This is a genomic window from Mycobacterium colombiense, assembly GCF_003284975.1.
Classification (GTDB): Bacteria; Actinomycetota; Actinomycetes; order Mycobacteriales; family Mycobacteriaceae; genus Mycobacterium; species Mycobacterium europaeum_A.
Window position 1 is genome coordinate 55284 of sequence record NZ_QMEU01000001.1, and the last position, 56511, is coordinate 111794.

The window sequence follows — 56511 nt, forward strand, 5'->3', positions numbered from 1 at the left end:
ATCCTGATGGACAACCTGGCCAAGCCGTCGGTGACCGCGCGCAAATTCGTCGAGGAGAAGCCCGACCGGTTCGCCCTGGCGATGGGTGGGGTCAACCTGCTGCGCCCGATGCCGTCCCTGCGCGAGCTGTCCGCCATCGTCAACGACCTGCCCGTCGCCTATGCCGCTGTGGGACCGAGCTTTTGGGGCGACGGCCAGTACCCGCCCAGCGATGCCGTCTATTACCCGCTGTACACCAAGTGCGCCGAGCTCGAGCTGCCATTGTGTATCAACACCGGCATCCCCGGTCCCCCGATCCCCGGGGAGGTGCAGAATCCGATCCACCTCGACCGGGTCTGCGTGCGATTCCCGGAGTTGCAGCTGTGCATGATTCACGGCGCGGACCCGTGGTGGGACATCGCGATCAGGCTGTTGATCAAATACGCCAACCTGCGGTTGATGACTTCGGCGTGGTCGCCGAAGCGATTGCCGGAGAGCCTGTTGCACTACATGCGGACCCGCGGGCCGAACAAGGTGATATTCGCTTCCGACTGGCCGGTGCTCAAAATGCACCGCGTGGTTCCCGAAGCGGCCGGGCTGGACCTGCCGGCCGATGTGCTCGACAACTATCTCTACAACAATGCCCAAGAATTCTTCTTCGGTGGCCAGGAGGAAGGCTGAGGATGGACCGCTATGAATTACGTAGGCTCGACTACAGCCTGACGTCGGATCACGAGGCGTTGCAGGCCGCCTACCGCGATTTCTTCAAGACGCATTGTTCGATCGAAACCGTGCGCGCCGCGGAGGAAACCGGTTTCGACAAGAACCTGTGGGAACGGTTGTGCGCCATGGGCGCAACGACCATGGCGGTGCCGGAATCCGCGGGCGGGGACGGAGCGACGCTCGTCGACCTGACCTTGGTGGCCGAGGAGATCGGCCGGTCGCTGGCGCCGGTACCGTGGATCGACCAGGTCTGCACCGCACGGCTGCTCGCGCGCCTCGGCGCGGTCGAACCCGATGTGGTCCACGGCAAGCGACTCGCGGCCTTCGACCCGCAGCATGACAGCGCCTCAGGGGCGCGGCTTTTGCCCACCGGGTCGATCGCCGACCAGATCATCGTGCGCGACGGCGACGACGTCGTCGCGCTGACGTTCGGCACGCGCCCGACCAAGGTGGACAACATCGGCCGGCTACCGATGGCCTGGGTCGATCCCGCGTCCGCCGATTCCCGCACCGTGCTAGCCGGCGGATCCGAGGCGCTAGCGGAATATCAACGGGCGCTGGATGAGTGGCGGGTGTTGAGCGCGGCGGCGTTGGTGGGCCTGGTGGAGGAGACCATGACCATTGCCGCCGAATTCGCCAAGACCCGCTACACGCTGGGCGTGCCGATTTCGACGCTGCAGGGCATCTCGCATCCGCTGGCCAACATCGCGATCACCGTGCAGGGCGGCCGCAACCTGGCGCGGCGCGCGGCCTGGTTCCTGGACAACGAGCCGCACGAGCGTCCGGAGCTGGCGCCCTCGGCGTTCGTGTTCATGGCCGAGGAGGCGGCGAAGGCCGCGACGATGGCGGTGCATATCCAAGGGGGACTTGGTGTTTCGGCGGAGGCCGCCGCGACGGCATATCTGGTGCGAGCCCGTGGCTGGGCATTGGCCGGCGGGGATCCCGGCGCCAGCGCCAAGTACGTCGGCGAGCTGGTCGCCGCGCGCGAAAGTGGAAAGGGCGCCTAAGTGGATTTCTCACGAGTCACGCTGTCCGACGACGATCAGCGGTTCCTCGAAGAAGCGCGCGACTTCCTGCGCACGCACGTGACCGAGGACGTCAAACGCCGGGACCGCGAAACGGGTGACAACTTCGACGAAGGAGTGCACCTGGCGTTGGGCGCCGCCGGCTATCTTGAACGCGAATGGAAGTCGGAGGCCGACGGCGGCTTCAGCCGGGTGCGTCGGCGCATCTGGGAACTGGAGAAGCGGCGCGCGCACGTGCCCTGGGTGACCTGGGGCACCACCGCCATGGTGGCCCGCTCAGTCGCAAAGTTCGGCTCGGCCGAGCTGCGGGACGAGGTGTTGCCGGGCGTGTTCAGCGGGCATGTCCGGCTATGCCTGGGCTACACCGAACCCGAGGGCGGGTCCGACATCGCCACCTGCAAGACCCGCGCGGTGCGTGACGGCTCGGGAGATGGGGGCTGGATTATCAACGGCTCCAAGATGTTCACTACCGGCGCGCACAACTGCCAGTTCGTCTTCCTCATCACCAACACCGACCCGGGTGCACAGAAGCACAAGAGCCTCACGATGTTCCTGGTTCCGCTGAACTCCCCGGGCATCGAGATCCAGGGCATCCGCACCGTCGACGGCGACCGCACCAACATCGTCTACTACAGCGACGTGCGCGTCGACGACAAGTATCGCCTGGGCGACGTGAACGCGGGCTGGACGGTATTGCGCGAGCCCCTCAACACCGAGCATGGGGCGGTCGCGGCCGCGCCGGACGGGCTGCAAGACGTGTCGATCATGATGCACCAGGCCGGTTTCATGGCCGACGCGCTGGATAAGGCGGCGGTCAAAGTAACGCGGTCAGACCCGAACGGGCGCAAGCTCATCGACGACGCCGCGGTGGCCTATCGCCTGGGTCGCAGCGCCGCGCGGATGGAAGCCTCCCTGAGCGCGCCCAGCATCTTCGGACGGGTCGCGCTGGCCCAGACGATGCGTGACATCTCCCCGGATCTGATGGACATCCTGGGCACGGCGTCGACGCTGCCCATCGGCACCGACGGGGCCGCCGACGACGGCGCCGCCGAGTACGTGTACCGGTTCGCGCCGCTAGTCGGCATCTATGGCGGCACCCTCGAGGTGTTCCGCAACATGATCGCCCAATACGTGCTGGGTCTGGGCAAGCCGGCGTACGCGCCCGTCGCGCAGAAAGTCTCGTAGCGCCCGGCCTTTTTGAGGGGCGTTCCGTACCGGCGAAATCGGATGTGAAGCTAGGGATTTGGGTGTGAATGTGCGGCGGGATTTGCCGGCGCGTCGTCGCCCGGTAATGACACTCAAAGCCGGCGATTAACCCTCGACGCGCCCGCGCTTGCCGGCGCAATTGCTCCTTGCATCGAAGTTAGGGTACCCTAACTATGACGCAAGGAGGTCTGATGGCGACAACATGGGTGGGTGCGCTGCTGCGGAAACGGCGCGATCCGGGCCCGTCCCCCTTTCCGCATCAAGCGACGTTTCTGCTGGACAATCCAGTTCGGCGAGCGCTGATGCCGCCGCGGCGCATCGTCGACGCTTTGGGCCTGACCGGCACCGAGCGTGTTCTCGAACTCGGACCGGGCCCGGGTTTCTTCAGCGTCGAGATCGCTCGCCAACTCACCGACGGCCGGCTCGACTTGTTCGACCTCCAGCCGGAGATGCTGGAGAAGGCTCGGCGCCGACTCGAACGGGCCGGCTTCTTCGATGTCGGCTTCACCAGTGGACAGGCAAGCCAGGCATTCCCGTTCCCCGACAACGCTTTTGAAGTGGCATTTCTGGCGGCGGTGATAGGGGAGGTGCCCGACCAGCAGGCATGCTTACGCTCGCTGCACCGTGTTTTGCGGCCAGGCGGCCGACTTGTTTTCGTGGAGATGTCGACCGATCCCGACCGGCTGAGCGTGCCGCAGTTACGCGACCTCGCCGAACCGGCGGGCTTCGAGTTCACCCACGAAACAGCGAACCGCAGAGAAGATGTGGTGCACTTTCGCGCGGTCGCGCAGAAAGCCTCCTGACACCGTCAGGTCGTGAGGATGGTCGCCGCGGCGGTGCCCGGCGCGCCGTATAACTGCGTGAACCCCACCTTGGGGTTGCCGGGCACCTGACGATCGGCCGCCTCACCGCGGAGTTGGCGCACGATCTCGTGGATCTGCCGCAAACCGGAGGCGCCGATGGGCTCGCCGTTGGCGATCAGCCCGCCGTCGGTGTTGACCGGCATCGCACCGTTGATCTCGGTGGCGCCATCGGCCAGTAGCTTCTCCTGATCGCCGTGCCCGCAGAACCCGCACTCGGCCATGTGAATGATCTCGGCGCCGGCGTCGGTGTCCTGCAACTGGATCACGTCGACGTCGTCGGGGGCGATGCCCGCCTTCTCGAAGGCGTTGCGGGCGGCGTAAACCGTTGGGGCCACGTCTTCTTCGACGGGGGCGCAAGTGGTGTTCACCTCGTAAGCCCCGTAGCGGCGGGTGCGGACCTCCACCGCCCGCAGGTAGACGGGCTTGGAGGTGTAGCGGTGCGCGATGTCCGCCCGGCACATGACCACGGCGGCGGCGCCCTCGTCGGGCGCGCAGAACATGTACTGGGTCAGCGGATAATTGAGCATCGTCGAGCTGAGGATGTCTTCCTCGGAGATCGGCTTGCGGCGAAAGGCGTTGGGGTTCATGGCCCCATTGCGGAAGTTCTTGGCCGCGACCTTGGCCAGGGTCTGCTGGGAGATGCCGTGGTCGTGTAGGTAGCGGTTGGCTTTCATGCCGAAGAATTGGGTGGTCAGATATTGCCCGTTCTGTGCATACCAGCGCGGCATTCCGACCAGGGCCGGGTCTTCGGTGAACGCGCCGCGCGGGTGCTTGTCCAGGCCGATGGCGATGCCGATGTCGTAGTCGCCCAGTCGGATACCGTCGGCGCACGCCTTGGTGGCGCTGGCCGCGGTCGCGCACGCGTTGAACACGTTGGTGAACGGGATGCCGGTCAGCCCGACCATGCCGACGATCGCGTCCGGGTTGGCCACCGTCCAGCTGCCGCCGGTGGCGAACTGGACGTCGCGCCAAGCGATACCGGCGTCGGCAACAGCGGCGTGGATGGCCTCGACGCCCATCTGCATCGCCGACTTGCCCTCGAAGCGCCCGAACGGGTGTAAGCCCACGCCGATGATGGCGACATCATTCACGCCGCGCCACTCCTCACGCAATAGCTCCTGCATTCTTGAGTTCCTCGATCCGGTCCCAGTCCATGCCGAGCTCCATCAGGACCAGCTCGGTGTGCTCGCTGGCCTGCGGCGCCCGCGTCGTCGTCAACGGCTCGTGGTTGAACTGGACGGGGCCGCGGACCACGCGGAACGGCTTGCCGCCGCCGGCGAGCTCGACCTCGGCGATCATGTCGTTGGCGATCGCCTGCTCGTCGTCGACCAGGTCGATGAGGCTCTGGAACGGCGCCCATTGGCCCTTCATGGTCTTGAGGTGTTGTCGCCAATAGGCAAAGGGCTTGGCGACAAACGCCTTTGCGATCAGTTCGGCGGCGGCGTCGGCGTTCTGGATCAGCGGGAGCACGTCGGAGAAGCGGGGATCGTCGGCCGCCTCGGGGATGCCCAGGTGTTCGAACGTGTCGCGGATCAGCCCGGTCGGGCTGATGATGCACAGGTTGATCGTGCCGCCGTCGGACGTTTCGTAGTTGCCCATGAAGGGATTCACCGACGGCGCACCGGAACCCGGCATCGGGGTGCGCATGACCTCGCCGGTCTCCATGCCCTGCGTCACGCTGGCGCCGGCCGCCCACCAGGCGGTGCTGAGCAGCGACACGTCGAGCTCGACGGCCTCACCGGTGCGCTCGCGGTGCAGCAGCGCGGCCGAGATGCCGCCGGCGATGAACATGCCGCCGATCGAATCGCCGAACGCCGGAATGCCTTGTCCCAGTGCGCCGCCCAGCTCCTCGGGCGTCAGGGCGTAGCCGATGCCGCTGCGCGTCCAGAACGCCGTGCCGTCATAGCCCCCGGTGTCACGTTCGGCCCCTTTGTCGCCATAGGCCGAGCCGCGGGCGTACACGATGTTCGGGTTCACCGCCCGAATGTGCTCCACGTCGAACTTGTGCTTCTGGCGCTGCGCGGGCATGTAGTTGGTGAGGAACACGTCCGCGGTCTTGGCGAGCTCGTAGATGACCTCCTGACCGCCGGGCGTGGAGACGTCGATTCCGACGCTGCGTTTGCCGCGGTTGGGATGTTCCATCAGGGGGTGTCGTTCCGGATCGACTTGAATGCCACCCATATTCAAGAAACCGCGCTGGGTGTCGCCGCGCGCCGGGTGTTCGACTTTGATGACGTCCGCTCCCCAGTCGGCCAGGATGGCTCCCGCCGCCGGAACGAAGGTGAACTGCGCAAGCTCCAAGACCCGAAAGCCCGACATGACTTTGACCATTTTGCCGACCCTACTTCGCGTCGAACGTCACCGGAAGCGCATTCGGGGACCGGAAGGGCTGACCGTGGATGTGCGGGTCATCATCGGTCAACAGGGTGAGGTTGGTCAGCCGGTTCAACAGGCATTCCATCGCGACGCGTGTTTCCAGCCGCGCCAGATGCAAGCCCAGGCAGGTGTGCTCCCCGGCGGCGAACGAGATGTGTGGCGTGTGCTTGCGGAAGATGTCGAACTCTTCGGCGCGGTCCCAGCGCCGCTCGTCGCGGTTCGCCGAACCGATGCACACCCCGATCACCGAACGGGCCGGAATCTGCACGCCTCCCAACTCGGTGTCTTCGGTCGTGAAGCGTTGCACGGTGGTCAGCGGTGTCTCGTAGCGCAGCCCTTCCTCGATGGCCGGTGCCAGCAGCTCGCGGTCGGCTTGCAGCGCGGCGAACTGGTCCGGGTGGGCGAGCAGCAGATACAGCAGGTTCCCCGAGGAGCGGTAGGTGGTCTCCAGGCCGGCGGGCAGCAGCAGACGCAGGAACGAATAAATCGCTTCGTCGGTGAGCTTTTCGCCGTCGATCTCCGCGGTAACCAGGTCGCCGATGATGTCCCCGGTGGGCTTGGACTTGCGCTGTTCGATCTGCTCGACGAAATAGTCCTTGAGCGCCGTCGAAGCCTCGAAGGCGCGTTCGTAGTTGACGTGATAGCTGATCAACTGCACGGCGCGGGTGTGAAACATCGGCAGGTCTTCGTCGGGCAACCCGAGCAGCCGGGCGATGACCCGGGTGGGAAACTCGAACGTGAACTGCCGGACCAGGTCGGCTGTGCCGGTCTCGATGAACTCGTCGATCAGGGCATTGCAGATCGGCCGCACGATGGTCGGCTCCCAGCGGGCCAGCGCCTTGGACTTGAATGCCGCGGACACCAGGTTGCGGTGTTCACGGTGCTTCTTGCCCTCCATCGCCAGAATCGTCGGCCCCATGAACAGGCCGATGGTCTTGTCGTACGGCTTGGAGCTAAACACCCGGCCGTCCCGGAACACCGTGTTGACCGCGTCGAACGACATCGCGGAGTACTCCTGCTTGGGCAGCAGGGACTCCGGGGTCTTGGAATAGTCCATCACCGTGCCGGCGAACACGCCGGCCTCCCGCCGTTTGCGGGCAAAGAACGGGTAGGGGTCTCGCAGGCTGACGGTTTCGTCGTCGGCACCGGCGGCGGTGTGAACGTTGGTCGTCACCTGATCTCCAGCATCTTGATCTCAGCACGATCGAACACTTCTTCGTAAGATCGTACTGTAATTATTACAGTAGGCAATATGGGCAGGGCCGGCGAAGACCGACAATGCTGCCCCAACCGCGCGACTGGCCAGTCCTAGCGGTCGGCGCGTGCGGAACCCGGGCCGGTCAGCCGCGCGGCGCGGGCCAGCAGGTCCGCATAACGCACGCCGAGCAGCCGCGGCATCGCCGCCATCGCCCGCCCGTCGGGGCCGATGAGGATTCGGGCCCGATTCTTCTCCGCGCCACGCAGAATGAGTCGAGCGGCCTTGGCGGGCGAGGTCAGCGCCGTCCGGTCGAAGAGCTTGGCCGCGAGATCGGGATCCTCGGTGTCCGAGGTGCGCATGTTCGCGCCGAAGTTGGTCCGCACCACGCCGGGATGCACGCAGTGCACGGTCACCGGACGGCCTTCCATGATCATCTCTTGGCGCAGCGCCTCGGTGAAGCCACGCACCGCGAACTTCGAAGTGCTGTAAGCGCCCTGGTAGGGAATCGCGATGAGACCGAACGCGCTGGACAGGTTCACCAGTCGGGAAGGGCGCCGGGGGGATCCCGCCTCGATCAGTTGCGGCAGAAAGGCTTTGGTTCCGTTGACGACGCCGCCGACGTTGATGCCCATCAGCCAGTCGAAGTCCTTCCAGGACATGTCCGCTACGCCGGCGAACAGGTCGACTCCAGCGTTGTTGAACACCAGCGAGGCGGGCCCGTGTTGCCGGTGCACCTCGTCGGCGAAGCCGAGCACCGCATCCCGGTCGGCGACGTCGACCCGATACGGCGTGACCTGCCCGGCCGGACACGCGGCTTGGGTCTCGGCGAGGCCATTCGGATCGATGTCGGACGCCGCGACGTGCGCGCCTTCTTCGGTCAGTGCCCGCGTCAAGGCGCGGCCGATGCCCGAGCCGGCTCCCGTTACCACGGCGACACGGCCTTGGTACTTCATGAGTTCCCTGCCTCCACAATCGCTTTGATCCGACCCACGGACATCTCGAGGTTCTGTTGCAGATCGCTACGACGATCCCGGACGAAGGGGAACAGGCGCGATCATGGCGTAAACCGTCTCGGCCGACGCACGCACCTCGGCCGAGGCGGTCAGCGTCTCGTCCTTCTGCAGCAACGACATTGGCCTGCGCCCTCCTCAGCGGCTACCGGCGCTGCCGGTCAGCCATTGACGGCCTGCTCGCGCGCCCACCGGTAGTCGGCCTTGCCGGACGGGCTACGCTCGATGGCCGCGCGGAACACGATCGCTTTGGGGAGCTTGTAGCGCGCCAGCGTCTGCGCGGCGTGGTCCACCAGTTCGCCGGCTTCGGCACTGGCGCCCGCAGCGAGCGCCACCACGGCGACGACCTCCTGGCCCCACCGTTCGCTGGGCCGGCCGGCGACCACCACATCGGCGACGGCCGGATGTGACGCGATGGCCGTCTCGACCTCCTCGACGAATATTTTTTCGCCGCCGGAGTTGATGGTCACCGAGTCGCGGCCGAGCAATTCGATGGAGCCGTCGGCACCGTGACGCGCACGGTCACCGGGGACGGCGTAGCGCACGCCGTCGATCACCGGGAAGGTCTTGGCCGTCTTGGCCGCATCGCCCTTGTAGCCGAGTGGCACGTAGCCCCGCTGCGCCAGCCAGCCCATCCCGTCGTGCCCGGGTGCCAGGATCGCCGAAAGGTCCTCGGCGGCAACGAAAGTGTCCGGCCCGGCGTTGAACGTCCCCGTCGCCACCGCCCCCGACGTCGACATGTGGTGCATTTGCGCCCCGGTCTCCGACGATCCGACACCGTCGACCACGACGGCGTTCGGCAGCGTCTCGATCAAGCGTTGCTTGACGTACGGGGTCAGCAGGGCGCCGCCGTTGGCGACGACGGCCAGCGACGACACGTCGGCGACCCCCTTCTCGATCGCGGCGACCAGGGGGCGCGCCATCGCGTCGCCGACCACCGTTACCACCATGACCTTCTCCCGCTCGATGGTGCGCACCACGTCCTCGGCGTCCAGACGGTCGACGACCGTGGGAAACACGACGGACTGGCCCGTGGTGATCGCGGTCATCACACTCCACTGGGCCGCGCCGTGGATCAGCGGGGGCAAAATCATCAGCTTGGTGCCCGGCCCGGAGGCGGCGCGTTCGACGATCTCGTCGATGCACCTCGACGGCTCGCCGGTCATCAGGTTCCGCCCGCCGAATGACGTCATGAAGATGTCGTGCTGGCGCCACAACACGCCCTTCGGCATTCCCGTCGTGCCACCGGTGTACAGGACGTACAGGTCGTCGGCGCAGTGCTGCACGGGCGGCGGCTCCGGGGACACCGACGCCAGCGCGGCCTCGTAATCGACCGCGCCCGCCAGCAATTCGTTACCCGAGTCGTCGGCGATCTGGATCAGCACGCGCAGCTGTGGCAGATCCGGCAAGATCTCGGCGACTCGCGGTGCGAACGCGGCGTGGTAGAGCAGCGCGGTCGCGCCGGCGTCCGCCAGCAGGTATTGCAGCTCGCTCTTCACGTAGCGGAAGTTGACGTTGAACGGGGCGACGCGCGCCTCGAAGCTGCCCAGCAACGCCTCGACGAATTCGTTCCCGTTGTAGGCGTAGAGGCCCAGCAGATCCTGACCCACTTCGTGACCACCGAGCGCGGAGCGCTCGGTGTGGCAGCCCAACCCCTGCGAATGCAGGTATGCGGCCAGCCGGGTGGAGCGTTCGATCACCTGCGCATAGGTGTAGCGGCGATCGCCCTGGACGATCAGCTCGCGATCGGGGATCGCGGCGGCGACGGCCTTCGCGACGGCCGGGACCGTGAATGTTGTTGTGGTGTCAGACATCGTGCCTCTCACGGTTGGTGGGGGAGCAGTCGGACCATCAGGCCGTTGGCTTCGCTGAGCAAGGTCCCATCGGCGGCTATCATAGTAGCGTCAATGAAAACCTTCCTACCCTCGATGTCGGTGATGCGGCCCCGGGCCGTCAGTGGCTGGTCGATCGGGGTGATGTTGCGGTAGTCGACGTGCAGGAAGGCGGTGCGCGTCGGGCGGATATCCGCGGCGGTGACCACCATGCCGAACAGCCAGTCGTAGAACAGCGGGATCATGCCGCCGTGCACGGCCCGGTTCCCGCCGATGTGCGAGGTGGTGAAGTGCCCGGCCATCGTCACGCCCTCGGGACCGGATTCGGTCACCAGCCAGGGCGGCATCAGGGGATGGGCCAGCCCGGGCAGCGTCAGCACCCGGCCGGCCATTGCCTCGGTCTCCGGGACCCGGTGGCCGTCGAGCAGCGCGCAGGCGTTCTCCAGGTGCGCGGCCGCGGCGGCCCACAACGCGGGATCGGGCCTGGTGGACACCGTCAGGTCCTGCAGCCGGCGCAGCGCGGCCACGAACGGGCCCAGTTCCGCAGGGGCGTTTTCGACGGATCTGACGTCGGGAAATCCGCCACGAACTTCCGGCGCGGTATCGGTCATCGCGTTCCTTCGTCCCAGGCCCGCAGCAGGTCATCGGTGCCGGTGATGGTGGCCAGGAGCGACAGCGTGTTGGCGATCATCGCTGCACCGTAGTCGGCGGGTATGCCGGCGACCGCGTCGCGGGGGACGACCACCCGGTAGGCGGCGTTGACGGCGTCCATGACGAGGTTGGGGATGGCAATGTTCAGTGAGACGCCCACCACGACAATGGTCGACACCCCGAGGTTGCGCAGCACCGCGTCCAGGTCCGTGCCGCCCATCGGGCCCACGCCGTGCCAGCGGCGCAACACCAAATCCGAAGGCTCCGGCCCTAATTCGGGCAGCAGTTCCGCGCCCGGCGTGCCGGGCGTGATGTCCACCCGGTTCCCGCCGCCCATCGCGAAGATCTTCGCGTTGTGATTGGAGCCGAGCCCGTCGGACCGGCGCTGCACGAGGCAGTGCACGACACGCACCCCGGCCGCCCGGGCCGCGGGCAGCAGGCGCGCGATGTTGGGCAGCGCTTCGCGGCGGGCTTCGGAGGCGAGCATCGCCAGTCCGGCGTCGGGGCCCATCACCGCGCCCTGACACTCCTGGGTGACGATCGCGGTGTGCGCGGGCGCGGTCAGTTCGGCCAGCCGATCCGTCATGCGGGGGCGCCCACCGGCGCGACGTCGTAGAACTGCGTCGCCCACTTCCGCAGCGCCATATAGCCTTTCGCGTCCGTCTTCGACAGCGCGGGGTGTTCGATGTACTTCTGGTAGCGCCAGATCTGCAAATCGTCGAACACGGTGGACAGGAACTGCTTCTCGATGACCTCCCGGAGTTGGCCCTCGGGGACGTCCGCTGTGTCGCCGGGCAGTCGCGGCCACCAGATCGAATAGAACAGGTCCGAGCATTCGTCGTCGACCGGCGTGCAGGTGAAGATCAGCCGATGATTCTGGGCGCCCTCGAAGACGCTGATCGCGCCGCCGAGGCCGAACAGGTGGCTGTGGAACCGCAATGCGAGGTCGTCCGGGTTGTCGCTGCGCGCGTCAGGCCAGCCGGCGATGAACTGCCATTCCTGGTCGACGATCTTCCACTCCAGCACCCGGGGCGTCACGGTGGCGTGGTGCACGTACTCGAAATGCGCACTGTCGGGCGCATTTTCGGCCACGATCTGCGGGTGCACCGGTTCGCGCTCCGCACGCCGGGAGAACTCCGGGTATGCGCGGTAATAGGCCGCGGGGTCCGTCTCGAATTGCGGGAACTTATGAAAGATGTCCGGCATCTCCCATTGCGGCTCCTTGCCGTCCGGGTGGTGCCACACGAAGACGCAGTCGTACTGCTCCCGGACGGGATACACCTTCAGCCGTAGCCCGCGGTTGGGCCGGTCGGGCTGGTAGGGGATGTATTTGTTGCAGCCGTCCGGGCCCCAGCGCCAGCCATGGAAGGGGCACTCGACGCAGTCGCCGACGACCTTGCCGCCGTGGCCGAGGTGGGCGCCCAGGTGCTTGCAGTGCGCTTCCAGGACGTGCAGCTCGCCCTGCGCGTCGCGGTAGGCCACCAGGTCCTCGCCGAAGTACTGCAGCGCCCGCACCTCGCCGACGGGAAACTGCGGGGACCAGCCGACCATGAACCAGCCGGTGACCTTCCAGGTGAACGGGACTTTCACACCAGCGCCTCTCGCGATCGTTGATACTAAATCCGTTACAGTATAGATTTCAGCAGTCCGGCCGGCACTCGGCAAGGAGTGAAATGACGACAGCGGCTGACGAGCTGGAAGCCATCCGACAACTGAAGGCGCGCTACTGCCGCTTCCTGGACACCAAAGACCTGGAGTCCTGGCGCGACGTGTTCACCACCGATGTCGTGGTGACCCTCGATATGGCGGTGTCCACCGCCGGTGCCGACCCGCAGACCGCGCCACCGATCGAAGGCGTGGAAAGCTTCGCACCGATGGTGATGGGCGGGCTCGAGGGGGTCGCCACCAAACATCACTGTCACACCCCCGAGATCACGCTCACCTCCGCGACCACCGCGACCGGCATCTGGGCGATGGAGGACCTGCTGATCTTCGGTGACGGCCGCGAGTTGTACGGCGCCGGCCACTACCACGAGACCTACCAGAAGCGGGACGGTCGTTGGCAGATCAAGTCCCTGCACCTCACCCGAACCATCCTGAAGATCACCGGTGGTGACGATGGCAAAAGCTGATACCTCGTTCGACGTCCTCGTCATCGGCGCCGGATTCTCCGGGCTGTACATGCTGCACCGGTTGCGGCAACTGGGGCTGCGCACGCGTGTGCTGGAGATGGCCGAAAAGGTGGGCGGCACCTGGCTTTTCAACCGTTACCCGGGCGCTCGGTGCGATATCGAGAGCATCGAGTACTCCTACAGCTTCTCCGAAGAGATTCAGCAGGAATGGGTATGGACCGAGTCGATGCCGGCCCAGCCCGAGATCGAGGCCTATCTGAACTTCGTGGCCGACCGACTCGACCTGCGCCGCGACATCCAGTTCGGCGCCAAGGTCGTCGCGATGACGTTCGAGGAAGAAGCCGGCCTGTGGCAGGTGCGCACCGAGACCGGCGAAACCTTCCGGGTCCCGTTCGTCGTCGCCGCCTCCGGAATTCTGTCGGTGCCGCTGGAACCCGACATGCCGGGAATGGACACCTTCGCCGGGACCTCCCTGTTCGCCAGCCGCTGGCCGGAGCGCGGCGTGGACCTCACCGGCAAGCGGGTCGGTGTCATCGGCACCGGTTCGACCGGCGTTCAACTCATCCCGGTGGTGGCCCGACAAGCGTTGCACCTGTCGGTGTTTCAGCGCTCGCCCGCCTACACCCTGCCCTGGCGGGTGCATCGGTTCGAACCGGGCGAACTGGACGACATGAAGGCCCGCTACGGCGACATCCGGGCGGCCCAACGCGCCCACCCGATCGGGGCGGCGCGGTTGAGCGCCTTCTCCGTGCTGCTGGACATGCTCGGCCGGCCGCCGCTGAAGTCGGCGACCCGCGAAGAACAATTGCGCGCCATCGAGGAGAACGGCGTGATGGGGGCGCTGAACTGGGGTGACATCTTCTTCGACATCGAAGCCAACCGGATGGCCGCCACGCTGTACGGCGAGGCGGTGGCCCGGATCGTCAAGGATCCCGACACGGCCGCCTCGTTGGTGCCGGTGCACCCTTTTGCGTGTAAGCGGCCGATCATCGACCAGGGTTACTACGAGACGTTCAACCGGGACAACGTCACCCTGGTCGATCTGCGGAAGTCGCCGATCCGCGAGGTGACACCGACCGGCATCCGCACCGGGGACCGGGTGCACGAACTCGATGTCATCGTGTACGCCACCGGCTTTGACGCCATGACCGGTGCGCTCAGCCGCATCGATGTGCGCGGTCGCGGTGGCATGTCGCTGGGCGAGTTCTGGGCCACCGAGGGGCCACTGTCGTATCTCGGCCTCGCGGTCGCCGGCTTCCCGAGTCTGTTCACGGTTCAGGGGCCCGGCAGCCCGAGCGCCGCCACGAACTTCGTCGCCGCCCTCGAACAGCACGTGGAGTGGATCGGTGACTGCATCGCGTATCTGCGCGCCAACGACATCCGCACCATCGAGGCGCTCAGCAGCGCCCAGCAGGAATGGATCGACCACGCCACCGCGCTCGTTGCGCCGACCGTGCTGGTTCATCCGTCGTGCAACTCCTGGTACAACGGTGGCAACGTGCCCGGCAAGAAACGGATGTACATGGGTTATACCGGCGGGATACCCGAATACCGGCGCCGTTGCGACGAAATCGCCGCCGGCGGATACATCGGGTTCAAACTGGTCTAACTGGCGAAGGTGAGCGAGATGGCGACGGCGTTGAGCGGGCTGAGCCTGGCCAGAGATGTGGCCCGCGAATTGGGCATGCTGATGCCGCGCACGGTGGCCGGTCTGCGCGAGTCGACCGGGTGGTCCCCGCTCTCGCCGCGCGGTGCGCGTCAGTTCGGTGAGGCGATGCTCGATGAACTTGTGCTGAGCGGCTTTTCGCTGCTGGGCGCAAGCCCTGCACCGATGCGGCCGCTGGATGGATGTACCGCGGCGGCCGAGGAACTCTCCTCGTTGGGCATCGACCGGGCGCACGCCGAACCGAACCCGTTGCGGCCGACGTCGATTCGCAAGCGCAGCATCGCCGGCCTTGCCTACGAGCGGATGGCTTTCGAACACGACCCCGCATTGCCGGCCACGCTGGCGACCGAGGGTTTGAGCGGCCCGGCACGGGCGGTGGTGCACCTGTGCCGGCACGGTGACGGGCCCAGGCCGTGGCTGGTGTGGGTGCACGGCGCGGGCCAGGGTGGCACCGAAGACCTGCTGCTGTCCCGGATCGGACGCATACATCACAAGCTGGGGTACAACGTCGCGATGCCGGTGCAGCCGGGCCACGGTTGCCGGCGACGCCAATGGCCGGTCTATCCCGACATGGATCCGCTGGGCAACGTGGCGGGAATGATGCGCGTGGTTTCCGAGGTGCGCGCCGTCGTGCGCTGGGTGCGGCCGCAGGCCACGGCCGTTGTGGTGGCGGGGATTTCGATGGGAAGCCCGGTGGCCGCGCTGGTCTCCCACCTGGAGAAGCAGACCGACGCGGTCGCGCTCTACACGCCCATCCTGGGGCTCAACGCCATGATCGCGCGGCACCTGCAACGGTGGGGCTCATCGCGCGAGGGATTCCGCGAGCTGCTGGAATCGCCGACGGTCACGGAGCTGACCTCGGTGATCGATCCCTTGGCGGCCATTCCGTCCCCGCCGCCGCAGCGCCGGCTCATCGTCGGGGCGTGGCACGACCGGATGGCGATGCGCGAGCCCGCCGACGCGCTGCAGGAGCGCTGGGGCGGCCGACTGTACTGGTACGACGGCAGCCACGTCGGGCACATCTTCTCGCGACGGGTGCAGCGCATCACCGACCGATTCCTGGCCGAGGTGGCCGCGCTGAAAGCAGACGACGCGGTGCCCGACTGATGGCACCTACGTGGACCGCGCGAACCGTGGTCGAGCTCTACAACCTCGTCGTGTGGAACGAACGCAACATCGAGCTGGCCGAGGAATTGTTGGGCGACACCGTGATTCGCCATGAGGTCGGTGGTGTGCGTACCCTGACCCACGCCGAAGCGGTGCAGCGGGTGGTGGACATGTGGGAGCTGGCCGATTCGCTGCACTTCGACCTCAACATCGTCATCGAGGGCGACGACGGCGAGCACGTGGCGATCGTCTACGACTCGACGATCACCACCAAGGACGGCACCGAGGCCAACATCGCCAGCATCGAGGTGTTCCGCGTGGTCGATGGCAAGATAACCGAGGTGTGGAACGGCGGCTACCAGCAAGGGGTTTGGAATTGACTGACCGCACGCTTGATGAATTGGGTTTCTACCTGTTGGCCGGGGCGGGCGGTGAGGGCCCGGCGACGTTGATGGACGAGGCCCGCCGCGGCGAGAAACTCGGCTTCGGCACCGCCTTCATCTCCGAGCGGTGGAACGTCAAGGAGGCGTCGTCTCTGGTCGGGGCGGCCTGCGCGGTGACCAACCGGATGCAGATCGCCACCGCCGCAACCAATCACAACACCCGCCATCCGCTGATCACCGGGTCGTGGGCGACCACGATGCATCGCCTGTCGGGCGGCCGGTTCACCCTGGGCGTCGGCCGAGGCATCGCCGCGATCTACGGGGCCTTCGGCATCCCGGCGGTGACGACGGCGCAGATGGAGGACTGGGCCCAGGTCATGCGGCGGCTGTGGCAGGGCGAGCTGATCTTCAATCACGACGGCCCGATGGGCAAGTACCCCATCCTGTTTCTCGATCCCGACTTCAACGAGGATATTCGACTGGCGCTGGTGGCCTTCGGCCCCAACACCCTCGCGCTCGGGGGGCGCGTGTTCGACGACGTCATACTGCACACGTATTTCACCCCGGAGACCTTGCAGCGCAGTGTCAAAACCGTGAAGTCTGCCGCGGAGAAGGCCGGCCGTGACCCGGACAGCGTGCGGGTGTGGTCGTGCTTCGCCACCGTCGGTGACCATCTGCCCGAAGAACTTCGGCTGAAGAAGACCGTGGCGCGGCTGGCCACCTACCTGCAGGGCTACGGCGACCTGCTGGTGCAGACCAACAACTGGGATCCCGCTGTGCTGCAACGGTTTCGCGACGACCCCGTGGTCACCTCGATCGCGGGCGGGATCGATCACAAGGGCACCGCCGAGCAGATCGAGCACATCGCGACGCTGATCCCCGACGAATGGCTGGAGCCCTCGGCCACCGGGTCGGCGCAGCAGTGTGTGGATCGCATCCGCAAGGAATTCGACTACGGGGCCGACGCGGTCATCATGCACGGCGCCACCCCCGACGAGCTCGAGCCGATCGTCGCGGCCTACCGCGTCGCTAAGTAGCGCTCGGAAGAAACATCACGGCATGATGACGGTCCGGGTGACCGGTTCGGCGGCGGCCTGCCTGCTGGACAAGCCGCGCTTCAAGGACGCGAGCAACGCGTCGCGCGTCTCCCGGGGATCGATGAGTTCGTCGAAGCCCATGTGTTCGGCCGAGCGGAAGGACGCCTGCAACTCGGCGTTGCGCAGCTTGGCCGAGAGGTCCTCGCCGGCGTGTGAGGCGCGGCTGAGCGCCGCGGCGCTCATGGCGCCCATCGTCGCGCCGGGATAGGCGAACGTCGCGACCTGATGGTCGAAGCCCAACAGCGACATGACCATCGACCCGAACCCGTACGCCTTGCGCAGCGTCAGATGCAGCTTCAAGGTGGTGGCGGCCGTCTGCGCGGCGAACATCCGTGCCCCGGCACGCAGCACGCCGCTGCGCTCGGAGCGGCTGCCGGGCAGCATGCCGGGATTGTCGGCGAGGAAGACGATGGGCAGGTGGAACGAGTCGGACACCATGATGAAGTGTGCCGCCTTGTCGGCGGCGTCGGCGTCGATGGAGCCCGCCAGCACCTGAGGCTGGTTGGCCACCACCGCAACCGGGTGACCGCCGAGGTGGGCCAGTGCACAGATGATCGCCTTGCCGTACTGCGGCTGCACCTCGAACCAGTCTGGGCTGTCGAAGATGACGTCGAGTACGGCGCGCATGTCGTAGACGCGGCGGTTGTCCCGGGACACGATGTCGAGCAACTCCGGCGTCTGCCGCGGCTGGGCGGCCTCGTCGGCGGGCAACGGCGGCGGATAGGACCATGCGCTCGGCGGGAAGTAGGACAGATAGCGGCGGACGTCGTCGAGGACGGCCTCGTCGTCCTCGGCGACATTGTGGATCACGCCGCTCGGCAGGGCGACGGTCGGTCCACCGAGGTCCTCCTTCGAAATCTCTTCTCCGGTGGACTCTTTGACGACAGGCGGTCCGGCGGTAAAGATCGCCCCCTGCCTGCTCATGATCCGAAAGTCGCAGACCGGCGCCACCAGTGCGCCGTGCCCGGCCGAGGGGCCGAGCACGGCGGCGACGGTCGGGACTCGGCCCGAGCACTGCGCCTGGGCCAGCAGGTCGGTGGGGGTCCGGCCGTAATGGCCACCGGTGGGCCGGAAGCCGGCCCCCTCGAGCAGCATCACCAGCGGAATCTTGTCCCGCACCGCCAGTTCGGCGATGCGGTACCGCTTCGAGTTGCCACCGGGGCCGATGCTGCCCGCCATGGTGGTGAAGTCCTCGGCCCCCAGCATCACCGGTGAGCCGTTGATCTCCCCGGAGCCGACAACCAGGCCGTCGGCCGCGATCTCGCCGCCGACCAGGGTGCCCAGCTCGCGGAACGTGCCCGGGTCGAGCAGGTAGTCGATGCGCGCACGGGCGTCGAGCTTGCCCTTGCCGCGATGCTTGTCCAGCCGCTCCGGCCCGCCCATGTCCCACGCCTGCCGGCGGCGCCGCTCGAGATCCTCGAGCGTTTCTCCCCAATCCTGGGCTTTCGCCATTCCTATGTCCTACCTCATGGAGATTCGTCGCGACCAGTCCCAATGGTGGCGACCCGCCGCGCCCGGCTACGCCGCGCTTGCGATCGCCACCAGTCCTCATGGTGGCGACCCGCCGCGCCCGGCTACGCCGCGCTTGCGATCGCCACCAGTCCTCATGGTGGCGACCCGCCGCGCCCGGCTACGCCGCGCTTGCGATCGCCACGTTTGCAGGGTCACATACTGGATTGCTTACTGTAAAGTTACCCGCATGTCTGACGCCGCTCGTCGGGAGGTCGACCAGGCGTCCCAAATCGAGGAGTCTCACCAGTGAGCGCAACGACGATGGACGAGGCCGCGAAGCTCTTGGCGGACCCGTTGGCGTACACCGACGAGCGGCGGCTGCATGCCGCGCTGACCCACCTGCGCGCCAACGCCCCGGTGTCCTGGGTGGAGGTCCCGCATTACCGGCCGTTCTGGGCGATCACCAAACACGCCGACATCATGGATATCGAGCGCGAAAACATGCTCTTCACCAACTGGCCCCGGCCGGTGCTGACCACCGCCGAAGGTGACGAGATGCAGGCGGCCGCCGGGGTGCGCACGCTGATTCACCTGGACGACCCGCAGCACCGGGCGGTGCGCGCGATCGGCTCCGACTGGTTTCGCCCAAAGGCGATGCGGGCGTTGAAGGTTCGGGTGGACGAACTGGCCAAGACCTATGTCGACAAGATGATGGCGGCCGGCCCGGAATGTGACTTCGTCCAGGAGGTCGCGGTCAACTACCCGCTCTACGTCATCATGTCGCTGCTGGGGCTGCCCGAGGCCGATTTTCCGCGGATGCTCAAGCTGACCCAGGAGTTGTTCGGCAGTGACGACTCCGAATTCAAACGCGGGAGTAACAACGAGGATCAGCTGCCGGCGCTGTTCGACATGTTCGGGTACTTCAACGGTGTGACGGCGTCTCGTCGCGAGCACCCGACCGAGGACCTGGCGTCGGCGATCGCGAATGCCAGGGTCGACGGCGAACCGTTGTCGGACATCGACACGGTGTCCTACTACCTGATCGTGGCCACCGCGGGCCACGACACCACCAGCGCGACCATTTCCGGTGGGCTGCACGCCCTTATCGAGAACCCCGATCAATGTCGGCGCCTGCGCGACAACCTGGACCTGATGCCGCTGGCCACCGAGGAGATGATCCGCTGGGTGACACCGGTCAAGGAATTCATGCGGACCGCCGCCACGGACACCACCGTGCGGGGCGTGCCCATCGCCGCGGGCGATTCGGTGCTGCTGTCCTATGTTTCGGCCAACCGTGACGAGGACGTCTTCAGCGATCCGTTCCGCTTCGACGTCGGTCGCGACCCCAACAAGCACCTTGCCTTCGGTTACGGTGTGCACTTCTGCATGGGTGCGGCGCTGGCCCGCATGGAGGTCAACAGTTTCTTCTCCGAGTTGCTACCCCGCCTGGAATCCATTGAACTGACCGGTGACCCGGAATTGGTCGCCACCACCTTCGTGGGCGGCCTCAAACACCTGCCGGTGCGCTACTCGCTGACCTGAGCGCGGCCGCGCCGTTGCGTCGGGGGCCTAGCTACACTCCGGTGTGGAGGTCTCGCAATGACGCGCAGGACGATTGTCATCACGGGCGCCAGCGACGGCATCGGCGCAGCCGCGGCCCGTCGCCTCAGCCGCACCGGCAACCAGATCGTCGTGGTGGGCCGCTCCCCAACCAAGACCGCCGCGGTGGCCGCCGAATTGGACGCGGACTACTTCGTCGTCGATTACGCCGACCTGTCCCAGGTGCGAGCGCTGGCGGAAAAGATTCGTTCGCAATACCCGCGCATCGACGTGTTGCTCAACAATGCGGGCAGGATGGCCAGCAAGATCGAGCTGACCCCCGACGGCTACGAACGCACCTATCAGGTCAACTACCTGGCGCCATTCCTGCTGACCATAGGATTGCTGGATGTGCTGCTGGAGTCGCACGCCACGATCGTCAACACGACCAGCTCGTCGCACAAGCTGATTTTCCGGGCCACCGTCGACGACCTCGAGAACACCGCCAACCGCCGGCCGGCCGCCGCCTACGCATTGTCGAAGTTGGCAATCGTGTTGTTCACCAAGGAATTACACCGGCGCTACCATGCCCGCGGCCTTTCCGTCGCGACCGTGCATCCCGGCAACGTCAACTCCAACATCGGTGTCGCGTCGGGTTCGCAATTCCTGGTTTTCATGCAGCGGTACACCCCGGCGGTGCTGTTCATCTCGACCCCGGACCAGGGCGCCGACCAGTTGGTGCGGCTGGCGTCGAGCGCACCGGGTCTGGAGTGGGCGCCCGGCGCGTACTACGCCAAGCGCAAGATCGCCAACAGCAGCCGCCTGGCGGAGAACCCGCGATTGGCCGCTGAACTGTGGGAGCGCACCGCGTCCAGGCTCGGTTGACGCTCCCGCCGGGGTGATCTTCGATACTCACTAGTATCTAACCGATACCGACCGGTATGCTGCTGCACATGTCACCTGTCAAGCCGCTTCGCAGCCGCCCCACCCGGGGCGAGGTTCGCGACCGGATCCTGGACGCGGCGTCGAAGGTTTTCGCCGCCGAAGGGTTCGCCGGTGCCACCATCGACGCCATCGGCCAAGCCGCGGGCTTCACCAAGGGCGCGGTGTATTCGAATTTCGAATCCAAGGACGAGTTGTTCCTGGCCCTGCTCGACCGCGAGTTCGAGCTGCGCGGCGAGCAGATCGCGATTGCGCTGGACCGCAGCGACGGCGACCGCGCCGCGGCCGCGCGTGAGGTGAGCCGGTCGGTGCTCGACTCGGTCCGCGAACATTCCGACTACTACGTGCTGCTCGTCGAGTACTGGTTGCGGGCCCAGCGCGATCCACAGCTACGGGAACGCCTGATCGGGCGCCGCCGCGCCGCGGCCGACCAGGCGCTGCGCATCGTCGAATCGACCGACACCGTGCCGGGCGACCGGCGGCTGACCGACGTCGCCCAGCTCGTCGTCACGATCAACCTGGGGGTCGCGATGGAAGAGGTGCTGCGTCCCGGAACGATCAGCCCCGATCTGCTCGCGCAACTGATCACCGCACTGCTGGAATCGATTCCGGCGTAAAGGCAATGAGGGAAAACCACACGATGGATGCCAAGGACGAACCGGACGACATCGCACCGGTCATCACCGCCACCGGGTTGGGGGTCGACGGTGAGCACGGGCCACTGTTCTCGGGGGTCGACCTGACCCTGACGCCGGGTTTTCACGCGATCCAGATGCCCGGCGGGCACGGGCAGACCACCCTGCTGCTGACACTCGCGGGGCGTTTCAAGCCCAGTCATGGCACGCTCACCGTCCTCGGCGAGACAACCCCGCGCGCGATTCGCCGGCAGTGCTCCATCGCGGCCTTCGATGACATCGATGACCTGGAGGATTCGGTGACCGTGGGGACCGTGCTCGCCGAGCAGCGCCGGTGGCTGGCGCCGTGGTATTCATCGGTGCCGCTGCAATCGGGTCCGGCCGAGCTCACCGAGGTCTTCGGCGAGATGGCCCCGCCGTCGAACGACACCTACATCGTCGAACTGTCAGACCTCGAACTGTTCTTGCTGCGAATCGCGCTGGCGTTGCTGTCGAACCGTCCGATCCTGGTGGTCGGCGACCTCGAACAGGTTCGGGACAATTCCCGGCGAACGATCGCCGCCGACCGGCTCGGCGTGATCGCGAGGCAGCGCACCGTCGTCGTCGGGGTGACCAACCCGCTCGGCACGGACGCACCCGACCACGAACTACACGATCACCGCATCCTGACCGGAGAGGGCTGAAAGATGCTGGCTGGACTCGCCTTTGGCTCAGAGATCAAACGCTTCGGCCGTAGCCGACTGACGCGCGTGGCGATCGTTGTACTGATGCTGCTACCACTGGTGTACGGGGCGCTGTACCTCTGGGCGTTCTGGGATCCGTTCGGCCACACCAACAAGATGCCGGTGGCGCTGGTCAACTCCGACCGTGGCGCCGTCGTGTCCGGGCAGCAGTTCAACGCCGGCGCGGAGATCGCCAAGAGCCTGACCGCGGACGGCGGCCTGGACTGGCACGTCGTGGACCTCGCCGAGGCGCGCGACGGAGTCGACCACGGTAAGTACTACTTCATGGTCGAGCTGCCGCCGGACTTCAGCGCGGCGATCGCGTCGCCGGTGACCGGGCAACCCAAGAAGGCCAACCTGATCGCCGTCTACAACGACGCCAACAACTACATCTCGACAAGTATCGGCCGTACCGCCATCGGTCAGGTACTCAACGCCGTATCCAGCCGGATCTCGGGGCAGGCCGTCAATCAGATGTTGTCGGTGGTGGTTTCGTCGGGATCGGGTATCAAGCAGGCCGCAGACGGGGCGGCCCGACTCGATGACGGTGCCGGTCAGTTGGTGGCCGGCCTGGACAGCGCGCGGTCCGGCTCGGCGACGCTTGCCGCCGGTGCCAAGCAACTGTCAGACGGGATCAACCAGGCCACCGATCCGCTCCTGGCGGTGACCAAGGCGGTGTCCCAAATCGGCGGCAGCACGCAGCAATTGCAGCAGGGCGCCACCGCGCTTGCGCAGGCCAACGATCAGCTCGGCGCCATCGCCGCGGCGCAGGATGCCGCCGCGAGTTCGCTGTCATCGGTGATCGATCAGCTCTCCGCCCGACAGGATCCCCTGGCGAACAACCTGCGCGGCATCCAGGATCAGCTGCGGGGTCACCAGTTCACGCCCCAGATCCGCCAGCAGCTCACCGATGCGCAGAACGCGGCGATCGCCATGACATCGGGATTGCGTAACCCCGGCAGTCCGCTCGCGTCGGCTCTCGACCAGGTCGGCGGTAAGGGACAGGAGTTGACGAACAAGCTCACCCAACTGCGCGACGGGGCCCAGCAGGTCGCCACCGGTAGCGCCGAATTGGCCGGTGGCGTCGGCAAACTCGACGACGGCGCGCGCCAGCTCAAAGCGGGATCGGCCGAGCTGGCGACCAAACTCGCCGAGGGGGCCAAGCAGGTACCCAACTGGACAAGCCAGCAAAAGGATGCGGTCGCCGACACCATCGGCGGTCCGGTGCAACTCGAGGCTTCACATGAGAACGCCGCGCCCAACTTCGGCACCGGGATGGCTCCGTTCTTCCTCACGCTCGCCCTGTTCTTTGGCGCCTTGGTGCTGTGGATGGTGCTGCGGCCCTTGCAGACTCGCGCGATCGCCGCGGAGGTGCTCGCGATCCGCGTGGTGCTCGCCAGCTACCTGCCCGCCGCCGCGATCGCGGTATTCCAGGCGGTCATACTCTATTGCGTGGTCCGGTTCGCTCTCGGTGTGCACGCGGTGCACCCGGCGGCCATGCTGGGGTTCATGATGCTGATTTCCGCCGCGTTCGTGGCCGCCACGCAAGCCATCAATGCGCTGGTTGGTCCAGCGGTGGGCCGGGTGCTGATCATGGCCCTGCTCATGTTGCAGCTCGTCAGCGCGGGCGGCTTGTATCCCGTGGAGACCACCTCGCGGCCGTTCCAGGTACTGCACCGCTTCGACCCGATGACCTACGGCGTCAACGGACTCCGGCAGCTGATACTCGGCGGTGTCGACGCCCGGCTATGGCAGGCGATCACGGTGCTGGCCGGGATAACGGCTGTCGCACTGGCGATCTCGTGCCTGTCGGCGCGCAGAGACCGGCTCTGGAATCTCAGCAGGCTGATTCCCGCGATCAAGATATAGCCGGCGTGTTTCAGCAGATCCCGAAATCGATGATGCCCCGCACGATTCTGCCGTCGAGCAAATCGTCGTAGGCGTCGTTGACCTCGTCGAGGCGATAGCGCTTGGTGATCATCTCGTCGAGTTGGAGCTGGCCCGTCTCATAAAGCTTGGCCAGCCTAGAGATGTCCGCCTTGGGGTTGCACGAGCCGAATATGGTGCCCGCCAACGTCTTGTTCATCAGGATGAAGTCCTGCAGGTCGATCTTGACCGACCGGGTCAACTGCGAGGTCATGCCGGTCAGCACGCAGGTGCCGCCCTTGCGGGTGAGCTTCACCGCGTCGCGTACGTCTGCCGGAGTGATCAGCGACGGCGAGACCACCACCGCGTCGGCCATCACCCCATAGGTCAGACCGCGCACCAGGTCCAGCGCCTCGTCGATCGTCGCCGCGGCGTGCGTCGCGCCGAACTGCAGCGCCGACTTCTGCTTGAAGTCCACCGGGTCGACGGCCACGATCTGGGCGGCGCCGTTGATCCGGGCGCCTTGGATCGCGCCCGTCCCGATCCCGCCCACACCGATCACCGCGACGGTGTCCCCGGCGCGCATGTTCGACCGGTTGGCGACGGAGCCGTAACCGGTTGGGATGGCACAGGACAGCAGCGCGCTCGACGTCAGCGGCAGGTGTGGCTCGATCTTCACCAGTGAATTCGTCGACACCACAGTGTGTTCGGCGAATGCGCCGATCTTGGCGATGTGACCGAGGTTGCGGCCGTCGGCGGTGTGGTGGCGGAAGGTGCCGTCCGTCGGCATCCCCGGGATCATGGTGCCGATGCCGACGTCGCACAGGTACTCGATTCCGGTGGCGCACCAACGGCATTGGCCGCATACGGCGACGAACGACATCACCACGTGATCACCCGGCGCGAAGTCGGTGACGCCGGGGCCGACCTCACGCACGATGCCGGATCCCTCGTGACCGCCGATCGTCGGGAACATGGTCGGCAGCCCCATGGATCGCATCACCTCATTGGGCGCCGACATGTCGCCCTTGAGGATGTGGTCGTCGGAATGGCACAAGCCGGCGGCCGCCATCTGTACCAGGACCTCGCCGGCCTTGGGGGGATCGAGTTCGAATTCCTCGACGGACCACGGCCCACCGACGTCGTGCAGGATCGCCGCGCGGCTTCTCATGCGGCGGGGGCGAACGTGACCGGAAGCTTGTTCGGCGACCGGAAGGTGAGCCCGACGATCTTGGATTCCTCGCCGGTTCCGTCGTCGGGCACGAACGCCAGCCGTTCGACACGGTCGAACAGGCTGTTCAGCATGACGCGCGTTTCCAGCCGTGCCAGGTGCATGCCGAGGCACATGTGGATACCGCCGGCGAAGGCGATGTGGGACTGGCGCGGCCGGCGAATGTCGAAGGTGTTCGGATCGGTCCAGCGGCTCTCGTCGCGATTGGCCGAACCCATACACATGTCGATCTGCGCCTCGGCCGGGATTGTCTTGCCGCCGATTTCGACCTCTTCGGTCGTGGTCCGCATGACCATGGTCAGGGGCGTCTCGTACCGCAGGCCTTCCTCGATCGCCATCGGTATCAGCGACCGATCCTGATACACCATCGCCAGTTGTTCGGGATGGGTCAGCAACAGGTACAGCAGGTTGCCCGACGAGCGATAGGTGGTCTCCAGGCCGGCCGGCAACAACAACCGCAAGAAGGCGATGATGGCCTCGTCGGTGAGCTTTTCCCCGTCGATCTCGGCGGCAACCAGGTCGCCGATGATGTCATCGGTCAGTTTGCGCCGGCGCTGTTCGACTTGTTTGAGGAAGTAGTCGTAGAGCTCGGTGGCGGCGTTCAACCCCGCCACGATGTCGGTGGGGATCGAGATCAGGTCGAGGGACAGACGCCGGAACAGGTCGAGATCCTCGGCGGGCAGCCCGAGCAGCGTCGAGATGATCCGGGTGGGAAATTCGAAGGTCACCGCCTTCACCAGATCGGCGTGGCCGTCATTCTTGATTTCGTCGACGAGTTGGTCGCAGACCGGCCCGATGACCTTCGGCTCCCAGCGCTCCAGCGCCGTCGCGCGGAACGCTTTGGCCACCAGGTTGCGGTGGTCATGGTGTTCCCTGCCGCCCATCGCCAGGATGGTGTGTCCCATCACCAGCCCGATCGTCTTGTCGTACGCGGCCGAGGTGAAGACGCGGTCGTCGCGAAAAGCTTGGGAGACACCGTCGTAACCGAACAGGACCCATTCGTCGTTGGGCCGCAGCTCTTCTGGCAACTGGCTGTTGTCGCTCAGGGAACCGTGCCATACCGGGTCGGTGTGGCGCATGTACTCAAAGAAGGGATAGGGGCTGGTTTCGCCGGTGAAATCCAATGAAACGACGGGCTGCCCGTGCGGGCCAGTGCTGAGCGTCATCAGCGCTCCTCCTGAGACAACCGATAAGGCCGTTCACGCGGACCAAAAGCGAGTGCCCGCGAAGTCCACGGCGGGTGGAACCGAGCGGAAAATAGCTATCATAGTATAGATAGCAACGTAGCCCAATGGCTCGGACGCTTTCCGTCGCACTGCCGACGCGCGGCACGTTCCACCCCGGCAAGCACCTCGTGTGCCGACCCCTGAAAACGCGGGTCTACCTTGAAGGTGGTTTCCGGTAAGGCCTACCTTCCGAAACCGCCGATGAGCCTGCACGACGAGCCCGAAAAATGAGTGGACATGACACAGACGAATCTGGCCCGGCCACACGGCCTCACTCGCATCGATCCGGTGCTGCGCGACGCCGCCGTGGCGTTGGGTGCCTTCGAATTCCGCGCCGAGACGCTTCCGGCCGAGCGTGAACACGCCAACCTGCTGGCCGCCCAGCGCGCCGCGTCGGCCGACACCACCGGCGTGTCCATCGACTCCCGATCCATCGCCGGCCCGGACGGTCAGCAACTGGAGCTGCGGTTGTATCGCGGCCACACCGAATCCGCCGCGCCGGTGGTGATCTACGCCCACGGCGGCGGGTTCGTCACCGGAAACCTGGAGACCGACCACGCGCACTGCGTGGAGTTGGCGCGTGACGGCGGCTGCCTGGTCGTGTCGGTCGACTACCGGCTCGCGCCGGAACATCCGTGCCCGGCGGCGCTCGACGACGTCGAAGCGGCCTTGCGCTACGCGGTCGACAACAGCGCGGAGCTGGATGCTGACGCCGCCCGCATCGCGGTAATGGGCCGAGACGCCGGTGCGGCGCTGGTCGCCGGACTGACCCAGCGCATGTTCGACCAGGAAGGTCCGGCGATTCTGATGCAGATCCTGCACCAGCCGATGCTCGATTCCGACGCCACGTCCTCGCGTCGGGAATTCCAGCGGACCCCGGGCCTCAACGGTCCGGCGGTGAGCCGGGCGTGGAACCACTACCTCGGCCACGCCAGCGCCAACGGTCAGCACGTCCCCGCGCACCGCGCCAACCTCGAAGGGCTGCCGCCGACGTTCGTCAGCTGCTCCGAGATCGATCCCTGTCGCGACGAGGCCATCGACTACGCCAACCGGCTGTTGCACGCCTACGTCCATACCGAATTGCATGTGATCGCCGCGACCTTCCACGGTTTCGACTCGATGGTGCCGGATTGGGTTGTTTCCCAGGAGAATCGGGCGCTGCATGCGCAGGCCGTGCGCCGCGTATTCGCCATGTAGCGCAGCCGCGGCCCCGGTGATGCCGGATGCCGCGGCGGATTCGCGGGACGGCGTGCCCGTCCCCATTTTTACCGACTGAACTCCGGTATCTCTTACCGTATTGGGCGTTGCTAACATCAGAAACGCCAGCCAACCGAGGACCGATCGGGCGGATGATCAAACACTCAAACCGTTTCCGTTGCAGCCGCAGCGATCGAATGTCAAGAAGGATCCCCTCGGCACCATGACGACCCTCGACTCTCCGGAGAAGATTCTTTTCACCTCGACCACCCAGGCCTTTTTGGACAAGGAAGCGCCGCTGCGCCGGGTGCGGGAGCTGCATGCCGAGGGCACCTCGTTCGACCCCGCATGGTGGCGGCGCGCCGCGGAGCTCGGCTGGACCGCTCTGTTGGTCCCGGAGGAGTTGGGCGGCGGAAGCGTGTCGGGGAACGGCTTCGCCGACCTGGCCACGGTCGCCGAACAACTCGGGAAGACGGTGGCGCCAGGGCCGCTGTATCCGGTCAGCACCGTGCTCGCCGGGCTTGTCGAGTGCGCAGATTCCGGCGAGCATGCCGAGACCATCGAGGCGCTGGTCTCCGGTGAAACCGTGGCGTCGTGGGCGGTGTGTGAGCCGGGCCAGGGCTGGGCACCGCTGAATCCCTCGGTGACGGCCACCGAGGCCGAATCCGGTTACCGCATCGACGGCATCAAGGACCGTGTCGAGGCGGGCGCCCAGAGTGCGGTGCTGCTGGTGGTGGCGCGCAGCGGCGCGCAGATCCGTCAGTTCCTGGTCCCGACGGACGCGCCTGGCGTCCGGATCGAACCCCAGCAGTCGGTCGATCTGGTCAAGCAATACGCCCGCGTGCACTTCGACGGGGTCGTGGTGCCGCACTCCGCGGCCGTCGGCACCGCCGACGAGGCGGCGGCGCTCGTCGAGCGCCAGAGCCAGATCGCCCAGGTGCTGCAATGCGCCGAGGTGGTCGGTGCTCTGCAGACGGTGTTCGACTTCACGGTGCAGTGGGCGCTGGACCGGCACACGTTCGGTCGTCCGCTGGCGTCCTACCAGGCCCTCAAACACAAGTTCGCCGACATGAAGCTCTGGCTGGAGGCCTGTCGCGCCACCACCTCGGCGGCGGTCGCCGACGTGGCGGCCCGCGCGCCGCAAGCGAACCTGTCGGCCAGCATCGCCAAGTCCTACGTGGGTGAGATGGCGGGCCAGATCGTCCAGGCCTGTGTGCAGATGCACGGTGGCATCGGCGTCACCTGGGAACACGACCTGCACCTGTACCTGCGTCGGATCACGTTGTACCGCGGCATGTTCGGCACGCCGGAGGAACACAATCTGCGCGTGTACGAGTTCGAGAAGGCGGGTCGTTCGGCGAAATGATGAAGACGAGATGACGTCAACCGAGTCCGTTGCGCAGTTCGCCGCGCGGGCCAGGGCATGGCTCGCGGCCAACATGCCCGCCATCGACCGTGACACCCCGCCGGCCGCGCTACGTGACGACGAACGGTCGTGGTTGCGAGCCCGGGAACTGCAAAAGCGGTTGTACGAAGGCGGATTCGCCGGCATCTGCTTCCCCCGCGAGTACGGCGGCCTGGGGCTGGACTACGAATACCAGAAGGCCTTCGACGTCGAATCCCTCGACTACGAGATGCCGCTGATCCTCAACACCCCAACGTTCACCATCTGCTGCGCCACGCTGCTCGACACCGGCAGTGAAGACCAGAAGAAGCGGCACATCGCCGCCGCGCTGCGCGGCGAGGAGGTGCTGGTGCAGTTGTTGAGCGAACCCAGCGGCGGATCGGATCTGGCCGGCGTCCTCACCCGCGCCGAGCGCCGCGGCGATCGTTGGATCATCAACGGCGCCAAGACCTGGAGCACGAGTGCGTTCGCCGCCGATTACGGCCTGTGTTTGGCCCGCACCAATTGGGAGGTGCCCAAGCACGAGGGCCTGACAATGTTCCTGGTGCCCATCGCGCATCCGGGAATCACGTTGCGGCACATCACGATGCTCAGCGGTTCCACCGAGTTCTGCGAGGAGTTCCTCGACGGGGTGGACGTGGGAGACGACGCCGTGGTCGGCGAGGTCAACGGTGGCTGGGCGGTGGCCTCGCGGCAGCTCTACCACGAGCGCCGAGCGGTGGGCCAGGGGTCCGAGTTCGCCAGTGGCGGTGGCAGCGAGGGCGGCAACGCGATTCCGGTCGACTATGTGGCCCTTGCGGAGAAAACCGGGCAGGCCGACGACGAACGCGTGCAGGAGATGGCCGGTCGCGCCCTGGTGCACCGCGCGGTGGCCGAGCAACTGATCGGTCACGTGTACCGCAGCGTCAGAGACGGCGCGCTGCCGCCGGCCGCCGGGACGCTCATCCGGCTGTTTCACTCCGAGACCACGACGACCGATGTCGACACGGCGCTGGCGATCGCGGGAAGTGCCGGAGTCGTCGGTGAAACCGGCGCCGGACTCGAAACGGGTCTGCGCTATTTGTCCCGGCAGACCGTCGCCATCGGCGGCGGCACCACCGAGATGGCCCGCAACGTCATCGGCGAGCGGGTGCTGGGCTTCCCCCGGGAGTACGCCGCCGACCGCGCAGTGCCATTCAACCAGGTGCGGCACGGCGACCGGGCCGACCGGGCTTAACCCTCGGCGACGACGTTCTCGGCCAGGCCGCTCACCACCGGGATCTGGACCAGTGACAAGACGTGGTGTGCCGGGCTGGCCGGCGGGGCCACCAACACGTATTCACTGCCTTGCCGCTGGGCCCGCTCGCGGGCGGCGGCCAGTGCGCTGACGCCCGCCGATCCCAGGTGGGTGACGGCACTGAGGTCGACCGTCAACGGTGCGACGCCGGAACGGCTTTCGACTGCGATCTGACGGTCCAGGATGGATGCGGTGCTGGAGTCGACGTCGCCACCGACCACGATGCGGCCCGGTTCGCTGACCTCGGAGACGAATTCCGCGTTGACCGTACGCCGCTCGGCCGCCCGGCTGATCACGGAATCGGTGACGAAACTCGCCGGTCGCGAGAGGCGGTGCGTCACACTGGCGGTCGTTCCCTCGGTTCCGTGGCGGACGTGCGCTTCCGACACCAGAGCCTCGGCCATGGCAAGGCCACGCCCACGCCCTGTCTCGCCCTCGCGGTAATCCTTCCACCGGCCGCGGTCGCTCACCGAGGCGTGCAGGTTGCCATCGCCGGACAGCGTCGCCTCCACCACAACGCCGTCGGTGACCTCCGTGGCATACCCGTGCTCGACCGCGTTTTCGACGAACTCCGAGATCGCGTGCACCACATCGGAGATGTCGTCCGCGTCGGCGCCCACCTCCGATAACCATTGGCGCAGGCGGGTGCGTACGGTGCGCGCCGCACGGATCGTCGCGTCCAGTGTCAGGTGCAGCGGCGCGGGCGCCGTCCGGCGTTGTGCCGCAAGGAGTGTCACGTCGTCGCTGTAGCCGGTCGACCGCAGCAGCAATTCCAGTGTCTCCGAACAGATGCGGTCGATCGCCCGTTGCGAGGATTCGATGACGAAGCCGCGTTGTCCGCCGGCGATGTTCGCGGCCAGCTCGGCGAATTCGGCGGTGCTGGCGCCCGGTGGCCGGCCGGGTCTTTCGATCAAACCGTCGGTGTAGAGCAGGATCGAGTCGCCCACGTCGAGGAATTCGGTGCGCACCGGAAAACCGGTGCCGCTGCCGAGGGGTCCTGCGCCCGATGGTTCGAGGTAGCGCGCGGTGGCGTCCGCCGACACCAGCAGCGGCGGCGGGTGTCCCGCCGTGCAGTACCGGAATTCGCCGGTGGCGAAGTCCAGCGAGCCGACGCAGATGGTGGCCGTGTTGGAGCCGGGGACGTGCTTGCGGAATCGGTCGACGGCCTCGAGCGCTTCGGCGATCGGGTATCCCGCAACGACCTGCATCCGCAGCGCGGTACGCAGCTGCGACATCACCGCGGCCGCTTTGACGCCATGGCCGACGACGTCACCGACGACGAGCACCAGCCGGTCGCCGAGCGGTATCGCGTCGAACCAGTCGCCGCCGGCCGCGGTGTCCTCCGCGGCGACGAGGTACTGCGCGGTCACGTCCGCGCCGGGGGTTACGGGCACCGAGGGTGCCAGCAGTGCCTGCTGCATGACGGTGGCGGAATCGCGGACGTTGCGGTACCGCTCGGAGAGTTCCTCGAGGCGCGCTTCGGCGGCCATTCGCGTCTGCACGCGGCCGGTGACGTCGACGAAGGCAAGCTGCACGCCTTCGATCGAGCCGTCCTCCGCCCGGCGCGGCGTGACGATGAAGTCGAAGAAATGTTCCTGCGCCTGCCCCGCCCCGTCGAAGTCGGCCTGGACCCGCCATTCCGTGCCCGACTGTGGCTCGCCCGTTTGATATACCCGGTCGAACATGTGAAGGATTTCCTGGCTCTCCAGCTCGGGATAGATGTCGCGCACAAATAGCCCGATGGAGTCAATCGGCGGACTGAGTTTGCGGTACGCCGCGTTGACCGCGACAAATCGGTGGTCGGGCCCCTCGAGCCCGACCAACAGCGCGGGGACGTTCTCGAAGACGCGGCGCACGTCCTCGGCCGCACCGACGGTTCTGTCCCAGTCTTTTTCGGCCACCATCTGGCCGTCCTCCTAGCAGCTCCGAGCGGCCCGCCAACCAAGGGCCGACTCGAAAACCGGGTCAATCGGTTGACCTAATTTGCACACGTAGTTGTTCACATTAGCAATGGTTCTTGGCTGCGTAATGCAACGGTTTGGTTACCGCTGTGAATTGTGTCGGCTAATTCGGTTGGCAAATGCAATTGACGTCTGCGAAGATCGCGTCCCTTGACGCGTAAACGGCTCCGTTTGCGGCCGGTTTGGCGCGGGTACCTCGCTGTCGTGGCCGATCTCGTGGCTCGACGCGCGACGGCGCTTTGGCGGCGCCTGCTGGCGTCACCAGTGCTCACCTTGAACGGCTGGGTGGCATTCAACCTGCCCCGCGCGGTGACCGCGCTGGGCGCGACGTTGCTGACGGGCCTGGTTGCGGTGCACGTCTACGTGCTGGCCAGCCGGCCGTACCTGCCCGGGTATTTCGCGGCGTACGTCATCGTGTTGGCGGTCGCCTGCCTGATCGCCGCGAGCGCCATGCTGATCGGCATCAAACCCTCAGTGCCCCAAGGCGGTTGGTATTTCGGCAGCCTGATTTGCTCGACCTTTCTCGTCGTGTATGTCCTCACCCGGTGGATCGGCCCGCCGGGATTGGAAGCGGTGACCGCCCGATGGGACTTCGCGCCGGGAACGCTGGCGATGGTGTGCTCGGCGGCGTTCATCGCCGTGCACACGACCGTGCTGTCCGGCATCAACGTCGCCTATCCGCACAGCCAGCAGTGGTATGACTGACGGGGCCCGGGCATGACGACGTTGGACTATCCGGTATGGCTGCGCATCGATCATTGGCTGAACGTGCTCTTCGTGACGCTGATCCTGCGCAGCGGTCTCGAGATCCTGGCCACCCACCCGAAGTTGTACTGGCACGACGACAGCAAGCCGGGCTCGGAGTGGGCCCGCTTTACCCGAAAGGTCATGCCGCGGGACAGGATTTACGACACCCTTGACGAAGAAGAGGACTACAGCCCGTTCATCTCCCTGCCCGGCCGCGCGCAGCTGGGCGTGGGCCGCCACTGGCACTTCTTCGTGGTGATCGGCTGGATCCTGCTGGGCCTGTCGTACTACATCCTGTTGTTCGCCACCGGCCAATGGCACCGCTACTGGCCCGCCTCATGGTCTATTTTCCCCGAAGCGTGGGACGACATCGTCACGTATCTGTCGTTCAACCTTCCGCCGGTGCTGCCCGGCGAGCCGCTGGACGCCATGCAGAAGCTGACGTACGCGGGAGTCATCTTCATCCTTGCGCCGTTTCAGATCCTGACCGGGGCCGCTCAGTCGCCGGCGATCGAGGCGCGGTTCCCGTGGTACGTGCAGATGTGGGGCGGTCGCCAATGGGCGCGCAGCTTGCACTTCTTGGGTCTGGTCGCCTTCCTCGTCTTCATCGCGATTCACCTGTCGATGATTTTCTTCTGGGGTTGGGGCCGGCTCACCGCCGCAATGATTTTCGGCGCTGTCCGCAACACCTACTGGTCGACCGCGATCTCCCTGATGATCATTGCGGCGATCATCGGCATCCATGTGGCGGCCACGATTTGGAGCCTGCGCAACCCGCGGTCGGTGCAGCGGGTGCTGGGGGCGGTGGTCACCGCCGCTCGTCGTCTGCTGTTGCGGCCGCTCAATTCACGACAGAACTATCCGGCCCACAAGATCTCCCAGCAGCACCGCGTCAACGGAAAGCCGCCCACCAGCATGGAATACAAGGTGATGGCGGTGCACAACTTCGTGGACTGGCGACTGCGGGTCGGTGGACTGGTGGAAAACCCGGTGACCCTGGACCTGAGCGCGCTGCGGGCCCTCGCCGAGTCGGAAACCCAGTGCGTGATGCACAATTGCGTCCAAGGTTGGACCAGCATCGGCCAGTGGACCGGAGTCCATCTGCGTCAGCTGGTGGACTTGGTGCGGCCGCTGCCCCAGGCGCGCTACGTCTGCTTCCTGACCATGCAGAACAACAGCACCGACGAGCCGGCGTCGCACGGCGGAGGCCAATTCTACGAGGTGCTTGACCTCGAATTCGCCGACAAGCCGCAGACCCTGCTGGCGTACGAAATGAACGGCACGCCTTTGCCGATCCAGCACGGCGCGCCGTTGCGTCTGCGGGTGGAAACCCAAGTGGGATTCAAGATGGCCAAGTGGATCAACCAGATCGAGTTCGTCGAGGACTACGCCGGCATCGGCATGGGTACCGGAGGCTGGCGCGAAGACCGCGTGTACTACGACAAGGACGTGGAAATCTGAGATGACCGACATGGCGACCGAGGGGGTCGGGGTACGCCCCGAGCTCATCAGCTTGGATTCGGTGGCCCGGCATCGCGTCCTGGAGCAAGTCAGCGCCAAGGGCGGACACTGTGAAGCGTGCGGCGCAACCGATTTCGCGGTGGGCGACGCCCTGTACCTGGGTTACCTGTTTCTGAATGAGGACGCCGACGCCTACCTGGTCGCCCTGACCTGTCGCAATCCGGACTGCGCGAAGCCGCGGACCGCGATCAGATTGTCCGACAAGGACTTTCTCACCTACGTGCCAGGCGCCACGGACGCCTCCAAGCATGACCCCGACCGCTAGCCTGGCCCCCGCTGGATCCGGGAAGCTTCGGCCGGGTCAGGTCGAATCGCTCTATCAGAGGCGATAACTCGCGTAGCTGATCGCACAGCGAATCGAACCGCCGCTGATCGTCCTCGCCGAGTTGGCCCAGCGAACTGTAGTGCGCCACGCGCGGCAGCCGTCCCGCCAGCGCGGTGCCCCACCGGATGTTGAGGTCGTATACCTCTTCGTCATCGACGTCGTCGCGCTGTCCGAGTTGCCTGAGCGCGTCGATCTGCTCGGTGAGGACCGCGACGTCGTCGTCGATATCGACCGGCGTTGATTCGGGGGATGCCACCCTGCTGCCCTCCATCGTTTCCGGGCGCCGACGCGTACGAAGAACCGCAGAACCAGCGCCACGTTGGCGTATACCCCGTTCCTGCGGTGAAATGCGCTTTATCTGCAAGTCGCAGAATGCGCGATGAAGGGCCGGCGCTTGCTTGGTGCGGCGACCACCGGTTTGCCTGGGGCCGCCGAGGGTACTTGCCGAGCATTTCCTTCCGACATGGGCGTCCCCTGCGGCGCCGCCGTACGGTTCGGTGGGGATGAGGGACATGAGTGATTTAGTGAATCAGTTTTTCAATGGATGGCAGCCGGCCGCCTACGCGGCGCTCAAGGCGCTCGCGCTATTCGCAACCGCCGTAACGGCTTTCCGTCTCGTGTTGCGGCGAACCATCGCCGAGTTCACGCCGTTCGACTGGGTGACGGCGGTCGCCGTCGGCGCCATCGTCGGCCGGACCGCGACGGCCGCCGACACCTCGTGGTGCACCGGAACCGCGGCCCTGCTCACCCTGATCGCCGGCCACGATCTGGTCGCGCGGCTGCGCTTTGTCCCGTGGATGCGCCGGCTGGTCGACCCTCCGGTGCGGGTGCTGATCAGGGACGGCAAGGTCGACGAGGCAAACCTGAAGCGCTGCAGGCTGACTCGTGGCGACCTGGACGCGATATTGCGCCAGCACGGGCAGCGAGCGCCCGGTGACGTGCGCCTCGCGGTGTTCGAGACGAAGGGTGTGGTCTCGGTGTTCGGCGAGGCGGGGCCGCCGGACGGCGGGCAGCGATCAGGCTGAGACCGGCTTCTTGGCGGGCGCCGAGACCTTCATCAGCTTCATCAGGTTGCCACCCATGATCTTTGCTTTGTCCTCGTCGCTGAACTCGGCGAGTTCGTCGACGAAGGTGATCGGGTCTTTGAGGCCCTCGGGGTGCGGCCAGTCGGATCCGAAGACCACCCGGTCGGTGCCGACCATGTTGACGATCTCGCTGAACCGGTCCTCCCAGAACGGGCTGACGTAGACGCAGCGCTTGAACGTCTCGATCGGGTCCTCGGCGAAGGCCTGCGGCATCTTCTTGTAGACGCCCTTGAGGCCCTTGAACAGGGTGGGCACCCAGTCGGCGCCGTTCTCGATGGACAGGATCCGCAGGTCGGGGTTGCGGGTCAGCGCACCGTGACAGATCAGGGCGCCGAAAGCGTCCTCGATGGGCCGGTGACCCATGGCCAGGCTGCGGAACGCGGTCGGCTTGAAGGGCAGGAATTCGTCGCCGGGCTCCCAGATGTTGAGCAGCTCCGAGTAACCGCTGTCCGAGGCGTGCATGGAGACGGGGATTTCGGCGCGCACGCAGGCCTGCCAGAACGGGTCGAACTCTTCGAGGCCGAACGACCGGCTGCCGCGGTAGCCGGGCACCGGCGCCGGGCGGACCAGCACCGTGCGCGCGCCGCGCTCCAGGCACCACTGAAGTTCCTCGAGTGCGCGGTCGACGATCGGCAACGTGATCACCGGGGTGGCGAAGATGCGGTCGGAGTAGTTGAACGACCACTGCTCGTACATCCACTCGTTGAGCGCGTGGATGACGTCATGGGTCATCTCCGGGTCGTCCTTCATGCGCTCTTCGACCAGGCTGGCCAGGGTCGGGAACATCAGCGCGAAGTCGATGCCGAGCTCGTCCATGACCTCCAGGCGCGCACCCGGTTCCCGGAATGCGGGAATGGCTTTCATTGGCTCGCCGAGGATTTCGCGGTAGCTCTTGCCCTGTGAGCCGTTGCGGAAGTAGTCCTCCTGGGCGCCCGGGCGAGCCACCACTTCGAACGTCGGGTTCGGAATGTATTCGCTGATGTGCCCGCGCACCACGATCTTGGTGCGGCCGCGGACCTGCACGTAGTCGATGACGTGCTTGCGCTTATCCGGCAGGAACTTGGTCAGCGCTTCCTGCGGCTCGTACATGTGGTTGTCCGCGTCGAAGACGGGGAAGGGCAGTTCCCGGGACGGCATGGCGATCTCCTAGCAGAAGTCTCAATTCTCACCTGTGGTAACGACGTTACCACTTGTGCGCAATAGGGGTATAGCGGTTCAGCCGTCGGCCCGCAGCCCGCCCGTCGGGGTGACGCCGTCGATGACGGCGAAATTCACGGTGGCCGTGGCGCGCAGTTCGTCGTCGCCGTCGCCGTAGATGTCGACCTGCATCACCATCGCGCGTCGTCCGGACCGCAGCATCGTAGGCACCGCGAAGGCCGCCCCCTGCCGGACCGGCCGCAGGTAGCGGATGAACAGATCCGCGGTGGTCATCGTGGTGCCCGGCTGTAGGTAGTCCAGCCCGAATTGTCCGCCCGCTACGTCCACGAGCGTGGCGATCAGGCCGCCCTGCAGCGCGCCGGAGGTGTTGACGACCGCGGGGCTGACCGGCATGGTCATGGCGAATTGGCCGTTGCGGGTGGTGGGGCGCATGCCGATCTGGCCGAACAGCTCGGCCAGCGACGGGGCGGTCGATTCTTCGTCGGTGTCGCGGATGCCCAGGGCGCGGGAGCAGAAGTCGTACAGCTGGCCGGCGTCGACCGGTGTTCCGTTCAATTCCGAACCGAGCCAATGCAATCGCTGCGCTCCCATCATCGTCTGCATGACGATGGCGGCCGCCGCGCCGACGTCCAATCCGGGGTTGAAGACCCCCTCGGTGATGCCCTGCCCGACGATGTCGCGAATCAAGCCGTGCAGGGGAGAGAGCACCCGGGCGTATTCGCGGGGCCGGGTCTCGGCCAGGTGCTGGTTGTAGAGCGTCAACGCGCGGTTGAGGCTGTGCTGGGTGCTCGATTCCGGCTGCTGGCTGAGTCGGTCGATCAACAGCTTCAGCGCCGAGGTGCTGTCCAGTCCCGTCGTCTCCGCGCGCCACGTCTTGACCGATTGGGCGATGGTTCGGTCGAACAACGCCAGCAGCAGCTCGTCCTTGCTGCTGAAGTGTTGGTAGAAGGCGCGCAACGACGTCTTGGACCGTGTGACGACCTCCTGAACGGTGAAGTCGGTGCGTCCCGTTTCGCCCAGTATCGCCACGGCCGTCTTGATGAAGCGGTCGCCGCGCGTGATCTCGACGTCGTCACCAGGGTCGGCCATGAGCGAGTGGTCCCCTTCCATTGCGCGCTGGTCGCGCCATGAGAATGAGGTTACCGCGCCTGGCAACCTAATCCGCTGCGCGAAGTCGATGGCGGGTCTCGCAGCGAATTCTCAGGTCTCCGGCACCGTAGGTGCGAATAGCCGGCCGCCGGTGCGGGTACGCGCCCAGTGAACGGTTGTACTCGTCGCAATGCGGCCTCAACGGGGGCGGTAAAAGCGACGGGGGTCGAGGTTCGACTCGACAAGTTGACCGCTTCTTTGAAAATCGACCAGCGCAGCGCGGTTGGTCGAGGAGGGAAGGGTTCGGAGATGCCAGAGGTCCAACTTCACCACGAGGGACATCCGAAGTATCGACGGATGGTTCGATTCGACTGGTCGGATACCCCGCTGCATTGGGTGCCCGGCGACCCGTTTTCGACGCACATGATCAACGTTTTGCATCTTTTGCTGCCCGAGGGTGAGCGGCACTTCATCAAGGCGGTCCTCGAAGCGTCGTCGCTGGTCGATGATCCGGAGCTGGAGGCGGCGATCAAACCGTTCATTCAGCAGGAGTCCTGGCATGCATGGGCGCACCAGGTGGTGTTGGACCATCTGGCCGAGCAGGGCATCGATACCAAGCCGTACACCGACCGGCTCGGCAGGCTGTTGTCGCTGACGTTGGGTGATCCGCCCAGGTGGTTTCCGCCCGCGATGAAGCGGTGGTGGCTGTATCGACGGCTGGCCGATGTGGCGGCGCTCGAGCATTACACCGCAATGTTGGGCCAGTGGGTGCTGACGAACCGAGGCCTGGACTATGCGAAGGCCGACCCGATGATGCTCGACCTGCTGCGCTGGCATGGCGCCGAGGAGGTCGAGCACCGCTCGCTGGTGTACGACGTGTTCCAGCACGTCAGCGGCAACTACTGGATCAGGGCGTTCTCGATGTTCTTTACCACGCCGCTGTTCATCGCCTGGTGGGTCGCGGGTGCGCGCTACCTGATGGCCCAAGACCCCACGATCGACCAGAAGTGGCGTTGGCGCGATTGGCTGTGGGCCGCCCGCGAGTACCGGTTGCCAGGCCCGTGGAAGCTCATGGTGACAACGCCCGTCCGGTACCTGCGGCCCAGTCATCATCCCAACGATGAGGCGTCCACGCAGATGGCGGTCGACTACCTGAACTACTCGCCGGTGGCGAAAGCGGCTAAGGAGCGCGCGCGCTCGCAAGCGAAGTCGGGTGGTCCTGACAGTTCTCGAGGCACCGAAAGTTCCACCGGTGCGGCAAGAAAGGCCGAGGTCCGATGAAGGTTGTGGTGGATCTGGACACCTGCGACGGAAATGGCGTGTGCATGAGCATCTGCCATGAGGTGTTCGACGTGCGAGAGGACGGACTTCACGTGCTGCAGGAGCAACCGCCGGAGTCGTTGCGGGACAAGCTGATTGGCGCCGAGGTGTCGTGTCCCACTCGGGCGATCACGGTGCAGGACTGACCCATGCCCACAGATCAGCTCAGGCAGGTTGTCGTCGTCGGTGCGGGCGTGGCCGGGACGCGGGCGGCGGAGACCCTGCGACAAGAAGGGTATGACGGTGACTTGACCATAGTGGGCGCCGAACGCCAGGCCCCGTACCACCGGCCGCCGCTCTCGAAGAAGTTGCTCACCGGCGAGGTGCACCGGGCCGGCGTCGACCTCGCGCCCCAGTTCGAGCTCGATGCCCGCGTGCTGCGCGGGGCGTCGGCGCTCAAGCTGGACATGGCCGCGCGTACCGTTCACGTTCGCGACGAAGACCACGACCTCGCTGTGCAATTCGACGGACTGGTCATCGCCAGCGGCGCGGTGCCGCGCGAGTGGCCGGGCGGTCCGGTGCCCGACGGGGTGCTGACGTTGCGCACGGTGGAGGACTGCCTGGGGATCAGGGAAAGACTCGGCGCGCGCCCGCGGGTGGCGGTGGTGGGCGGCGGCTTCATCGGCGCGGAGGTGGCCGCAAGTTGCCGATCCCTGGGCCTGGACGTGGTCCTCATCGAGAAGGCCGAAAACCCACTGCTCGCCGCGTTGGGCAAGGAGTTGGCGCCCTACTGGGCCCAATTGCACCGTGACCATGGCGTGGACCTGCGGGTCGGCTCGGGTGTCGACGCATTCGTCGGCAACGGGCGCGTCGAGGCGGTTCGGCTCAGCGACGGTTCGCAGGTGCCGGCCGATCTCGTCGTCATCGGCCTTGGCGTGGTTCCTGCGACCGATTGGCTGGACGGCACGGGACTGCGGGTCGACGACGGTGTGGTCTGCGATGGCACGGGCGCGGTCGAAGGCGACGCCGCGGACGTCCCGGTCGTCGCGGCCGGCGACGTCGCGCGCTGGTGGCATCCGCGCTACGAGCGCCATCTGCGCACGGAGCACTGGGAGGACGCCGGACGTCAGGGTGCGGCCGCCGCCCGGACCCTGCTGGCCGGCCGCGACCGCGCGGACACCTACGAGGAGCTGCCCTACTTCTGGTCCGATCAATACGACGTCAAGGTCCAGATGCTGGGTGTGCCAACAGGATACGATGCGCTGGAAGTCGTCGAAGGTGATCCCGATTCGTGGGAATTCGTTGCCGCGTACGGCCGTAACGGCCACACCATCGCGGTGCTGGGAACGATCCCGGGTCGCGTGCACGCCTACCGCGGAGCCATCGAAAAGCGCGCCGAATTCCCGCCGTTGCCGCCGGACTAGCCGCCCCGGGCCGCGATCATCGCCGAGCGGTTGACCTTGGTCGCCGCGGTCCGGGGAATCGCATCGACGAACTCGACGGTCTTGGGCGCCTTATAGGGGGCGAGGCGGTTCTTCGCGTACTCGATCACTTGCTGTTCGGTCAGTAGCGCGGCCCCGTCGGAGTCGGCGCGCTGTACCACCGCGTGCACTCGGCGCCCCCATTGCGGGTCGGCCAGGCCGATCACGACGACGTCGGCGATGCCGGGATGGCCGGCAAGCGCCGACTCGACTTCGGCCGGAAAGACGTTGGCGCCGCCGCTGACGATCATGTCGACTCGGCGGTCGACGATGTAGAGGTAGCCGTCCTCGTCGACGTGGCCGATGTCGCCGGCGGAGCGGAACCCGTCCTCGGTCGACGGCAGCGGCGGCGCTCCGCCCAGATAGCGGTATCCCGCGCTCATCGGCGCGCGCAGGTACACCTCACCGTCTTCGCCGGGACCCAGCGGTCGCTTGTCGGCGTCCAGAATCCGGATCTCCGTGTCCCGGAATCCGCGGCCCACACTGCCCGGGTGGGCTAGCCATTCGTCGCCGCGCAGCGCGGTGAGCCCGAGGTTTTCGGTCATGCCGTAGGCCGTCACGATCTGCTCGGGACTGAGCAGATCGAACCAGGTGTGCAACAGCGACGGCGGCATCACCGCTGCGCCCTGCAGGATGAACACGATGCTGGACAGGTCTCGCTGCCGCACGTCGGGTTGGGCCGCGATGCGCGCCAGCATGGTGGGTGTGGCGGTGAAGTTGGTGATCCGGAACCGTTCGATGACATCGAGAACCAGTGCCGCATCGAACTTCTCGAGTATCACCAGATGGTCGCCACCGAGCATCATCAGGAAGGTGGCGAAGCCGTTGGTGTGATACATCGGCGCGGGCACCATGATGGTCTGCGGCTGGGCCACCGGTGTCCAGTTCGACAGGAACGGTTCGCTCTGCTGCGGGATCCACAGCGAGGGCGCCAGGTTGAGGATCACCTTCGGCACGCCGGTGGACCCGCTGCTGCAGATCCCGTTGGCGGTGGGGGAGACGGCGACCGGCAAGGCGTCATCGGATTCGCCGGCTGCGCTTGCGTCGAGCTCCCAGCGGCTCCGTTCGTCGACGACCACGACAGGGTTGATGACGTCGCGCACCCGGTCGCGTTCCCACTCGGGAAGATCCCAGTGCATGGGGACGGGCACCGCGCCGATCTTCCAGCACCCCAGCGTCGCCAGCACCAGATGCTGGGAGTTCGGAATAGCCAGTGCTACAAGTGAACCCGTTTGCGCGCCGCGGCCGGCCAGCGCGCGGCCCCACTGGTTGGCGCGGGCATCGAGTTCACCGAAGGTCAGCGAGGCCGCGCTGCCGTCGAGCGCGACGATCGTCACGGCCGGATCGTCGCGCCGTTCTTCGGCCAGCTGCCGCAGTTTTACCCCGAACGGGATGCCCTCGTCGAACGGATTGGGCATCACCGCGGCCGCGGGGGTTTGGTTCATTTGCGCCGCTCTCCCCCGCAAGCGGGCGGGGGTACCTCCCACTTGTGGGGGCGTGCCCCCGCTGCATCGTCACCGGCGCGGATCATGCCGATACCGGCTGACTGAACAGCGTCTCGAACGACCCGTCCGACACGCAGGGGATCAGGCGCAAGGCGAGTTCCTCGGTGCCCAGCGGCAACCGGATCAGCGGCTGGGTGTGCCGGTCGAGGACGCTGACGTCAGACTCGTCGCAGAAACCCAGAGCCCCGAGCAACTGGTGCGACGTACGCATCACCTGTCGTGCCGTGTCGGCGGCCTTGAGCCGAAGAATCAGGGCGTCGGCCGAGTGGATCTGTGCGACAAGCGATTCCGGCCGGCAGATGGTGAACTTCGCGAGTTCGTGCAGTCCGCGGACCGCGACGGCGGCATCGGCGACGGCGAACCTGACGGCCTGGAAGTCCGCGAGCGGCTTGCCGAACTGGATCCGGGCGCGCACGTGCTCGGTGACCACCCGCAGCGATTGCTGCACCGCCCCCAGAATCCGCCATGATCCCAGCACGAGATGAAGGTTAACGTCACCGGCGGGCACGCTCGCATCGGGTGCGCTCAAGGTCGCCGGAACCAGGAACGGCCCGAGCTTGGCGCCGGTCCGCGACCCCGGCTGGGGCCGGTACCGATTGCCGTCCAGGTCCGCAGCGACCCACTCACCGGCCAGATCGCCGTGGTCGATGCGCGGGGCTTTCGGATTGACCAGGGTCAGGCGTGCGCCGTCGATCGCCAGCAGCTCCTCCACCAACGGATAGGGGAGCACGGTGGCGCCGGCGGCCTGACACAGCACCGCTGCGGCCAGCAGGTCATCCGGCTCCGAACGCACGTCGAGTTCGAAGGCGCCGACGTCGTTGAGCGCGGTGCGCGCCGCATCCCGGATGGTGTCGTCGGTCTCGGCGCGCAGCGCGGCCGGCGGTCCGCCCAATCGGGTCAAACGCTTACCCGCGACGGTCGCGAAATCGCTGATGTCTTGCGGCAGATCGGTTTTCACCTGTGTTCTCCCAATACGTCTCGTGCCACCAGCATGCGCTGCACCTCGATGGTGCCCGATGCCACCGTGGCCGCCTGCGCGTAGCGCCAATGGTCTTCGATCGCTCCGTGCAGCGCCGCGGCGCTCCCGCTGTCCAGCGCCGTGGGGCCCAGCACGTCGAACAGCAGCTCGGCGACGAGTTGATCGCACGTGGTGGTGATGATGCGTGCGGCGCTGGCGGCCGCCCCGGCCGCCGGATCGTCCTGAAGTGACACGGCGCGATAGGCCAGCAGCCGGGCGACCCGCAGGTCGACGAGGGCGCGCACCCAGCGGGTACGGATCGTCTCGGGCAGCTGGTCCCAGTCGTCGCCGAGTTGGGCGCGCATGCGTTCGAGCAGCGATTCGCAGCGCGCGTAGCGCGCGATGCCCACCCGCTCGAACGCCAGGGCTTCGCGCATCACCCGCCAGCCGTCGCCGACCTCGCCGAGCACGTCGCCGGGATACGCCTGCACGTCATCCAGGAACATCTCGTTGAGGTGGTGCGGTCCCAGCATCGACGGGATCGGCCGGACCGTGAATCCGGCCCGATCCATCGGAATGAGAAAAAGGGTGAGCCGCTTGTTCTTTGGGGCTTCGGGATCGGTGCAGGCCGCCAGCACGCACCAGGACGCCATCAGCGCGTACGACGTCCACACCTTCTGGCCGGTGATGCGCCACCCGTCACCGTCGGCGACGGCACGGGTGCGCAACGACACCAGGTCGGTGCCGGCCTCCGGCTCAGAAAAGCCCTGGCACCAGATCACGTCCCCGGAGGCGATGGCCGCCAGATGCTTGGCCTTCTGTTCGGCCGTCCCGTACCGCATGAGCGCGGGCCCGACCCAGTTGATCCCCATGTACTGCGGCCCGCGCGGCTCGTGCTGGGCCCACATCTCCTCGCGCAGCACCGTCTGCTGCCAGACCGAACCACCACCGCCGCCATGCTCTTTCGGCCACGCCAACGCCAGCAGCCCCTCGGTGGCCAGCAGCTTGCAGAACGTCTCGGTGGTGGCGAGGTCCTGCGGGTTTTCGGTGCAGGCGCCCAGAAAGTCGGCGGGGATGTGGTTGGCAACCAGCTCGCGCAGGTGGCTGCGCAGTTGCCCGGCGTCGTCGCCGAGGTCGTAATCCATTGTCGTCATCCCTTCGGCAGCCCGAGCAGGCGCTCGGCGATGATGTTGCGCTGGACCTCCGACGTCCCGCCGTAAATGGTCGCGGCCAGCGCGTCCTGGCGTTCGAACAGCAGATCCGGGTCGGTGGCCGAATCCGGGCCCGCCGCGGCCGCACTGAGTTCCCAAACCCGCTGCAAGGTCAGCGATCCGAGCAGTTTCATGGTGTCGGCTTCCGGGCTGGGCCGACCCGCCAGTTCGTTGCCCAGCGCGCGATAACCGGTGGCCCGCAACGCTTCGGCGTCCGCCAGCAGTGCACCGAGTTCGCCGTACACGTCGTGGCTCGAGTCCGCGGCGACGCGCACCGAGTCGAGCCCGCGTTTGATCTCGACCCAGTTCATGATCCAGATCATCTGGCGTTCGTGCTGCAGCGACGACATGGCGACGTTCCAGCCGCCGTTGAGCGGTCCCAGCAGGTTCTCCGCCGGCACCTCGACGTCGTCGAGGAAGACCTCGCAGAACGTCTCATCGGAGATCGACGACATCCGGATGGGTTCGATCCTGACCCCGGGCGACTGCAGGTCGAGGATGAGGCACGAAATGCCACGGTGTTTCGGCGCGTCGGGATCGGTGCGGGCGTACAGGGTGCACCACCGCGACAGGTGCGCCTGGGTGGTCCAGATCTTGTGGCCGTTGACCCGGAACACGTCGCCCTCGCGCACCGCGCGGGTGCGCAGGCCGGCGAAATCCGACCCCGCTTCGGGCTCGGACATGCCCAGCGCCCACCACTCGTCGCCTCGCAGCAGCGGGACGAGCAGACGCTCGATCTGGGCGGGTGTGCCGAATTGCCGGATGCCCGGCGCGGCGACGCCGGGCCCCGCGATGTTGGGGAGCTTGGGTGCGGACCGCAGCGCCGCCTCGATCCGGACCTCCATGGCGTCGCGCAGGCCCAGCGATCGGCCGCCGTGCTCGCGGGGCCAGGTCGGCTGCAGCCACCCAGCCTCGAACGAGGCCCGCTGATAACCGCGCCGCAAACTCAGGTCCCAGCGGTATTGCCGATAATTCGCGTAGTAGTCGTCGGGCAGAAACTCCGCCAGCCAGGCGCCGAATTCGTTCACCACGGGGCTCACGGGCACCGCTCCTCATCGCTGCGCTCTGCATCGTCGCCGGTGCGGCTCACGCGGCACCCCCACAGAATCGGCGCCCCACCTCGTAATACAGGGCGCGGCTGTCGCCCAGCAGGGCGGCGCCCTGCCAGGCGCGCCTGACGTAGAGGTGGGCGTCGTGCTCCCAGGTCTGTCCCAGGGCGCCGTGCACCTGGACGGCCGTGCGCGTGCAACTGGCCGCCGCGTCGTTGGCCGCCGCCTTGGCCAACGCCGCGGCGGTCCACATGTCGGTCGAGGGCGTGTCCCGGTCGGCAAGGCGCGCCGCCGCGGCGTAGGTCAGGCTGCGGGCGCGTTCGATGCTGACGTAGTTGTCCGCCAGCGCGTGTTTGATGCCCTGGAACGCGCCGATCGGCTGGCCGAACTGGCGCCGTGACTTCGCGTATTCGACCGAGCGGTGCAGTGCGGCGCTCGCCACGCCCAGCAAGTCGGCGGCCGCGGCCACCCAGGGCGCCGTCAATGCCGAATCGAGGTCGACGGGCACCACCGCGACGGGCTCGGCGTCGATCTCGACGCCGGCCAACGGGTGAGCGGGATCGGTGGATTCGGCCGCCGGCACCGCGGTGACGCCGTCGCCGCAGCGCGCGACCGCCGCCACGGTGTCACCGTCGTCGCAACGGGCCAGCGTGACGACGAGTTCGGCGCGCGACAGGTTGGGGACGGCAACCGCCGTGCCGCGCAGGTGTCCTTGACGCAATGTCATGGGTGCCCCGGGCAGTCGGGATCCCTGGGCGTGAACCGCCAGGGTTGCCACGACACCGCCGGCGATGTCGGTCAGCACCGCGTCGAGCCCGGTGTTGCGCAGCAGGCCCCCCGCCAGACCTACGCTGCCCAGCAACGGAATTGGGGCCAGCACTGCACCGCACTCCTCGAGAACCAGGGCCAGCTCGACCGGTCCGTAGTCACCGCCCGGCGCGGCCAGCTCGGTCCAGCCGAGATCGACGACCGTCTTCCACAGCGTGCGCCAGCGCTCGGGATCGGTGATCGCCTGACGCGCGACGTCGGGTGGACACTCCGTACGTAATATGTCGCGTACGGTGTCGCGCAGCGACAGCTGCTCCGAGTTCAGTCCGACATCCATAAGACCTCTAACATAGTAAAGATAATAAACTAGCCGTGCCGTCGCAATCGCACGGATCCGACGTAGAGGTGGCGCATGGCCGAGTGGTATCTGTTCCTGCCCCAGGTGAGATTATCGGCGGCCGACATCGCGGACCGGGCACGTCACGCCGAGGCCAGCGGCTTCGACGGAATCGCCTTCATCGATCACCTCGAGGCGCCCGGACTGCCCGACGAAAGCATCTGGGAGGCAATGGGCATTGCCACCTGGGTGGCGGCCAAGACAGAGCGCTTGCGGATCGGACATCTGGTGCTGTGTGACGCGTTTCGGCACCCTGCCGTGCTCGCCAAACAGGCCGTCACGTTGTCCGAGGCGTCGGAGGGCAGGTTCGAGTTGGGCCTCGGCGCGGGATCATGGCCGTCGGAATTCACCAGATTCGATGTCGGCCAACAGGATCCGCGGTCCAGGGTCGAACAACTCGGGCGGCATCTGAGATTGCTCAAGCACTACTGGGGCGACGGCGACGAGCGATCCGGCCCGGCCCCGCAAGCGCCGCCGAGATCCCACCCGATACCGCTGGTCCTGGGTGGGAGTGGTCCCATGATGATGGAACTCGTTCGCGAGCACGCGGATTGGTGGAATCTGCCGGCGCACCAGCTCGACCGGCTGCCCAAGCTCGCCGCCGCCGCGGGGACGGCCCGAACGTCGATTCAGCAGATGGTCGGCTTCGTGCGGTCCGGCGGTGATCCCGATACCGTGCGCGAGGCCAGCACCCGGCGATTCGGCAACCTCGGATCGGGGCTGGTCTGCGGCGACGCCGACGAGCTGATCGGACACTTCAGTGGTTTGGCCGCCCAGCGGGTAGAGCGGTTCTACGTGTGGTTCGCCGACTTCGCCGCCCCGGAGTCCTTGCACGAGTTCGGCGAATCGGTGATCAAAGCTTTTCCGGCGCCGTAGGCCTCAGCCGCGTTGCGCGCGGCGCCGGGCTTCGGTCGGTACGACCGGCGGTCGCGCGAACGGGCCGCGTTCCACGGCCGACAGCCGGATCTCGGGCAGATCGACCGACGGGTCGACTGTGTCCAGCCAGGCGACCGCCTCGGCGACGTCCGCCACCTGAATCGCATACATCTCGAAGGGGACGTCCTGCAGCATCTCGGTGGCCACCGGGCCCGGCGTGACGATGTGCACGCTGATGCCGTCGCGGTCGACCTCGAGCGCCAGGGCTCGCGCGAATGCGTTCATCCCGGCCTTAGACGCGGAGTAGGCGGTGCGGGCCGGCATCGGCTCGTGTGCGGCCGACGACGAGATGAACACCAGCCGCGAGCCCGCCGACATCTTCGGCAGGACCGCCGACGTCACCACGAAGCACGAATCCAGGTTGGCCGACATGATGGCCTGCCACTGCTCGAAGGTCTGCTTGCGTGCGTAGGTACCCCCGAGCGCACCGGCCGCGTGAACGACGAGATCGATCGCCTCCAATGTGCCTATGGCAGCGGGGAATCCGCTCGGGTCGGACGCGTCGGCGACGATGTGGCGGGCACCGATCTCCTCGGCGGCGGCCCGCAGTGGGGCCTCACGGCGCGCGGCGAGGACCACGTCGTATCCGCGCTCAACCAGCTTGCGGGCGCACCCTTTTCCGATCCCGCCGCTACCGCCGGTGACCAATGCGGTTCGCATGACCGTTGCAGGCCGCCCTTCAGGAGTGCCGAATGTCCCGCGGCCGCGACAACGCCTGCGGGGAGAGCGCGTAGATGCGCTGATCGTGCTGACCCGACAGGACGTAGGTCTGCGTGTCGGCCAGGTGCCGGCCCGCGATGCGGCGAGCCCGATCGACGTTGCCCTCGGCGATCGTCTCGGTGAGCTTGACGTGGGTGTTGAGCACCGCGCGGCGCTGAGTGAGCGACGGGTAGGTGCCCCGGGACGCGCTCTCGTCGGCCCACTGTCGTTCGTGGCTGCTCCACAGTGTCTCGAGGCTGCCGACGACAGCGATGATCGTGTGATTGCCGCAACCGCGCACGACGTGGTCGTGGAACTCACGCCCGATTTCGGTGAAAAGCCGTCCATCGTCCAGGTTTTCGGCCATCGACTCGTTGATCCGGGTGAGTTCGGGTACCAGGGTGCTCGCTCGGTCCGGCCGGCGAGCGGCCAGGGCGGCGCAGGCGGGCTCGAGTTCCTGCAGGGCCATGCCGAGGTCGGCGAGTTCCACGGACTCGCTCTGCAACAACAACCCGAGCATGTAGGCGGCGCTGGTCTTGGCCGGGGCGTGCACGACGGCGCCGCCACGGTTGCCCCGCCGCACCGAAACCAGCCCCTCGGTCTCCAAAATCCGCAGGGCTTCGCGCAGCGACACCAAGCTCACGTTGAACTGTTCGACGAGCACCTCTTGGCGTGGCAAGAGATCCCCGTCCGCGAGTTCACCGTCGATGATCTGACGGCGCAGCTCGTCGGCTACGATTTCGGCGATCCGCGGCGCCGACAACCGGCGCCGGGCGTCGGGGCCAATTCCCAAGGCGGTCATCCGATCCTCAAAACACAAGCAACTCGCTGGCTTAGCTATTTTAGCAGTAATGATATAAATAGCTTCTCTGGTCGCATGCCGATCGGAAGGGCGGGTGTAATTGAGCGAGCGGGCCGACAGCCGGCCGACACCGCTACACGATTTGCGTGTCGTCGAGATCAGTGACCGGATAGCCGGCAGCTACTGCGGGAAGCTGCTGCTCGACGTCGGCGCGCAGGTGCACAAAATCGAGCCACCACAAGGGGATTCGTTGCGGAGCTACACCGCCAGCGGGTCCCCGGTTGCCCGGGGGCGCGCCGCGCCGTTCTTCAGCTACCTCAACGCGGGCAAGCGCAGCGTGACGTTCGCTCCGGACTCGCAGCGCTACCGCGACGAACTGGCCGGCGCCGACGTCATCGTCGTGACCGCCGGCCGCGCGCGCGCCGCGACGCTGGGCATCGATCCGGAACGACTGCTGGAACACTCGCCGCGGGCGATCATCGTCACCATCTCCGACTTCGGCTGGGCCGGACCTTACGCGGACCGGGCCGCCACCGAGTTCACCTTGCAGGCGTGGGCCGGCTCGCCCGGCTTCCGCGGCGACCCCGCCGGTCCGCCGATCGCCATCGGCGGCGATCTCGGCGAGTACATGGGCGGCGTGTTCGCCGCCTTCGGCACCCTGGCCCTGCGCCGCCGCGTCGAGCGCGGCGGTCCCGGCGAGCACCTGGACCTGTCCATGCTGGAAGCGCTGACCACGATGCAGAGCAGTGAATGGCTGCATTCCCAGCTGCTGCGCGTCCCGCCGATCGGGCGCACCACCGAGGTCCCCTCGATCGAACCCGCCAAGGACGGCTACGTCGGGATCACCATGGTCACCGGTCAACAGTGGCTCGATTTCGCCGCGATGGTGGAATGCCCGCAGCTGGAGGAGATCGAACAGCTGCGGTTTCAGATCGGCCGGTGGCAATACCGCGACCTGATCCGCGAACAGATCCGTCCCTGGCTGGCCGAACGGACCGTCGCGGAGATCGTCGAACTCGGACAGCTGTTCCGGCTGCCGATCGCGGCGCTGGGCAATGGTGCCACTATCCGGGAGCTGGAGTACGTGCGCGAGCGCGAGGTCTTCGTCGCCAACCCCGCCGGGTTCGATCAGCCGCGGCCGCCCTGGCTGATGGCGGCCTGCGCCCCCAGCCCCGTGGGTGATACGCCCCTCGTCGGCGAGGCAGACAACGATTCCCCTTGGCGTCGTTCGGAATTCGAGGCGGAGCCGGAGCCCGACGGGCTGCCGCTGGCCGGTGTCCGCATCGTCGACCTGACCGCCTTCTGGGCCGGGCCCGCCGCGACCCACCTGCTGGCCGCCTTCGGCGCCGACGTCGTCAAGATCGAGTCGATCCAGCGCCCCGACGGCATCCGGTATTCGGGCGGTATGCGCACCGACGTGGAAGACTGGTGGGAGTACGGCTGGGTGTTCCACGCGATGAACACCAACAAGCGTTCGGTCACACTGGATTTGGGGTCCGAGCGGGGCCGCGGTCTGTTCACCGAGCTGGTTGCCGGCGCCGACGTGGTGATCGAGAACTTCTCGCCGCGGGTGATGGAGCAATTCGGGCTGACCGACGACGTGCTGCGCAAGGTCAACCCGAAAGTGGTGTTCGCCCGGATGCCGGCGTTCGGCGTCGAGGGGCCGTGGCGCGAACGCGTCGGGTTCGCGCCCACCATGGAACAGATCGCGGGCCTGGCCTGGGTGACCGGCCTGCCCGACGCGCCTCCGGTGGCACCGCGCGGGGCCTGCGATCCGCTGGCCGGTGTGCACGCCGCATTCGCCGTGCTGGCCGCGCTGAACTTCGCCGAACGCACTCAGACCGGCCAGCTGGTCGAGCTGCCGATGCTGGAAACCGTGCTCAACGCCACCGCGATTCAGGCGATCGAGTCCGAAGTGTTCGGGGTGACGTTGAGCCGTCGCGGCAACCGCGGTCATGGCACGGCGATCCAGAACATCTACCGGTGCGCCGGATCCGACGACTGGATCGCGATCACCGTTCGCGACGACGCGCAGTGGCGGGCGCTGGTGGAATTGATGGACCGACCGGTGTGGTGCGACGACGAGGAGCTGTCCACCGTCGCCGGGCGGCACCGTCGAGCCGACGACGTCGATGGCCGGCTGGCGGACTGGTTCATCGGGCGGCCACGCGATGCGACGGTGGAGCTGTTGGCGGGCGCGGGAATTCCCGCCGCGCCGGTGGTGTCGCCGTCGCTGGTCACCGACAACCCGCAGCTGCGCGAGCGCGGCTTTTTCGAGGCATTGCATCATGCGAGCACCGGGGTGGGGCTCTACCCCTGCCCGCCGTTCGCCCGGCTCGCCGGCCAGCAGCGGTGGCTGCTGCGACCGCCGCCGAAGCTGGGCGAGCACAATGAGGAGATCCTGCGCGAAAGGTGCGGGCTGACCGACGAAGAACTGACCCGCCTGGCTACCGGCGGGGTGATCGGGACCCGACCCAAGGGCCTATGAGAAGTGGAGGGCATCTGATGCGCGTTACGGTCGATGAGAACCTGTGCGAGGCCAACGGCTTCTGCGAATCGCTTGCGCCGGAAGTGTTCGAGCTGGGCGACGAGGACGTCGTGCAGATCGCGGACGGCCCGGTGCCGCCGCGTCTGGAGATCGATGTGCGGGCCGCGGTGGACCAATGTCCCAAAGCCGCGCTGCGATTACAGGACTGATGCCTGTCGGCCGGCGTCCCTGACTCAGCGCCGTTCGGTCAGCGAGATGGCCATCTCGTCGAAGATCGACATGTTGGTGGTCAGATTCGGATGGGCCACCTTCGCGGGACCGATCTCGATGTCGTTGCAGCGCAGCAGCAGCTCGTCGAGGACCGCGCGCAGTTCGGCCCGGGCGAGCATCGCGCCCAGGCAGTGGTGCGGCCCGCCGCCGCCGAACGCCACGTGCGGGTTGGGCTGCCGGCCGATGTCGAAGGCGAACGGCGAGGAGAAGACCTCCTCGTCGCGGTTGGCCGAACGCAGCGTCGACACCACGCGTTCGCCCTTGGCGATGTGCTGGCCGTCCATCTCGACGTCGACCTTCGCGGTGCGCGTCCAGTACGCCACCGGTGACGCCCAGCGCAACACCTCCTCGACCGCGCTGGCCCGCAGGTCTTCCCGCTCGCGATAGCGTTCCATCTGCTCGGGGTTGGCGACGAACGCCTGCAGCCCGATGGCCAGCGCGTTCTTGGTGGTGTCGCTGCCGGCGAAAGCCAGCACGAAGAAGAAGAACTCGAGTTCGTTTTCGGGCAGGCTGAACTGCTCGCCGTCGTCGCCGGTGATCACCGCGGACGCCAGGGTGCTCCAGATGTCGTCGGTGGGGTTGCGTCGCTTTTCAGCGGTGAGCTCCATCGCGTACGCGAAGACCGAGGCGAAGAGCTCGGTTTCGACATGCCCGCTCGGCTGCTCCTCGGGCGCAAGCGCCTTCAGGATGCGGTCGAACAGCTCGAAGATCCGCGGCCGGTCCTCCTCGGGGATGCCGATGATGTCGCCGATGACCGTCATCGGTAGCGCGTCGGCGACGTCGGAGATCCAGTCCCCACCGCCCCGGGCGAGCAGGCCGTCGATCATCCGCGCGGCGCGCGCCCGGATGCCGTTCTCCAGCTTGGCGATCGCGCGCGGGTTGAAGGCGCCTGCGATCAGCTTGCGGCGCTTGTTCAGGTCCGGCGGATCCAGCGTGATGATCGTCGGGGATGCCGAGAACATGGCGACCGGTTGAATGAGCGGGCCGTCGGCCGCGGTGAACGAGTCGGTGTCGCGATGCAGGCGGACCGCATGCCGGTGTTTGGTGGCGACCCAGAATTGGCGCTGGACGGTGTCGGCGACGCCCGGCGTCAGGTCGTGGCGAAACAGCGGCCTGGTACGCCGCAACTCGGCGAACAGTTCGTCGGGAAAACCGTTACGCCACAAAGCGAAATCGGAAAGGTCCACCGCAGCGGCAGTCATGCGAACCCCCATTGGCTCCGACGCCACGCCACGCCCGGGCGGCGGCGCGTTGACGTTCAATGCTTAAAATAGTAAAAATAGACCTTAGTCGTCGAAACGCGGTGAGTTAAGAGCGGCCCACATGCGCCCGGCCGCGTGGGAAACGGAGTTCTCGTGACGAATACGATTTCAGAATCAGACCCTTCGGAACGCGAGTTCGGGCAGGCCGGCATCGCGCTGTCGACCTACCGTTTCCCGACGGGCTGGTTCATCGTCGCTTTCGGCACCGATCTGGCTCCCGGGCAGGTCCGGCGCGCGCACTACTTCGGCGAGGAGTTGGTGCTGTTCCGCACGGAGTCGGGCCAGGTGCACGTGATGGAGGCCTACTGCCAGCACCTTGGCGCCAACCTGGGGGTCGGCGGCACCGTGGAGGGCGAGAACATCGTCTGCCCGTGGCACGGTTGGCAGTGGCGCGGCGACGGAACCAACGCGCTGATTCCCTACAGCAAGATCGCCTGCAAGAACAACGTCCGCATCCGCACCTATCCAAGCATGGAGTGGTATGGCTTCGTCCTGGCCTGGCACGAGCGCCACGGCCGGGCGCCGTACTGGCAGCCGCCCGTGCTGCCCGAACTGGAGACCAACGAGTACTACCCACTGCACCCGCACAGCCAGATGCTGAATCGGGTCAAGGTGCACCCGCAGATGATCATCGAGAACGCCGCCGACCCGTATCACGTGCAATACGTGCACAAGGCGGCCAACCCGGCCACTACGGCGTCATTCGAGGTCGCGGGGTATCACCTGCACGCCACGGTCAGCGCGCACTTCGGCGGCGGCCGCGGGTCGACGTGGCTGACGCCCGACGGGCCGGTCGACGCGAAGATCATCTACGACAACTACTCGCTGGGCCTGGGCATCGTGCGCTTCCCCAGCGAATTGGTGGCCACCATCGAGGTGACCGGGCAGACCCCCGTCGACGAGGACTACACCGATTACTTCTACACCCAGGCGTCCGTCCGCGAGCCCGGCGACAGCGGTGACGTGCCCACCGGACGCGCCGCGAAGTTCCTGGCGCTGCAGCAAGAGGTCATCAAGCAGGACTTCTTCACCTGGGAGAACATGAAGTACCTGGAGAAGCCGAACCTGGCGCCCGAAGAGGCACACGACTACGCGGCCCTGCGCCGGTGGGCGCACCGCTTCTACCCGGGGGAGCAACCGTCGCCCTCCGACTTCGGTTACACCGCCGACGGCGAGCCCGACCCGGCGGCCGCCAAAGCTTGACCAGAGCCACCCAGACCGATGTGCGCTGACCGCGTGGGGTCCGTGGGGCCCGCCGATTTCGGCGTCGACCGTTTCACCGTGCCGGCCGTGCTTGATCACCGCGCGCGGCAGTATCCCGACCGGGTGATGATGTCGATCGCCGGCATCGACGTGACCTTCGAGCAGATGCGCCAGCGGTCTTGCGCGGCGGCAAAGGTGTTGAGCGACTTGGGAGTCGGACGGGGTGACCGCATCGCGTTGTTCACCGGCACGTGTCCGGAATGGGTCTACTTCTGGCTGGGTGCGGCGCGGATCGGTGCGGTGAGCGCGGCGATCAATGCCGCGAACAAAGGCGACTTCCTGTTGCACGCCCTGCGGCGCTCACACGCCAAGGTGATGCTGACCGACGCCGAACGCCGGCCCCGCGCCGCCGAGGTCGCCGACGCGGCGGAGAGCCTGACGAACATTGTGGTGCAAGGTGAGTCACTGACCGCGACATTGAGACAACATGCCGGCGACGCGTCGTTCGGTGACCCGGGCGAGGCCGACGACCTCGCCTGCCTGTTCTACACCTCGGGCACCACCGGCCCGTCCAAAGCGGTCGCCACGACATGGCACTACCTGTTTTCCGTGGCAGCCACCGTCTCATCGGCCTGGCAATTACGCGAGGGCGAGGTGTTGTGGACGGCGATGCCGTTGTTTCACCTCAGTGCGGCACCCAGCATCCTGGCACCCATGCTGGTCGGCGCAACGACGGTGCTGGCCGCGTCTTTTCACCCCGCCGAGGTATGGGACGACGTACGCGCCCGCGGCGCGGTCGGGTTCGCCGGTGCCGGGGCCATGGTCGCGATGCTGCGGAATCTGCCCGCGGATCCGGATGACGCACGGTTGCCGCTGCGGTTCATCTCCGCCGCGCCGATCGACGCAAACTCCTACCGGGGCATCGAAAAGCGTTACGGCTGCCGCATTGTCACGATGTATGGGCTCACCGAGGCTTTTCCCATCGCCCTCAAGTCGGTCGCCGAGGACGGGGTTCCCGGGACCTCGGGCCGGCCGAATCCCGACTTCGAGGTGCGGATCCTCGACGAGCACGGCAATCCACTGCCCGCCGACTCCGTGGGTGAAATCGCCTGTCGGCCCAGGTATCCGCACGTGATGAGCGAGGGCTACGTTGGCGCGGATTCGCGGATGGAGCCGCATCCAGAATGGTTTCGCACCGGCGATCTCGGGCGGCTCGATCGTGACCAGAATCTGACCTATGTGGACCGCATCAAGGATGCATTGCGCCGGCGCGGTGAGAATATCTCTTCGGTCGAGGTGGAGGCCGTTGTCGCGAGTCATCCCGCCGTGGCCGAGGCCGCCGCGGTCGGCGTGCCCAGCGAGCTGGGCGAGGACGACGTGCTGGTGGTCGTCACGCTGCGGCCCGGCGCCACACTGGATTTCGCGGAACTGCTCGACTTCTGCTCCGCCCGCATGCCGTACTTCTGCGTGCCGCGATTCGTGGAGACCGTGAGCGAACTGCCGAAGAACGTGATCGGCCGGATACGCAAAGATTTATTGCGCGAACGCGGCGTCAGTCCGAGGGCCTGGGATCGTGAAAGTAGTGGGTATGTCGTTC

At 66.7% G+C, this 56511-nt stretch carries 52 protein-coding genes (2 of these 52 running past the window's edge); 30 read left to right on the plus strand and 22 right to left on the minus strand.

All coding sequences use genetic code 11. From position 1 onward, the window contains the following. The 4 genes from DQP58_RS00290 to DQP58_RS00305 form a co-directional block, all read left to right on the plus strand. Positions 1-660, plus strand: the 3' portion of a protein-coding gene (locus DQP58_RS00290) for an amidohydrolase family protein (RefSeq protein WP_112706538.1). The gene continues 171 nt to the left of window position 1, outside the view; the window shows 660 of its 831 coding nt (coding positions 172-831); its start codon lies beyond the left edge, outside the window; its stop codon occupies positions 658-660. A gap of 2 nt (positions 661-662) precedes the next feature. Next, the gene (locus DQP58_RS00295; protein ID WP_112706539.1) at positions 663-1709 is read left to right on the plus strand and encodes an acyl-CoA dehydrogenase family protein; all 1047 of its coding nucleotides are present in this window, start codon (positions 663-665) and stop codon (positions 1707-1709) included. Next, the gene (locus tag DQP58_RS00300) at positions 1710-2912 is read left to right on the plus strand and encodes an acyl-CoA dehydrogenase family protein (protein ID WP_112706540.1); all 1203 of its coding nucleotides are present in this window, start codon (positions 1710-1712) and stop codon (positions 2910-2912) included. 227 nt (positions 2913-3139) lie between these two features. Continuing rightward, entirely contained in the window at positions 3140-3736 is a 597-nt protein-coding gene (locus tag DQP58_RS00305) for a methyltransferase domain-containing protein (RefSeq protein ID WP_165827766.1), read from the plus strand. Positions 3737-3741: 5 nt separating this feature from the next. Here DQP58_RS00305 and DQP58_RS00310 read toward each other — a convergent pair whose 3' ends face one another. From DQP58_RS00310 to DQP58_RS00350, 8 genes are all read right to left on the minus strand, one after another. Further along, the gene (locus DQP58_RS00310) at positions 3742-4887 is read right to left on the minus strand and encodes a thiolase family protein (RefSeq protein ID WP_165827767.1); all 1146 of its coding nucleotides are present in this window, start codon (positions 4885-4887) and stop codon (positions 3742-3744) included. A 13-nt stretch (positions 4888-4900) separates the two neighbouring features. Further along, on the minus strand, positions 4901-6115 hold the full coding sequence (locus tag DQP58_RS00315; RefSeq protein WP_112706650.1) for a CaiB/BaiF CoA transferase family protein: 1215 nt from the start codon (positions 6113-6115) through the stop codon (positions 4901-4903). Positions 6116-6137: 22 nt separating this feature from the next. Beyond that, a complete protein-coding gene (locus DQP58_RS00320; RefSeq protein WP_112706542.1) occupies positions 6138-7346 on the minus strand; it encodes a cytochrome P450 in 1209 nt (402 codons plus the stop codon). Between the two features lie 134 nt (positions 7347-7480). Continuing rightward, positions 7481-8323, minus strand: a complete 843-nt coding sequence (locus tag DQP58_RS00325) for an SDR family NAD(P)-dependent oxidoreductase (RefSeq protein ID WP_112706543.1) — start codon at positions 8321-8323, stop codon at positions 7481-7483. 218 nt (positions 8324-8541) lie between these two features. Then, positions 8542-10194, minus strand: coding sequence for an acyl-CoA synthetase (locus tag DQP58_RS00335; RefSeq protein ID WP_112706544.1), 1653 nt, complete (start codon positions 10192-10194; stop codon positions 8542-8544). An 8-nt stretch (positions 10195-10202) separates the two neighbouring features. Then, complete coding sequence (locus DQP58_RS00340; RefSeq protein ID WP_112706545.1) at positions 10203-10823, minus strand: PaaI family thioesterase; 621 nt, start codon at positions 10821-10823, stop codon at positions 10203-10205. After that, a complete protein-coding gene (locus tag DQP58_RS00345; RefSeq protein ID WP_112706546.1) occupies positions 10820-11449 on the minus strand; it encodes a cysteine hydrolase in 630 nt (209 codons plus the stop codon). The genes DQP58_RS00340 and DQP58_RS00345 overlap by 4 nt, the downstream gene beginning before the upstream one ends. After that, complete coding sequence (locus tag DQP58_RS00350; protein WP_112706547.1) at positions 11446-12453, minus strand: Rieske 2Fe-2S domain-containing protein; 1008 nt, start codon at positions 12451-12453, stop codon at positions 11446-11448. Before DQP58_RS00350 ends, DQP58_RS00345 begins: the two co-directional genes overlap by 4 nt. Before the next feature lie 83 nt (positions 12454-12536). Between DQP58_RS00350 and DQP58_RS00355 the strand changes: the two genes are divergently transcribed. The 5 genes from DQP58_RS00355 to DQP58_RS00375 are packed head-to-tail and all read left to right on the plus strand — an operon-like array spanning position 12537 to position 17188. Then, the gene (locus DQP58_RS00355; protein WP_112706548.1) at positions 12537-12995 is read left to right on the plus strand and encodes a nuclear transport factor 2 family protein; all 459 of its coding nucleotides are present in this window, start codon (positions 12537-12539) and stop codon (positions 12993-12995) included. Beyond that, positions 12982-14604 (plus strand): flavin-containing monooxygenase, encoded by a 1623-nt coding sequence (locus DQP58_RS00360; protein ID WP_112706549.1) that lies wholly within the window; start codon positions 12982-12984, stop codon positions 14602-14604. The genes DQP58_RS00355 and DQP58_RS00360 overlap by 14 nt, the downstream gene beginning before the upstream one ends. Before the next feature lie 18 nt (positions 14605-14622). Next, complete coding sequence (locus DQP58_RS00365; protein ID WP_112706550.1) at positions 14623-15768, plus strand: PHB depolymerase family esterase; 1146 nt, start codon at positions 14623-14625, stop codon at positions 15766-15768. Next, the gene (locus DQP58_RS00370; protein ID WP_112706551.1) at positions 15768-16148 is read left to right on the plus strand and encodes a nuclear transport factor 2 family protein; all 381 of its coding nucleotides are present in this window, start codon (positions 15768-15770) and stop codon (positions 16146-16148) included. Before DQP58_RS00365 ends, DQP58_RS00370 begins: the two co-directional genes overlap by 1 nt. Continuing rightward, a complete protein-coding gene (locus DQP58_RS00375) occupies positions 16145-17188 on the plus strand; it encodes a TIGR03857 family LLM class F420-dependent oxidoreductase (RefSeq protein WP_112706552.1) in 1044 nt (347 codons plus the stop codon). Before DQP58_RS00370 ends, DQP58_RS00375 begins: the two co-directional genes overlap by 4 nt. A gap of 15 nt (positions 17189-17203) precedes the next feature. Here the strand turns inward: DQP58_RS00375 and DQP58_RS00380 are convergent, their stop codons facing one another. Beyond that, positions 17204-18700 carry an acyl-CoA carboxylase subunit beta gene (locus DQP58_RS00380; RefSeq protein WP_112706553.1) on the minus strand — a complete coding sequence of 499 codons (1497 nt, stop codon included), beginning with the start codon at positions 18698-18700 and terminating at the stop codon, positions 17204-17206. Positions 18701-19021: 321 nt separating this feature from the next. Here DQP58_RS00380 and DQP58_RS00390 point away from each other — a divergent pair, with 321 nt between their 5' ends. The 5 genes from DQP58_RS00390 to DQP58_RS00410 are packed head-to-tail and all read left to right on the plus strand — an operon-like array spanning position 19022 to position 24407. Continuing rightward, a complete protein-coding gene (locus DQP58_RS00390; RefSeq protein ID WP_112706651.1) occupies positions 19022-20242 on the plus strand; it encodes a cytochrome P450 in 1221 nt (406 codons plus the stop codon). Between the two features lie 57 nt (positions 20243-20299). Further along, positions 20300-21124 carry an SDR family NAD(P)-dependent oxidoreductase gene (locus tag DQP58_RS00395; RefSeq protein ID WP_112706554.1) on the plus strand — a complete coding sequence of 275 codons (825 nt, stop codon included), beginning with the start codon at positions 20300-20302 and terminating at the stop codon, positions 21122-21124. A gap of 56 nt (positions 21125-21180) precedes the next feature. Beyond that, complete coding sequence (locus DQP58_RS00400) at positions 21181-21798, plus strand: TetR/AcrR family transcriptional regulator (RefSeq protein ID WP_112706555.1); 618 nt, start codon at positions 21181-21183, stop codon at positions 21796-21798. 5 nt (positions 21799-21803) lie between these two features. Continuing rightward, entirely contained in the window at positions 21804-22499 is a 696-nt protein-coding gene (locus DQP58_RS00405) for a hypothetical protein (RefSeq protein WP_430915678.1), read from the plus strand. Between the two features lie 3 nt (positions 22500-22502). Next, on the plus strand, positions 22503-24407 hold the full coding sequence (locus DQP58_RS00410; protein ID WP_112706557.1) for a YhgE/Pip domain-containing protein: 1905 nt from the start codon (positions 22503-22505) through the stop codon (positions 24405-24407). Positions 24408-24417: 10 nt separating this feature from the next. On the opposite strand, the gene DQP58_RS00415 is transcribed toward DQP58_RS00410, so the two are convergent. Continuing rightward, positions 24418-25575 carry a Zn-dependent alcohol dehydrogenase gene (locus DQP58_RS00415; protein WP_112706558.1) on the minus strand — a complete coding sequence of 386 codons (1158 nt, stop codon included), beginning with the start codon at positions 25573-25575 and terminating at the stop codon, positions 24418-24420. Continuing rightward, on the minus strand, positions 25572-26801 hold the full coding sequence (locus DQP58_RS00420) for a cytochrome P450 (RefSeq protein ID WP_112706559.1): 1230 nt from the start codon (positions 26799-26801) through the stop codon (positions 25572-25574). Before DQP58_RS00420 ends, DQP58_RS00415 begins: the two co-directional genes overlap by 4 nt. A 297-nt stretch (positions 26802-27098) precedes the next feature. Between DQP58_RS00420 and DQP58_RS00425 the strand changes: the two genes are divergently transcribed. The 3 genes from DQP58_RS00425 to DQP58_RS00435 all read left to right on the plus strand — a co-directional run bounded on the left by DQP58_RS00425 (position 27099) and on the right by DQP58_RS00435 (position 30679). After that, complete coding sequence (locus tag DQP58_RS00425; protein WP_112706560.1) at positions 27099-28058, plus strand: alpha/beta hydrolase; 960 nt, start codon at positions 27099-27101, stop codon at positions 28056-28058. Between the two features lie 223 nt (positions 28059-28281). After that, positions 28282-29424 (plus strand): acyl-CoA dehydrogenase family protein, encoded by a 1143-nt coding sequence (locus DQP58_RS00430; RefSeq protein WP_112706652.1) that lies wholly within the window; start codon positions 28282-28284, stop codon positions 29422-29424. 10 nt (positions 29425-29434) lie between these two features. Continuing rightward, positions 29435-30679, plus strand: coding sequence for an acyl-CoA dehydrogenase family protein (locus DQP58_RS00435; RefSeq protein WP_112706561.1), 1245 nt, complete (start codon positions 29435-29437; stop codon positions 30677-30679). Here the strand turns inward: DQP58_RS00435 and DQP58_RS00440 are convergent. Then, positions 30676-32643, minus strand: coding sequence for a SpoIIE family protein phosphatase (locus tag DQP58_RS00440; protein WP_112706562.1), 1968 nt, complete (start codon positions 32641-32643; stop codon positions 30676-30678). The two genes, DQP58_RS00435 and DQP58_RS00440, sit on opposite strands and share 4 nt — an antisense overlap. A 261-nt stretch (positions 32644-32904) precedes the next feature. Here DQP58_RS00440 and DQP58_RS00445 point away from each other — a divergent pair, with 261 nt between their 5' ends. The 5 genes from DQP58_RS00445 (at position 32905) to DQP58_RS00465 (ending at position 36318) form a co-directional block, all read left to right on the plus strand. Next, positions 32905-33405 carry an oxidoreductase gene (locus DQP58_RS00445; RefSeq protein ID WP_112706563.1) on the plus strand — a complete coding sequence of 167 codons (501 nt, stop codon included), beginning with the start codon at positions 32905-32907 and terminating at the stop codon, positions 33403-33405. A gap of 12 nt (positions 33406-33417) precedes the next feature. Continuing rightward, positions 33418-34908, plus strand: a complete 1491-nt coding sequence (locus DQP58_RS00450; protein WP_112706564.1) for a molybdopterin-dependent oxidoreductase — start codon at positions 33418-33420, stop codon at positions 34906-34908. Between the two features lies 1 nt (position 34909). Continuing rightward, the gene (locus DQP58_RS00455; protein ID WP_112706565.1) at positions 34910-35233 is read left to right on the plus strand and encodes a hypothetical protein; all 324 of its coding nucleotides are present in this window, start codon (positions 34910-34912) and stop codon (positions 35231-35233) included. A 139-nt stretch (positions 35234-35372) separates the two neighbouring features. Continuing rightward, positions 35373-35534, plus strand: coding sequence for a hypothetical protein (locus tag DQP58_RS26930; protein WP_205869298.1), 162 nt, complete (start codon positions 35373-35375; stop codon positions 35532-35534). A 271-nt stretch (positions 35535-35805) separates the two neighbouring features. Further along, complete coding sequence (locus DQP58_RS00465; RefSeq protein WP_112706566.1) at positions 35806-36318, plus strand: DUF421 domain-containing protein; 513 nt, start codon at positions 35806-35808, stop codon at positions 36316-36318. Here the strand turns inward: DQP58_RS00465 and DQP58_RS00470 are convergent. Beyond that, entirely contained in the window at positions 36310-37515 is a 1206-nt protein-coding gene (locus DQP58_RS00470) for an amidohydrolase family protein (RefSeq protein ID WP_112706567.1), read from the minus strand. The two genes, DQP58_RS00465 and DQP58_RS00470, sit on opposite strands and share 9 nt — an antisense overlap. A gap of 78 nt (positions 37516-37593) precedes the next feature. Further along, positions 37594-38625 carry a hotdog fold thioesterase gene (locus DQP58_RS00475; protein WP_112706654.1) on the minus strand — a complete coding sequence of 344 codons (1032 nt, stop codon included), beginning with the start codon at positions 38623-38625 and terminating at the stop codon, positions 37594-37596. 357 nt (positions 38626-38982) lie between these two features. Here DQP58_RS00475 and DQP58_RS00480 point away from each other — a divergent pair, with 357 nt between their 5' ends. Genes DQP58_RS00480 through DQP58_RS00490 form a run of 3 tightly spaced genes read left to right on the plus strand, consistent with a single transcriptional unit; the run spans position 38983 to position 41309 of the window. Beyond that, positions 38983-39906, plus strand: a complete 924-nt coding sequence (locus DQP58_RS00480; protein WP_240629494.1) for a metal-dependent hydrolase — start codon at positions 38983-38985, stop codon at positions 39904-39906. Further along, positions 39903-40091 (plus strand): ferredoxin, encoded by a 189-nt coding sequence (locus tag DQP58_RS00485; protein ID WP_067142736.1) that lies wholly within the window; start codon positions 39903-39905, stop codon positions 40089-40091. Before DQP58_RS00480 ends, DQP58_RS00485 begins: the two co-directional genes overlap by 4 nt. Before the next feature lie 3 nt (positions 40092-40094). Then, positions 40095-41309 carry an NAD(P)/FAD-dependent oxidoreductase gene (locus DQP58_RS00490; RefSeq protein ID WP_112706569.1) on the plus strand — a complete coding sequence of 405 codons (1215 nt, stop codon included), beginning with the start codon at positions 40095-40097 and terminating at the stop codon, positions 41307-41309. On the opposite strand, the gene DQP58_RS00495 is transcribed toward DQP58_RS00490, so the two are convergent. From DQP58_RS00495 to DQP58_RS00515, 5 genes are all read right to left on the minus strand, one after another. After that, positions 41306-42811 carry a class I adenylate-forming enzyme family protein gene (locus DQP58_RS00495; protein WP_112706570.1) on the minus strand — a complete coding sequence of 502 codons (1506 nt, stop codon included), beginning with the start codon at positions 42809-42811 and terminating at the stop codon, positions 41306-41308. The two genes, DQP58_RS00490 and DQP58_RS00495, sit on opposite strands and share 4 nt — an antisense overlap. Before the next feature lie 82 nt (positions 42812-42893). Continuing rightward, positions 42894-43829: an acyl-CoA dehydrogenase family protein gene (locus tag DQP58_RS00500; RefSeq protein ID WP_112706571.1), complete on the minus strand. Its 936-nt coding sequence runs from the start codon at positions 43827-43829 to the stop codon at positions 42894-42896. After that, the gene (locus DQP58_RS00505) at positions 43826-44983 is read right to left on the minus strand and encodes an acyl-CoA dehydrogenase family protein (protein ID WP_205869299.1); all 1158 of its coding nucleotides are present in this window, start codon (positions 44981-44983) and stop codon (positions 43826-43828) included. Before DQP58_RS00505 ends, DQP58_RS00500 begins: the two co-directional genes overlap by 4 nt. Beyond that, on the minus strand, positions 44980-46071 hold the full coding sequence (locus DQP58_RS00510; RefSeq protein ID WP_205869304.1) for an acyl-CoA dehydrogenase family protein: 1092 nt from the start codon (positions 46069-46071) through the stop codon (positions 44980-44982). The genes DQP58_RS00505 and DQP58_RS00510 overlap by 4 nt, the downstream gene beginning before the upstream one ends. 55 nt (positions 46072-46126) lie before the next feature. Further along, the gene (locus DQP58_RS00515) at positions 46127-47194 is read right to left on the minus strand and encodes an acyl-CoA dehydrogenase family protein (protein ID WP_112706574.1); all 1068 of its coding nucleotides are present in this window, start codon (positions 47192-47194) and stop codon (positions 46127-46129) included. 75 nt (positions 47195-47269) lie between these two features. Here DQP58_RS00515 and DQP58_RS00520 point away from each other — a divergent pair, with 75 nt between their 5' ends. After that, complete coding sequence (locus tag DQP58_RS00520) at positions 47270-48130, plus strand: LLM class flavin-dependent oxidoreductase (protein ID WP_112706575.1); 861 nt, start codon at positions 47270-47272, stop codon at positions 48128-48130. A 3-nt stretch (positions 48131-48133) separates the two neighbouring features. Here the strand turns inward: DQP58_RS00520 and DQP58_RS00525 are convergent, their stop codons facing one another. Then, complete coding sequence (locus DQP58_RS00525) at positions 48134-48850, minus strand: SDR family oxidoreductase (protein WP_112706576.1); 717 nt, start codon at positions 48848-48850, stop codon at positions 48134-48136. A 19-nt stretch (positions 48851-48869) separates the two neighbouring features. Next, positions 48870-49691 (minus strand): FadR/GntR family transcriptional regulator, encoded by an 822-nt coding sequence (locus tag DQP58_RS00530; RefSeq protein WP_066866638.1) that lies wholly within the window; start codon positions 49689-49691, stop codon positions 48870-48872. A 100-nt stretch (positions 49692-49791) separates the two neighbouring features. Here DQP58_RS00530 and DQP58_RS00535 point away from each other — a divergent pair, with 100 nt between their 5' ends. Both DQP58_RS00535 and DQP58_RS00540 read left to right on the plus strand, forming a co-directional pair. Next, positions 49792-52179, plus strand: a complete 2388-nt coding sequence (locus DQP58_RS00535; RefSeq protein WP_112706577.1) for a CaiB/BaiF CoA-transferase family protein — start codon at positions 49792-49794, stop codon at positions 52177-52179. A 17-nt stretch (positions 52180-52196) separates the two neighbouring features. Further along, positions 52197-52388: a ferredoxin gene (locus DQP58_RS00540; RefSeq protein ID WP_064884705.1), complete on the plus strand. Its 192-nt coding sequence runs from the start codon at positions 52197-52199 to the stop codon at positions 52386-52388. Between the two features lie 24 nt (positions 52389-52412). Here the strand turns inward: DQP58_RS00540 and DQP58_RS00545 are convergent, their stop codons facing one another. After that, complete coding sequence (locus tag DQP58_RS00545; protein WP_112706578.1) at positions 52413-53651, minus strand: cytochrome P450; 1239 nt, start codon at positions 53649-53651, stop codon at positions 52413-52415. A 153-nt stretch (positions 53652-53804) separates the two neighbouring features. On the opposite strand from DQP58_RS00545, the gene DQP58_RS00550 reads away from it, so the two are divergent. Then, the gene (locus DQP58_RS00550; protein WP_205869300.1) at positions 53805-54914 is read left to right on the plus strand and encodes a Rieske 2Fe-2S domain-containing protein; all 1110 of its coding nucleotides are present in this window, start codon (positions 53805-53807) and stop codon (positions 54912-54914) included. Between the two features lie 18 nt (positions 54915-54932). Further along, on the plus strand, positions 54933-56511 hold the 5' portion of the coding sequence (locus tag DQP58_RS00555; RefSeq protein WP_112706580.1) for an AMP-binding protein. The gene runs 8 nt beyond the window's last position; only the first 1579 of its 1587 coding nucleotides appear in the window; it begins with the start codon at positions 54933-54935; its stop codon lies off the right edge, out of view.

Excerpts from the sequence above, each read along its gene's own strand:
- DQP58_RS00295 (WP_112706539.1), top strand. The coding sequence starts at position 663 with ATGGACCGCTATGAATTACGTAGGCTCGACTACAGCCTGACGTCGGAT.
- DQP58_RS00315 (WP_112706650.1), bottom strand. The coding sequence starts at position 6,115 with ATGTCGGGCTTTCGGGTCTTGGAGCTTGCGCAGTTCACCTTCGTTCCG.
- DQP58_RS00325 (WP_112706543.1), bottom strand. The coding sequence starts at position 8,323 with ATGAAGTACCAAGGCCGTGTCGCCGTGGTAACGGGAGCCGGCTCGGGC.
- DQP58_RS00335 (WP_112706544.1), bottom strand. The coding sequence starts at position 10,194 with ATGTCTGACACCACAACAACATTCACGGTCCCGGCCGTCGCGAAGGCC.
- DQP58_RS00340 (WP_112706545.1), bottom strand. The coding sequence starts at position 10,823 with ATGACCGATACCGCGCCGGAAGTTCGTGGCGGATTTCCCGACGTCAGA.
- DQP58_RS00345 (WP_112706546.1), bottom strand. The coding sequence starts at position 11,449 with ATGACGGATCGGCTGGCCGAACTGACCGCGCCCGCGCACACCGCGATC.
- DQP58_RS00355 (WP_112706548.1), top strand. The coding sequence starts at position 12,537 with ATGACGACAGCGGCTGACGAGCTGGAAGCCATCCGACAACTGAAGGCG.
- DQP58_RS00360 (WP_112706549.1), top strand. The coding sequence starts at position 12,982 with ATGGCAAAAGCTGATACCTCGTTCGACGTCCTCGTCATCGGCGCCGGA.
- DQP58_RS00365 (WP_112706550.1), top strand. The coding sequence starts at position 14,623 with ATGGCGACGGCGTTGAGCGGGCTGAGCCTGGCCAGAGATGTGGCCCGC.
- DQP58_RS00370 (WP_112706551.1), top strand. The coding sequence starts at position 15,768 with ATGGCACCTACGTGGACCGCGCGAACCGTGGTCGAGCTCTACAACCTC.
- DQP58_RS00380 (WP_112706553.1), bottom strand. The coding sequence starts at position 18,700 with ATGGCGAAAGCCCAGGATTGGGGAGAAACGCTCGAGGATCTCGAGCGG.
- DQP58_RS00390 (WP_112706651.1), top strand. The coding sequence starts at position 19,022 with ATGGACGAGGCCGCGAAGCTCTTGGCGGACCCGTTGGCGTACACCGAC.
- DQP58_RS00395 (WP_112706554.1), top strand. The coding sequence starts at position 20,300 with ATGACGCGCAGGACGATTGTCATCACGGGCGCCAGCGACGGCATCGGC.
- DQP58_RS00400 (WP_112706555.1), top strand. The coding sequence starts at position 21,181 with ATGCTGCTGCACATGTCACCTGTCAAGCCGCTTCGCAGCCGCCCCACC.
- DQP58_RS00405 (WP_430915678.1), top strand. The coding sequence starts at position 21,804 with ATGAGGGAAAACCACACGATGGATGCCAAGGACGAACCGGACGACATC.
- DQP58_RS00410 (WP_112706557.1), top strand. The coding sequence starts at position 22,503 with ATGCTGGCTGGACTCGCCTTTGGCTCAGAGATCAAACGCTTCGGCCGT.
- DQP58_RS00415 (WP_112706558.1), bottom strand. The coding sequence starts at position 25,575 with ATGAGAAGCCGCGCGGCGATCCTGCACGACGTCGGTGGGCCGTGGTCC.
- DQP58_RS00420 (WP_112706559.1), bottom strand. The coding sequence starts at position 26,801 with ATGACGCTCAGCACTGGCCCGCACGGGCAGCCCGTCGTTTCATTGGAT.
- DQP58_RS00425 (WP_112706560.1), top strand. The coding sequence starts at position 27,099 with ATGACACAGACGAATCTGGCCCGGCCACACGGCCTCACTCGCATCGAT.
- DQP58_RS00430 (WP_112706652.1), top strand. The coding sequence starts at position 28,282 with ATGACGACCCTCGACTCTCCGGAGAAGATTCTTTTCACCTCGACCACC.
- DQP58_RS00435 (WP_112706561.1), top strand. The coding sequence starts at position 29,435 with ATGACGTCAACCGAGTCCGTTGCGCAGTTCGCCGCGCGGGCCAGGGCA.
- DQP58_RS00440 (WP_112706562.1), bottom strand. The coding sequence starts at position 32,643 with ATGGTGGCCGAAAAAGACTGGGACAGAACCGTCGGTGCGGCCGAGGAC.
- DQP58_RS00450 (WP_112706564.1), top strand. The coding sequence starts at position 33,418 with ATGACGACGTTGGACTATCCGGTATGGCTGCGCATCGATCATTGGCTG.
- DQP58_RS00455 (WP_112706565.1), top strand. The coding sequence starts at position 34,910 with ATGACCGACATGGCGACCGAGGGGGTCGGGGTACGCCCCGAGCTCATC.
- DQP58_RS00465 (WP_112706566.1), top strand. The coding sequence starts at position 35,806 with ATGAGTGATTTAGTGAATCAGTTTTTCAATGGATGGCAGCCGGCCGCC.
- DQP58_RS00470 (WP_112706567.1), bottom strand. The coding sequence starts at position 37,515 with ATGCCGTCCCGGGAACTGCCCTTCCCCGTCTTCGACGCGGACAACCAC.
- DQP58_RS00475 (WP_112706654.1), bottom strand. The coding sequence starts at position 38,625 with ATGGCCGACCCTGGTGACGACGTCGAGATCACGCGCGGCGACCGCTTC.
- DQP58_RS00480 (WP_240629494.1), top strand. The coding sequence starts at position 38,983 with ATGGTTCGATTCGACTGGTCGGATACCCCGCTGCATTGGGTGCCCGGC.
- DQP58_RS00485 (WP_067142736.1), top strand. The coding sequence starts at position 39,903 with ATGAAGGTTGTGGTGGATCTGGACACCTGCGACGGAAATGGCGTGTGC.
- DQP58_RS00490 (WP_112706569.1), top strand. The coding sequence starts at position 40,095 with ATGCCCACAGATCAGCTCAGGCAGGTTGTCGTCGTCGGTGCGGGCGTG.
- DQP58_RS00495 (WP_112706570.1), bottom strand. The coding sequence starts at position 42,811 with ATGAACCAAACCCCCGCGGCCGCGGTGATGCCCAATCCGTTCGACGAG.
- DQP58_RS00505 (WP_205869299.1), bottom strand. The coding sequence starts at position 44,983 with ATGACGACAATGGATTACGACCTCGGCGACGACGCCGGGCAACTGCGC.
- DQP58_RS00515 (WP_112706574.1), bottom strand. The coding sequence starts at position 47,194 with ATGGATGTCGGACTGAACTCGGAGCAGCTGTCGCTGCGCGACACCGTA.
- DQP58_RS00520 (WP_112706575.1), top strand. The coding sequence starts at position 47,270 with ATGGCCGAGTGGTATCTGTTCCTGCCCCAGGTGAGATTATCGGCGGCC.
- DQP58_RS00525 (WP_112706576.1), bottom strand. The coding sequence starts at position 48,850 with ATGCGAACCGCATTGGTCACCGGCGGTAGCGGCGGGATCGGAAAAGGG.
- DQP58_RS00530 (WP_066866638.1), bottom strand. The coding sequence starts at position 49,691 with ATGACCGCCTTGGGAATTGGCCCCGACGCCCGGCGCCGGTTGTCGGCG.
- DQP58_RS00540 (WP_064884705.1), top strand. The coding sequence starts at position 52,197 with ATGCGCGTTACGGTCGATGAGAACCTGTGCGAGGCCAACGGCTTCTGC.
- DQP58_RS00545 (WP_112706578.1), bottom strand. The coding sequence starts at position 53,651 with ATGACTGCCGCTGCGGTGGACCTTTCCGATTTCGCTTTGTGGCGTAAC.